This is a genomic window from Salsipaludibacter albus (assembly GCF_019798055.1).
Classification (GTDB): Bacteria; Actinomycetota; Nitriliruptoria; order Nitriliruptorales; family Nitriliruptoraceae; genus Salsipaludibacter; species Salsipaludibacter albus.
Map to the genome: position 1 here is coordinate 1 of NZ_JAHOPH010000033.1, position 41,758 is coordinate 41,758.

Genomic DNA, 41,758 nt, shown 5'->3' on the forward strand with positions numbered 1-41,758 from the left:
GCCCAGCCCGACCCCGTCGCCCACGCCGACGGCCGCCGGCACCACCGGCACCACCGAGCCCGCCAGGACCGGCTGACTCAGCGGTCCCGCAGGTCGACGGCCTCGCCCGACCTCGCCGGCCCGTCGAGCAGGCCCCACAGCTGCGCCGCGACGTCGTCGGGATCACGCAGGTCGCCGGCCTCGTGGAGGTCGCGGAACTTGTCGACCCGGGGGAAGTCGCGGGCGTCGGTGGCGCGGATCACCTCCTGCATCGACGTGGCCACGACCCCCGGTGCCACCGCGAGGACCTCGAGCCCACCCCGCAGGCGCTGCTCCTCGGCCACCGTCGCCACCCAGTGCTCGACGGCTGCCTTGGCGGGCCCGTAGGCCGACCACCCGGCATAGACCGACGAGGCGGCACCGGAGGTCACCTGGACCAGTTGCCGGCGCCCGGGTCGTGACCCCAGCGCGGCGAGCGCCGCCGCCCCCACCACCACCGCGGCGCGCACGTCCAGGTCGAACGCGCGGGCATAGTCACCGGGGTCCACCTCGGCGGCGAACCCGATGGGCTCGACGGTCGCGGCAGCGTGCAGGACGACGACACGGTCGACCGGCCGGTCCGGTGGCGCGACGACGTCGAGTGCGTCGTGGACGGCGGTCCGGGCTCGGTCCACGTCGAGCAGGTCGGCCCGCACGTGGGTCGTCCCGGCCGGACCTGGCCCACGCTGCACGGTGGCGACCGGCCCACGTTCGAGCCCGGCGCGCGCCACCGCCGCACCGATGCCGCTCGAGCCGCCCGTGACGACGGTCGCGGTGGTGGGTTCGGCCATGGATCCTCCCGGTGACGAGGTGTCGGTGGCCACCATGATGCCACCCCGCCGCCCCGACCCCCGCAGTGCCCGGGGGACCTACGATGGACGACCCCGGGCTGTGAGGATCCCTTGGGAACCGTCCTGCGACTGCTGGCCGCCGCGATCGCGATCGTGGCACTGGTCGTGGGCGCCGTCGCCGTCGCGGGCTGGGGCATGCAGACGGCGGACCGTGCCCGTGCGGCAGCCACGGCACCTGCCCTCGCGGCCGGGTCGTCCAAGGTCCCCGCGGGGGATGGCTGGACCGCCTGGGGTGCCCGGTCCGACGGCTCGCCGCTGCGGTGGGACCCGTGCCGGACGATCGCCTGGGTGGTCCGTCCGGATGACCCGGACTGGCTGGTCGAGCTCGCCGATCGCGCCCTGGCACAGGTCGGGGCGGCCGCCGGCGTCGACTTCACCTACGTCGGCCGGCGCGACGTCGGCGTCGGGCCGGCCCAGCGGACCGCGGACGGCCCGGACTGGACCCCCGTCGTGGTGACCATGACCTCGCCCGACGAGGTCGACTGGCTGACCGACGACGATCGCGCGTTGGCGGTGCCGGTCGTCGTCAACGGCGTGTTCGTCACCGGGCAGATCCTGCTCGACCGCGATGCCGACCTCGCGACCGACTTCGCCACGCGGGACGGCTCGTGGGGCGCGACGCTGCTGCACGAGGCCAGCCACCTGGTCGGGCTCGACCACGTCGAGGATCCTGCCCAGCTGCTGTACCCGTATCCCCAGCCGGGGCCGGCGGCACTCGGCGACGGGGACCTGCGGGGCCTGCGGGCGCTGGCGAGCGACGGCTCGTGCCTGGATCCCGGACCGGTGGCCGACCTGGGGGTCGAGACCCCGAGCCGCCGATGACCCGCCGCCTGCCCATGTTCCCGCTCGGGCGCCCGCTCCTGCCCGGGGTGGGGCTCCCCCTGCAGGTCTTCGAACCGCGCTACCTCGCGATGATGGACGACGTGCTGGACGAGGAGTCCGACGAGTCCGGACACTTCGGGGTGGTGCTGATCACCCGGGGGCACGAGGTCGGGGGTGGGGACCTCCGGTCCGACGTGGGCACCGACGCCCGCGTGGTCAGCCACGAGGTGCGCGAGGACGGCCGCCACCTCGTGCTGGCGGTGGGGGGTGGGAGACTGCGCGTCCGGCGCTGGCTGCGTGACGACCCGTACCCCGTCGCGGAGGTGGACGCGTGGCCGGACGATCCCGATCCACCGTCCGGCACGGCCGGTGAACCGGGACCGGCGCCGGACCTGCAGTCGCGGATGGATGCCCTGGTCGCCCTGGTCGGTGAGCACGTCCCCGTCGACGAACGCGCACGGCTGGTCGACGCCGCCCGCCTGCCCGACGATCCCGACGCGGCCGCCTGGCAGGCAGCGGTCGTCGCCGACCTCGGCCCGCTGGACGCCCAACGCCTGCTGGAGGCCCCGGGCCGGATCGAGCGGCTCGCGCTGCTGGACCGGCTGCTCGACGAGCGCCTGGAGGTCCTGGCCTTCACCCTCGGACGGTCCGGGACCTGACGTCGGGACGTACCCTGCCGCCATGGGCACCACTCCCGCCACGACGACGATCCGGTCGGCCACCGCGGCCGACCACGACGCGATCGCCGACCTGCTGGCCCGTGGCTACGACGGGTTCGACCCGACCACCCCGTACTTCTCCTACGTGACCTCGCCGAGCCAGTGGGTCCCCGACGCCACCCGCGTGTTCGTGGCGGCCGACGTCGACGACGTGCCGCGTGGGGTCGTCGCCTTCGCCCTGGCGGGCACGCCGCTGCACGAGCCGCTCGTGCCACCGATGGGGGACGCGAGCTTCCGGTTCCTGGCAGTCGACCCGAACGCCCGCGGACGTGGGATCGGGCGTGACCTGGTCGGCGCCTGCCTCGAGGAGGCGCGCGCCAACGGGTGCCGTCGCGTCGGCATCTTCACCATGGAGTTCATGACGGCCGCACAGCAGCTGTACCCACGACTGGGCTTTCGTCGTCGTCCCGACCTCGACGTGCGCTTCCCGGGCGGGTACGGACGTGCCCTGGTGCGCGACCTGGCCGCCGACGCCGACGACCACTTCGCGCCGCCCGGGCCCGTGCCGGCCGAGCCCCAGTGGTACGAAGACGTGTTCGACCTCGACGCACGTCGGGACTCCCCGGCCTGAGCCGGCCCCCGACCACCGACCCCGACCCGAGGCCATGCCATGTGTGGACGCTACGTCGCCGTGTCGACGCCCGAACAGTTCGCCGAGGCCTTCGCCGTGGACGAGGTGCGCACGACCGACCAGGGCCGCCGCTACAACGTCGCCCCGACCCTGGACGTCTACGCCGTCGTGGACAAGGAGGGCGAACGCCGCCTGGGAACCATGCGCTGGCAGTTCGTGCCGCACTGGTCGAAGTCGCTGAAGGGACCGATCAACGCCCGGGTCGAGACCATCGACTCCAACGGGATGTTCGCCGCGTCGTTCCGTGTGCGGCGCTGCATCATCCCGGCGGACGGCTTCTACGAGTGGCAGGTGCGCGAGGGGTCGGACCGCAAGCAGCCGTGGTTCATCCACGACCCGGAGGATCGACCACTGGGCTTCGCCGGCATCTGGTCGGTGTGGCGTGACCGCGACGACCCGGACGCCGACTGGATCGCCAACTGCGCGATCGTGACGACGGCCGCGCGGGGACGCATGGAGGAGCTGCACGACCGGATGCCCGTGGTGCTGCCGAGCACGTTGCAGGCGGACTGGCTGTCGGCGTCGGCCGACGACGCCCCCCACCTGCTGCGTGCGGTCGAGTCGATGGACCCACCCGCCCTGCGGGCGCACACGGTCACCGACCGGGTCAACAACGTGCGCAACGACGCCCCCGACCTGGTCGACGAGGCCGCACCCCTCGACGCCGGCTGAGCGGCCCGGGGCGCAGGGATGCAGATCGCCGGCTACGTGCCGCGGACGTACACGTGGACTGGCCGCACCGGATGGGGGTCGCCATGGCGCTCGTCCAGCACCCCGGACTCGAACAGGGGCATCATGCGTTCCATCGCAGCCTGGCCACGGGCCCCCGGCGACTCCCACAGCGACACCATCGTGGCCCGACCGTCCCCGTCGTCCCATGACAGTGCGGCAAGAAGACCGTCGGGCGGATCGTCCAGCAGCCGGCTGGCGTCCATCACCTCGTCGAGCGCGTCGCGATCGGTCGTGACCTTGTCCATGAACATGGCGCCATCCCCTGTGTCGGCTCGTTCAACAATAATGATCCATCTCTGCTCGGGTGGCGGAGAACGACTCGGCCACCTGCCGCCCCGGACGAGCGCCGAACCGAGCCGACGGAGTGTCGGCTGCCAGCAGGCCGAGCGTGAGGTCTCGTCGGCGATCCAGGCTGGGCTGCTCCCCTCGACGATCGAACAGAAGACGCAGTCACGCCGCCCCACACGTTCCTCCGACGCGGTGGTGGAGATCCGGCCTGGCTGCCGTGGCCAGGGTTCGGGCATGCGCGATCGAACACGCGGGGCCCTGGGACGAACATGCTCCCCAGAAGTCCCGGCTGCCATCGAGGTCGGGGCGTAGGGTCGACGTCAGCAGACACTTGGGACCACCTGGGTGGCACGAGCCGACACGAGCCGTCTCGGCGGGTTCTCGTCGGAGCGGTCAGGTCCGCCTCGTGGCCCGTGGCGGCGCGGCCGACCACACGAACGGCAACGAGGCCGCCTCTTCACCTGGACGTTTCGCCGGCGGCCCATGGCCGGCTCACGGCGCTGACATCCCTGACAGTTCGCCGTCCGGGACGCCGCCTCGTCCGGCCCGGCCACCAAGACCAGGCGCTCGGCACGACGGAGGCGGGACATGGAATGTCGGCTGGACCTCCTCGAGTTCGACGTCGCGGGCACTGCTGGCTGGTACTCGTCGATCGTGGGAGTGCTCGCGGGGTTCGCCCTGTTGGCCATCCTCATCCCCCTGGACCACGAGGCCGCACGCGACGACGAACGCAGTGCGGACACCGTGGTCATCATGACCTGCGCCTTCTTCTCGTTGCTGCTCCTCAGCTTCAGCTACGCCATCCTCGCGGGCCGGGTCGGCGACACCGAGCGAGGCCAGGCCGTGCACGAGCAACTCCTCCTCGGGGTCGCCGTCGGGCTGTCGAGCCTGCTGCTGATGTTCGCACTGAACACCCTGCTTGCCACCTACGGCGCCAACCGACGCGCATTCCTCCCGGCACGACGCATCATCGTCGTCGCCACGTCGCTGATCGGCCCCGCGGTCGTGATTGCCGTCCAGTTCAGCAACGCCCTCGACATCGAGCGCGTCCGGATCGGCTCGGATCCAACCGTGGCCTGCGGCCTGGGAGGGCTACCCAACGGCGTCTGGATCAACCTGGCGATCACCACCGCGGGGCTGATCGCCGTGGTCGTCACGGCACTCCTGCGTCGGCGCATCCCGCGCAACTCCCGTGCGGCATCCCGGATCGCCGTGGCGGTCCTCCTCTACACCACCCTGGTCGTCGTCTGGACGTCCATCGGCGCCCCCCTGCTCCCGCCCGAGGTCTTGACCAACGCGGTCTTCGAGCACGTCGCCCTGGCCATCACCGCACTCGCGGCCGTCGGCGTCGCGATCACCTCGTGGTCCGGGCGATGACCCCCCACCTGGCCGAGCGATCGCCGGGGCGAAGGGCCCGACATCCGGGGACCAACGGACCTCGCAGCGACCTGCACCAGGGGGGACGGTGGCAGGACACACCCGGAGGCACCATCATGGCCACCCACCTCCCGAGTCCTCGTTCCGCCCCCGCGCTCCCCTCGTCCACACGCCCCACGGCTGGCTCGGTCCTGGTCGCCGCCATGCTCTTCCAGGGTGTGACCGCAACGGCAGGCGGCACGATGTTGGCCGCAGGCTCGCTGCCTGCCATCAGTGTCCCGGGGACGATCACCCCGCCCGACGCATTCCTGGACGGCCTGCCGTTCGACACCTGGCTCATCCCGGGCCTGGTCCTGGGCATCGGCCTCGGTGTCTCGGCCCTGGTGATCAGCTGGGGCCTGGTCCGTCGACCAGCCTGGCAGTGGCTGTCGCCTCTCGAGCGCCGCACCGGCCAGCATTGGTCGTGGGCCGCCTCGATCGTCCTCGGCGCCGGTCTCCTGCTGTGGATCATGGTCCAGGTCACCCTGATCCCGCTGTCCTGGCTCCAACTCGCATACGGCGGCCTTGGGGCCTCGATCCTGGTGCTCGCCACCCGCCCGAGCGTTCGCACCTGGTTGGCACCGCGCGACTGAGCAGGCCGTGGAACGGGACCGGGCGACCGGGGGTGCGACATGGGCGGACGGATCGTGGTCGGGATCGACGGGTCGGGCACCTCCGTCGACGCCCTGCGCCGGGCCCTGGACGCGGCCCGGTGCGCCGATGCGTTGCTCCAGATCGTGCATGCCTACCCCTGGCCACCAACAGGCGTCGCGTCCCTCCACGAGACGTGGCGACGGCATCGAACGCGTGAACAGGCGCACCACGAGGCACTGGACGTCATCGAGGAAGCCCTCGGCGACATGGTGGTCGACGTGGACGTCGACCGCATCGCATGCGCGGGCGACGCGGACGCGCAGCTTCTCCGCGTCGCCCGGGGAGCGGACCTGCTGGTGGTCGGCTCACATGGCCGTGGCGAGGTCGCCGGACTGCTCCTCGGGTCGACCAGTCTGCACGTGGTCAGCCATGCTCCCTGCCCGGTCCTGGTCGTCCCACCCGGATCCACCAGGGGGGCGGACCGGTCGGACACTGCGCCGTAGGACCCCGGTGGGACTGTCTCGCCAGCTCGCGCTACCCCGCGGCGACGTGCCTCGTGACATCAGCAGCGGCAGCACGGCCCGACGCCACGCACGGGCTGACCCCGATGCCGTCGTAGGCCGCTCCCGCCAGCAACAGGCCGGCCGGGAGGTTGTGGCGGACCCGGTCGATGCGGGCGAGGTGGCCGACCTCGTACTGCGGCAGGGCGTGGGGCCAACGTTGCACGACCGCGTCGGTGGCCGACGACGACAGCCCGGTCAGGTCGCGCACCTCGGCATCGACCGCGTCGGCCAACTCGTCGTCGTCGAGCTCGGCGAAGCGCTGGTCGTCGATCCGTCCGACGCTGGCCCGCAGGACCGCGCCCCGGTCGGCCAGGTGGGGCCACTTGCGGGCCAGCCACGTGGCTGCCTTGACCAGCCGACCTTCCCGGCGCGGCACGAGGATCCCGGACGCCGCCGGCAGGTCGTCGACGTCGGCGTCGCCGTAGTGCAGGGCGACCACGGCCACCGACGCATGCTCGACCAGTCCCAGCTCCGCCGCGCTGCCAGGTGCGACCCCGGCCAGCAGTCGGGCCGTGACGTGGGCGGGGGTCGCGAACACGACCGCGGCGGCCCGCAGGGACTGCTCTCCCCCGACGCCGTCGACCGCGACCTCCCAGCCGCCCGGGTCCCCGGTCACGCCGGTGACGGCACTGTGGGTGCGCACGACGTCGCCGAGCCGACCCGCCAGCGTCGACGGCAGGGACGCCATCAGTCCACGCGGCGTGGCGAACACGGGCCCGGCGTCACCCCGTCGCGACAGCGCGTGCTGCAGGGCGTGGGCCAGCGACCGGCCACGGCGGTCGGCGGCGGCGACCAGCGGCGTCGTCGCCTCGACCGACAGGCGGTCCGGACGGCCGGCGTAGATCCCACCCAGCATCGGCTCGACCAGCCGATCCACCACCTCCTGGCCGTACCGGGCCGCCACGACGTCGGCGACCGACCGGTCGTCGGGGTCGTGGGGGGCACGTGGCCAGACGGCCTCCAGGGCCGCCCGGGCGAGGCCCGCGGGCGACAGCACCCCGGCCCGCGCGAGTCCGACCAGGTCGGTCGGGACGCCGAACGGCGCGGCCGGCGGCAGGGCACGCAGGCGACCGTCGACCAGCAGCTGGACGGTGCCCGTGGTCGGGTGGACGACGTCGAGGCCGAGCCGGCGGGCGAGGTCGACCCCCGCACCGTGTCGGGCCACCAGCGAGTCCGCGCCCACGTCGAGGGGGCGACCACCCAGCTCGCGCGCGTGGACCTTCCCCCCGACGTGGTCGGCCGACTCGAGCAGGACCACGTCGACCCCGGCTCCCACCAGGTCGTGGGCCGCGGCCAGCCCGGCGATGCCTCCGCCGACGACGACCACGTCGACCGACTCGGCCCGGCGACCGGGGTCCGGACCGGCATCGGCGGGGGCGGTCATCGGCCCGTGGCGGCGTGGACGTGGTCGACGAGGTCGGCGAGGACACCGGGGTCGCTGGACGGCAGGACGCCGTGGCCGAGGTTGAACACGTGGTCGGTCCGCGTCCCGACCCGACCCAACACGTCGTCCGCGGCGGCCAGTGCCGGGCCACGCCCAGCCACGACCGCGGTCGGGTCGACGTTGCCCTGCGTCGCGACGTCGGCCGGGATGCGCTCCCGGGCGACGTCCATCGGGACCCGCCAGTCCACGCCGACCACGTCGGCACCCGCCGCGGCCATCAGGCCGAGCAGTTCGCCCGTGCCCACGCCGAAGTGGATGCGGGGGACGTCGAGGTCGGCCAGGCCGGACAGGATGCGACGGCTGTGCGGCAGGACGTGGCGCCGGTAGTCGTCCGGGGACAGGCTGCCGGCCCACGAGTCGAACAGCTGCACGGCGCGGGCACCCGCCCCGACCTGGGCCCGCAGGTGGACCAGCACGAGGTCGGCCAGCCGGGTCATCAGGCCGTCCCACAGCACGGGGTCGGTGCGCATCAGGGACTTGGCGACCGCGTGGTTGCGGGTCGGACGCCCCTCCACCAGGTACGACGCCAGCGTGAACGGCGCACCGGCGAAGCCGATCAGCGGCACGTCGTCGTCCAGCTCGTCGACCAGCATCCGGATCGCGTCGAGCACGTAGGGGACGTCCTCGTCCGGCTCGAGCGGTCGCAGGCGGGCGAGGTCGTCGGCGCTGCGGATCGGGTCGTCCAGCACCGGACCGACCCCGGGACGGATCATGATCGGCACGCCGACTGCCTGGACGGGCGTGACGATGTCGGAGAACAGGATCGCGGCGTCGACGCCGTAGCGCCGGATGGGCTGGAGCGTGACCTCGACGGTCAGCTCGGGATCGTGCACGACCTCCTCGAAGTCGTGGCGCTCCCGCAGGGCGCGGTACTCGGCCAGGGCACGTCCGGCCTGGCGCATGAACCACACGGGCATGTGCGCGGGTTCGCCACCCCGGAGGGCGTCGAGGAACACGGACACGTTCTGGCCTCCCGGACGAAACGGCGCCACGGGGCGGGCGCCGGCGAGCATTGCATCGTACGGGGTGGGCCGGTCCGTCAGGACGGCCTGGAGGGTGTCGAAGGGAGTCGGACGTACGCCGGATTCTGTTGCCCGTGTCCGTGAGGACCCGGGTGGCGACCATCTGTCTGGGACGACGGTTGCCCGTCGCCTCGTGCGGCCCACCCGCAGGACCGGCGGGCCACCGTCACCTGCTGCTTGGCCTTGCTCCGGATGGGGCATGCCCAGCCGCGACGGTCACCCGCCGCGCTGGTGGTCTCTTGCACCACCGTTTCACCCTTGCCGCGGTGGACGTGCCACCGTGGCGGTCTGCTCTCTGTTGCGCTGTTCCGCGCATCGCTGCGCCTGGGAGTTACCCAGCATCCTGCCCAGTGGAGTCCGGACGTTCCTCGACCCGGGCGAACCCGGACCGCGGCCGCCTCACCGGCTCCCTTCGACCCGTCGAGTCTACGTCACGGGTGGACGGTGCGATCGTGGCGGTGCGGCGCAGGGGCCCGCCCGGTCGATCGGTGGGACCGGGCCCCCGTCCCGATCGGTAGCGTTCATGGCACCGACCCACCCACAACGGGAGCACACATGAGCCTTGACGGACGCCCACTCGTCGTGGTCGCCAACCGCCTCCCGGTCTCGAAGTCCGGCGACGCGTGGCGGCCCTCGGCCGGCGGCCTCGTGACGGCCCTGCGTCCCGTGGTGGAGCAGGTCGACGGTCACTGGGTCGGCTGGGACGGCGGTGACCCCAACGTGCCCAAGCGCGTCGACGGGTTCGCCGCCGACCTGCACCCGGTCGCCATGACCGCCGAGGAGGTCGACGACCACTACTACGGGTTCTCGAACCGGACCCTGTGGCCGCTGTTCCACGACCTGCTGGCCGAGCCGGTGTTCGACCGCGAGTGGTGGCGGACCTACGAACGCATGAACATCCGCTTCGCCGACGCGGCGGCCGCCGTCGAGGTCGACGACCCCGTCTACTGGGTCCACGACTACCACCTGCTGCTGGCCCCGGCGCTGCTGCGCGACCGCAAGCCCGACGCCACCATCGGCTTCTTCCTCCACATCCCGTTCCCACCCCCGGAACTGATGGGCCGGCTGCCCTGGAACGACGAGCTGCTGGACGGGCTGCTGGGTGCGGACGCGATCGGGTTCCACACCGAGTGGTACCGCGAGAACTTCGTCCGCTCGGTGCGGCGCAGTCGTCGCGACGTCACGGTCTCCGGCGACATGGTCCACCTGCCCGACGGACGCTCCGTGCGCACGGCCGCCCACCCGATCTCGATCGACGTCGACGAGTTCTCGGCGCTGGCCGTCGCCGACGAGACCGAGCAGGAACTGGCCGAGCTGCGTGAACAGTTCGCCAACCGCAAGGTGATGCTGGGCGTGGACCGGCTGGACTACACCAAGGGCATCCGCCACCGCCTGCAGGCCATCGAGCGCCTGTTGACCGACCGGCCGGAGCTGCGCACCAGCTTCGCGTTCATCCAGATCGCCGTGCCGTCCCGCGACGACGTCGAGGAGTACCGCGACCTGCGCGAGCAGGTCGAGTACATGGTCGGACACATCCACGGCCGCTTCACCGAGCCGGGCCACGACGTCCCGGTCCACTACCTGTACCGCAGCGTGCCCAAGACCCGGCTGGCCGCGTACTACCGGCTGGCCGACGTCATGGCGATCACCCCGCTCAAGGACGGGATGAACCTGGTCGCCAAGGAGTTCGTGACGGTGCAGGACGCCGCCCGGGACCGGCCCGACCAGGACGCCGGTGTGCTGCTGCTCAGCGAGTTCACCGGGGCCGCGCTGGAGTTCGTGGACGACGCCGTGATGTGCAACCCCTTCGACGTCCAGTCGCTGGCCGCCCGGATGGCCCAGAGCCTGACCTTCGACGCCGACGACCGCCGCTCGCGCATCGCCCGCATGGCCGCATCGGTCCGCGAGGGCGACGTCTTCGCCTGGGTCAACGAGGAGCTGGAGTCGGTCACGATGGCCGAGCGTGCCCGGGCCGAGGTGGGCCCGTGACCGAACACGACGACGTCGCACCGGCGGTCGCGCCCGAGGAGGTGGCAGCGGGGCTGCCGGCCGTGGAGGACGCCGCGGTCCTGCTGGACTTCGACGGGACCCTGTCGCACCTGGTCGACGACCCGGCATCGGCCGGTCCGGCGGACGGCGCGGCCGACGTCGTCGGGCGGCTGGCCGAGCGCACGCGGGTGGTCGTCGTGTCGGGTCGCCCGGTCGACGTGTTGCGTGGATTCCTGCCCGCCGACCTGCCCGTGACCTGGGCGGGCGGCCACGGGGCCGAGGTCGCCGAGGCGGACGGACCGATCGAGCCGGCGGCCGACCTCCAGGTGGTCCACGCCCGGCGCGACGCGGCGCAGGAGGCGCTGGAGGCCCTGCTGGCGGACGCCCCCGCGGGCTGGCACGTCGAGCTGAAGCCGACCGGGCTGGCGGTGCACAGCCGGCTGGTCGAGGATCCCTCGGCCCACGCCGACCGGGTCCGGGCGCTGCTGGACCACCACGCCGGCGACGACATGGAGGTGTCGACCGGCCACGACGTCGTCGAGCTGCGCCCGGCCGGGGTCGACAAGGGGGTCGCGGTGTCGCGACTGCTGGCCGACGACCACCGCGTCCCGGTCGCGATCGGCGACGACGTCACCGACGAGGACACCTTCGCCGTCGCGGTGGCCGGTGGCGGGACGGCGATCCTGGTCGCCACCACGCCACGTCGGTCCCACGCCACGATGCGGGTGGCCGATCCCGACGAGGTGGTCGCCCTGCTCGCGGCCTGGCTCGACCGGGACTGAGGCTGTCGCGCGGCTGCTCAGGCGTCGGCAGCCTCCGGGACGCGGCCACCGAGCTCGGCGGCCAGCGGCATCAGGATCACCGCCATCAGCACCGCGCCGACCATGACCAGGATCAGCACCTCGGGCTGGTCGGCGAAGCTGGTCGTCGCGATCAGCAGGGCGGCCGACACGTTGCGCTGGGCCGTGCCGAAGCCGGTCACCAGTCGCTGGCCCCGGGTCGACCCGCCCAGCAGGTACCCGGCGCCCAGGCACACCGCGATGAACAGCAGCACGGCCACGAAGGAGCCCGTGCCGAAGGCGTCGATCAACTGGGGCAGTCCGATGACCAGGCCCAGGACCAGCGCCAGGGCCACGGTCACCGTGGAGACCTGGTTGAGGTGGGGGGCGAGTTTCTTCGCATCGTCGTAGCGGGCTCGCACGACCAGGGCGATCGCCAGCGGCAGCAGCATCCCCAGGATCAGTGGCCGGGCGATGTCCCAGGCCGACACCTCCACGCCCTCGACGAGCGGGACCAGCACCAGTGGGACGTAGGCGACCGTGACCACCATCAGGAGCACCATCAGGCCGACCGAGTAGGGGACGTCGGCCTTGGCGAACTGGGCCAGCTTGGGCAGGAACGGCGCGCCGGCAGCACACCCCAGCAGGAGCAGGCCCAGCTTGAGCGGATCGTCCAGTCCCAGCAGCTCGGCGATCCCCCACGCGGCCAGCGGGGCGACCACGAAGTTGGCGACCAGCGCGAGCCCCACCAGGCGCAGGTCGGTGAGTGGCTGGACGACCTGCTGGACCGTCAGCGAGAGCCCCAGCGCCAGCATCGACGACAGCACGAACGTCAGCAGGGCGACGTTCGCGATCTCGGTCAGGACCTCGGACATGTGGCGCCCTGTCGCTCGATGGGTCGACGGCCGGGACGCTAGCACCCGCTCGCCACGTGACGGACCGGGTGCGCGAGGTGGCGCGTGACTAGCGTCACGTGACATGTCCTGGTCTTCCGGCCAACCCGTCCCCGAACCCCAAGGACCAGTGTTGAGCGTGGACACCCACCACGAAGCGCGGGGACTGGCGCGGGTCGTCCCGATGGTGGGATGGCTTCGGACCTACGACCGTTCGTGGCTGACCGGCGACCTGGTGGCCGGGCTGACCGTCTGGGCCCTCGTCGTCCCCGAGTCCATGGCCTACGCCGGCGTGGCCGGGGTCCCGGTCCAGTATGGGCTCTACGCCGTGATCCTGGCCGTGGTCGGCTACGCCGTCTTCGGGTCGTCCCCGCGGCTGTTCGTGGGTCCGTCGTCGACGGTCGCCGCGCTCTCGGCCGTGGTCGTCGGCTCGGTGGTCAGCGGGGGTGGGGACGACTTCGTCGCCCTGAGTGCGGCACTGGCCGTCCTGGTCGGGGTCCTGTACGTCCTGGCCGGGCTGCTGCGCCTCGGCTTCGTGGCCAACTTCTTCGCCAAGCCCGTGCTCGACGGGTTCATCGCGGGACTGGGCCTGTACATCGCCGTCGGACAGTTGCCCAAGCTGGTGGGCATCGAGTCACCGGACGGCAACACGGTGCTGAAGGCGGTCCGGACAGTCGCGGAGATCGGGGACTGGTCGGTCCTGGCCGCGGTCGTCGGGGTGGCCGCGCTCGTGCTGTTGTTCGGCCTGGAGCGGTTCGCGCCGCGGCTTCCGGGGGCGCTGCTGGTCGCCGCGGCCGGGATCGCCGTCACCGCCGTGTTCGGGCTGGCCGACGTGGATGGTGGTGGGGGCCTGGCCATCGTGGGCGAGGTCCCGACGGGCTTCTCACCGGTGTCGTGGGACGGCGTCACCCTGGACGCGGTGGTCGCGATGGTGCCCGGGGCCCTGGGCATCCTGGTCGTCGGCTTCGCGCAGTCGGTGGCGATCGCCAAGGCGTATGCCACCAAGTACCACGACCCGACCGACCCGAGCCAGGAGATGATTGGCTACGGCGCGGCCAACGTCGGCGCGGGCCTCCTCGGGGGGTTCACGGTCACCGGCAGCCTCTCCAAGAGCGCGGCCGCGGAGTCGGCGGGGGGGCGGACGCCGGTCGTGTCGTTGACCGTGGGCATCGCCACCCTGGCGACGGTGCTGTTCCTGGCCGGGGTGTTCGAACAGCTGCCCGAGCCGGTGCTGGCCGCGATCGTCATCGTGGCGGTGTGGGGGATGATCGACTTCGCGCCGGTGGTGCGGCTGAGACGAGCCGGGACGGTGGACTTCTGGCTGGCGCTCGCGGCCTTCGCCGGCGTGGTGCTGGTCGGGATCCTGCCCGGCATCGTGGTCGGCGTCGTGCTGTCGCTGATGCTGTTCCAGCACCGGGTCGATCGTCCCCACGCGGCGGTCCTGGGACGGCGTCCCGACGGGCAGACCTGGGGTGACCTCGCCGAGCACGACGACTACCGACCCGAGGCGGGCGTGTTCGTCTACCGGTGGGACGCCCCGCTGATCTTCGCCAACGCCGACCACTTCGGCCACGACCTCGCGATGCGCCTGCACGACCGGGACGAGTCGACCCGCGCGGTCGTCGTCGACTGCGAGACCTGCTTCGACATCGACACCACGGGATCGGCCACCCTGGAGGAACTGCAGGCGACCCTGGCCGACGACGGCATCGCCCTCCACCTCGCACACCTGCACGGGGAGGTCCGGGACGCCCTGGTCCGCGACGGCACGCTGGCGATGATCGGTCCCGACCACGTCCACGACACGGTCCGTGGCGCGGTCGACGCTGCGCTGGCCGGCCAGGCCACGGACCGACACGGCGACCAACGATCCACCACGGGAGATCCGGAGTGAAGCGCCTGTCCCGACCACCCCGCCCCACCGGGCTGGCCCGCCACCTCCCGGCCATCGACGCCACGCGCACCTACCGCCGCGCGTTCCTGCGGCCCGACGTCCTGGCCGGGCTGACGGCATGGGCCATGGTCGTGCCGGAGGGGATCGGCTACGCGTCGATCGCCGGGATGCCGGCCGAGGCCGCGCTGTACGCGGCCGTGCTGGGCACCGCGGCCTACTTCCTGTTCGGCACGTCGCACGAGGTGACGGTGGGGCCCAGCTCAGCCCTGGCGATCATGTCGGCCGCCACGGTCGGCAGCCTCGGGCTGGGCGCGAACTCGGCGGACTGGATCGCTGCCACGAGCGCCCTGGCGATCATCGTCGGGATCATGGCCCTCGTGGCGGGCGTGCTCAAGCTCGGCACGATCAACAACTTCATCTCCAAGCCGGTCCTGGACGGCTTCGTCGCCGGACTGGCCCTCAACATCATCATCGGCCAGGTACCGAAGTTCCTCGGCTTCGGCATCGACGGCGACCTCAACTTCTTCCAGTCCGTGGCCGAGGTCGTCGCCAACATCGACCAGACCAGCATGATCACGTTCGCGATGGGCGCCGGTTCGTACCTGCTGCTGATGGTCCTGCACCGGATCTCCAAGAGGATCCCCGCCGCGCTGATCGCCGTGGCAGCCAGCGTGGTCGCGGTCGTGGTGTTCAACCTCGACGACCGTGGCATCGCGGTGATCGGCGAGATCCCGTCCGGGTTCCCCACCATCGACATCCCCAGCGTCGACCTGGGCATGGTCGGCCAACTGCTGCCGGGCGCGTTGGGGATGATGGTGGTGGCCTACGCCGAGACGCTGTCGGGCGGACGGACGTTCGCCGCTCGGCGCCAGTACCGCATCGACCCCGACCAGGAATTCATCGCGCTGGGCTGGTCCAACATCGCGGCGGGACTGTTCCAGGGATTCGCGGTCAACGGCAGCCTGTCACGCACCAAGCTCAAGTACGACGTCGGGGTGAAGACCCAGTACTCGACGCTGTTCACCGGCGTCGCCGTCGCGATCACCCTGGTCGCGCTCACCTGGTTCTTCGAACGCCTCGCCGAGGCGACCATCGCCGCGATCGTCATCCACGCCGTGTTCCCACTCGTCCGGCCCCGGCTGTGGCCGCAGCTGTGGCGCACCGCCCGGTTCGAGTTCTGGGCCGCCCTGTCGGCGGCGCTGGTGACGATGGTCCTGGGCGAGGTGCAGGGGCTGTTCTTCGGGGTGGTCGTCGCCGTGTTCATGGTCACGGCCCGCGCCGCCCAGGCACCCGTCGCCGAGCTGGGGCACTCGGCCGCCAGCGACGCCTGGGTCGAGCTCGGCACGGTCGACGACGCCGAACGGGTGCCCGGCGTGCTCATCCTCGACGCGGGAGCACCACCGTCGTTCGCCAACGCGGCGGGCTTCCACGACGCGATCGTCGAGGCCGTGTACGACGCCGACCCGTCACCCGACGTCGTGGTCCTGGACTTCGACGTCGTCACCTCGATCGACGTGACGACGGCCGCCAGCCTGGGACAGCTCATGGACGAGCTGTCAGCCCTCGACGTCGAACTGCACCTGGCCCGCGTCCGGCCCGAGGTGCTCGCAGAGCTGCGCGAACAGGAGCTCGCGACGGCGACCAGGGCCGGTCGCGTGCACGCGACCGTGCGTGACGCCGTCGACACCGCACGTGCACCGGCGGTGGGCGAGTAGGGTGCAGGATCGCCGACACCACATGACGCGTACCGCCCCTCCCCCGCCTCCTTCACTGTTCCCCGGGCGGACCGTCCCCATGACGACAGGATCCGTCGATGACGACGCCCAAGGACGCCACCCCCACCATCCGTGACCAGAACTCGGCCCTGCTCGAGCGCTGGCCGTTCGACGACCGCGACGACTTCGCCGCTGCCGACCGGGGATTCCTGGGCGCCCGGGAACCCGGCGTGGTCCACGACGCCGACGGCAACGTGGTGTGGGACAACGACACCTACGACTTCCTGGCCGACGACGACGCACCCGACACGGTCAACCCCAGCCTGTGGCGCCAGTCGGCGCTGGTCGCACGCCAGGGTCTCTACGAGGTGACCGAGGGCATCTACCAGGTCCGCGGCATGGACCTGTCCAACATCAGCTTCGTCGAGGGCGACACCGGCGTGATCGTCATCGACCCGCTGATCTCCAAGGAGACCGCCGCGGCCGCCCTGGAGCTGTACCGGGAGCACCGTGGGGACCGACCGGTGACCGGGGTCATCTACACGCACAGCCACATCGACCACTTCGGCGGGGTCCGCGGGGTCGTCGACCAGGCCGACGTGGACGCCGGCAGGGTCGCGATCCTGGCGCCGGAGGGGTTCGTCGAGGAGGCCGTCGCCGAGAACGTCTACGCCGGCACCGCCATGGCACGCCGGGCGGGCTACATGTACGGCGCAGTGCTGGACCGCGGCCCGGACGGCCAGGTCGGGGCCGGGCTGGGCCAGACCACCTCGCAGGGAGAGCCGACGCTGATCCCGCCGACCCTGGACATCACCCACACGGGCCAGGTCGAGACGGTCGACGGCGTCACGATGGAGTTCCAGATGGCCCCCGGCACCGAGGCGCCGGCGGAGATGCACTTCCTGTTCCCCGACCGCAACGCGTTGTGCATGGCCGAGAACGCCACGCACAACCTCCACAACCTGCTCACACTCCGGGGCGCCCTGGTGCGCGACCCGCACGTGTGGTCGATCTACCTGACCGAGGCGATCGACCTCTTCGCCGACCGGGCCGACGTGGTGTTCGCGTCGCACCACTGGCCGACCTGGGGTCGCGAGGAGCTGCGCGAGTTCCTGTCGATCCAGCGTGACCTGTACGCGTACCTCCACGACCAGACCCTGCGGATGCTCAACCGGGGGATGACCGGCTCCGAGATCGCGGAGGCCATCCAGCTGCCCCCGGCACTGGAGGCAGCCTGGAGCACGCACGGCTACTACGGGTCGGTCAGCCACAACGTCAAGGCCATCTACCAGCGCTACATGGGCTGGTACGACGGCAACCCGGCCAACCTGTGGTCCCACACACCCGCCGAGGCCGGCCGTCGCTACCTCGACTTCATGGGCGGCGCCGATGCCGTCGTGGACAAGGCCCGTGCGTCGTTCGACGAGGGCGACTTCCGCTGGGTGGCCGAGGTGGTCAACCACGTGATCCAGGTCGACCCCGACCACGCCGATGCCAGGGAGCTGCTCGCCGACACCTACGAACAGCTGGGCTACGGGTCCGAGAACGGCACGTGGCGAAGCGTGTACCTGTCCGCCGTGCACGAGCTCCGCCGGGGCAACTTCGGGACACCGACCACCACCGCCGCCCCCGACCTGTACGCGCAACTGAGCCCCACGCAACTGTTCGACGCCCTGGCGATCCAGGTCGACGCGCCGGCGTGCTGGGACGACCACCTCACCCTGGACGTCGAGCTGACCGATGGGGACACCTACCGCCTGACGCTGCGCAACGGCGTGCTGTCGTACTCGTCGGCGGCCCAGTCCGGCGATGCCGACATGAGGCTGACCCTGTCGCGCGCGGCCCTGCTGGGCGTGGCCACCGGGCAGGTCGGCCCGGACGGCTTCGCCGAGGCCGGTGTCGAGGTGGCTGGTGACGAGGCGGTGCTGGCGCGACTGCTGGCCGTGCTCCAGCCCGGTGACCCCGACTTCCCCGTCCTGACCCCCGCCGACGCCGGCTGAGCGGACCGATGACTCGCTCCGCTCCCGCGTCGTGACGGACGCCGCCGAGCCGGTCGCCGACAGCGGCCTGCGTGCCTGGTGGGGGCGCGTGAAGCCGCCACCGGGGGCGATGGGCCCGGCGGCCGGGGCCGGACTGCCCGGCGCCATCGGCGGCGTGCCCGACGGCATGGCCGCCGCGACGCTGGCCGGGGTGAACCCCATCCACGGGCTCTATGCCACCGCGGTCGGGCGGATCGCGGGTGGGCTGACCGCGAGCTCGCAGTTGATGGTGGTCACGACCACCAGTGCGGCGGCGCTGGCGGCCGGGTCGGCGCTGGCACCCGTGGCGTCCGAGGACCGCCTCGCGGCGCTGTTCCTGCTGACGATGCTCGCCGGTGCGGCGATGGTCGTCGCCGGCCTGGTCGGACTCGGGCGGTTCACCGGGTTCGTGTCACACTCGGTGATGATCGGCTTCCTGACCGGGGTCGCCGCCAACATCGTGCTCGGCCAGGTCCAGGTGGTCGCCGGCGTGGCCGACCCCGACGGCGGCTCGTCCCTGACACGGGCCTGGGACGTGGTGACCCATCCGGGCACCTGGGACCTGCCCACCATGCTGGTCGCCGGGCTGGCCTTCGCCCTGCTGCTGGGGCTTGCCCGGACCCGACTCGCACCGGCCGGCTCGGTCGTGGCACTCGTGGCCACCGCGGTGGCCGTGTGGCTGCTGGACGCCGGCGGCGTGGCCCTGGTTCGCGACGCGGGCGACATCCCGCAGGGCCTGCCACTGCCCGCCCTGCCGCAGTTGCGGCTGGTGTCGCTGGACCTGTTGGCCGGCGCGGCCGCCGTGGCCGTGATCGTGCTGGTCCAGAGCGCCGGCGTGGCCGAGTCGGCCCCGAACCCGGACGGGCGCCGGGCCGACGCCGACCGGGACTTCGCCGCCCAGGGAATCGCCAACCTCGTGGCCGGACTGTTCCGCGGGATGCCGGTCGGGGGCTCGGTTGGCCAGACCGCCATCAACGTGGCGTCGGGGGCCAGCAACCGATGGGCGGCGATCCTGTCCGGGGCATGGGTCCTGGTCGTGCTCGTGCTGCTGTCGGGCGTCGTCGGGGCGGTCCCGTCCGCGACCCTGGCGGCGGTACTGGTGGTGGCCTCCCTCGGTGGCATTCGGCCGACGACGATCGCCTCGGTGTGGCGGGCCGGGCCACAGTCACAGGTCGCGATGGTGACCACGTTCGTCGCCACCCTGTTCCTGCCGGTCGCCGCGGCGGTCGGGATCGGCGTGGCGCTGTCCCTGATCCTGCAGGTCAATCGCGAGTCGATGGACCTCCGGGTCGTCGAGCTGGTGGAGCTGGGCGACGGCCGCATCCGCGAGCAGGAACCGCCCGCGGTGCTTCCCGACGGATCGGTCACGACCCTGGACGTGCATGGCAGCCTGTTCTACGCCGGCGCCCGATCGCTGGAGTCGGTCCTGCCGGACCCGACCGGGGTGCACGAACCGGTCGTGGTGCTGCGCCTGCGTGGCCGCGCCTCGCTGGGGGCCACGGCCTTCACGGTGCTGTCGCACTACGCCGAGCGGCTGGCCGAGGCGGGCGGCAAGCTCTACGTCAGCGGCCTCGACCCCGACCTGGCGGCAGCGTTCCACCACGTCGTCGACCTCGACCTGGCCCAGCACATCGAGGTGTTCCCGGCCCGTCCCGTCCTGGGCGAGTCGACCCGGGCTGCGAAGGGCCATGCCCGGGCATGGCTGCTCGAACGCAGCCCCGAGCTGGACGTCGACGAGCCGAGGAGCCGACCCAGCCCGCTCGTGCGCGGCTGGAACTGGCTGCGTGACCGGGTACGGCCTCCCTCGCCCTGATCAGGCGGGCGTGCTCACTCGGCGAAGGCCTCGCGGAGGGCCTCTTCGTCCTCGACACTGAGGTTGGTGCGGATCAGTTCGGCGTGCGACAGGTCGACCTGCTCGTGGATGCGGTCCACGACCGCGTCCGACGACATCAGGAACAGGGCCGACGTGCCCTCGGTGACCGAGTCACGCACGCTGTCGATGAAGTCGTCATCGATCCCGAAGTCGGTGAGCGAGCCACTGAGCGCGCCCATCGCAGCCCCGAAGGCCATGCCGAACAGCGGGACGAAGAAGATCAGCCCGAACAGCATTCCCCAGAACGCTCCGCTGGCCGCACCGGCGCCGGCGGTCGAGAACGCCTGCTTGGTCTTGGGCTTCTTGGCGCCGTCGGGCCAGGTCACCACGGCGGCGTCGTGGACGGTGATCAGCTCCTGCTTCTGCAGCGAGCCGAGCTGTTCACGGACCTGCTCGGCCGCGCCGGCGTCGTCGAACTTCCAGACGGTGAGGGTTGCCATGGGTGATGTCCTCGTCGACTCGGGAACGGCGCCCGGGGATGGACGCGACCGTCGACGCTAGCGGGCCGGCGACATGCCCCTCAACCGTCCACTGGACGTCGACTCGGCCCTCCGGAGGACCATGGCCCCCTAGGGTGGGCGACATGGCCTCCTACGTCCTGTCCCTGATCGGCACCGACCGCACCGGCCTGGTCGCGGCGGTGGCCGACGTGGTGACGGACCACGGTGGGAACTGGGAACAGAGCCACCTGGGCGAGCTGGCCGGCGTGTTCGCCGGCGTCGTGCTGGTGACCGTCCCGGACGGCAACGCCGCCGCGTTCCGCACGGCCCTGGGCCCGTTGCGGGAGCTCGGCCTGCTGGACACCAGCCTGCACGAGGGTGAGGAGTCCGTCACCACGACCGGCCCGGAACTGGCCTTCGAACTGGTGGGCAACGACCGGCCCGGGATCGTGCACGACGTGTCGCGGCTGCTGAGCTCGCTGGACGTCAGCATCGCGGAGCTGCGGACCGAGACGTCGTCGGCCCCGATGGCCGGTGGGAACCTGTTCCACGCGGCCGCGGTCGTGCGCCTGCCCGACGGCCTGGAGGTCGACACGCTCGTCGAGCGGCTCGAGGGACTCGCCGACGAGATCATGGTCGACCTGACCCCGGCCGCGACCTGAGCGACGACCTGGCGACAACGGCCGTGGTGACCACGGGTTGCAGGACAGCCACGGCCACCAGGGCCCACCCCGAGCGCGCCAGGACCGCCCCGACGGGCCCTGCTGCGGTCCCAGCCAGGGCCATGGCGACCACGATGCCCGCACCGACGTTGAACACCACCGTCCGGACGCGTGACCAACGACCGAGTGCCGCGCGGACCGCCTCCCGGGCCGCGTCGCGACCCGCGACGAGCATCGGTGCCAAGTACACCAGTGTGGTGACGATCGCCTGGGCCAGCACCCCGACCAGCAGCCCGAGTCCGAGGGCTGGGAGGTTCGCCCAGGCCCCGACCAACACCACGACGGCGTCGGCCCAGGCCAGCAGCGGCAGCCACCGGCACACCGCCGCGACGCCACCCCGGGCCGAGGACATCGGCGCGGTCGATGCCGGGGCGGCTGCGACTGCTCGCACCACGCCACGACACGTCGCGGTCGCGACCCACGCGAACACGCCCAGGGCGACGCCGGCGAGCATGCGCAGGACATCCCCCGCCGACCCGACAGCACCGCTGCCGAGCAGGGCCAGCGCCGCGACCGTCACGGCGTGGCCAGCCACCGGAACCTGTCGGGCGGCCCGGGCGTCGGCGCCCGACTCGATGCGGGTCCGGGCCATGGTCGGCCCGAAGAACACGATCGTCGCGAGCAGGGTCAGGCCGGCCCAGCCCAGCAGGTTGACGTGGAGGTGGGCGATCCGGGCGGCGCCGTACCACCGACCGGCCAGCACCCCCGTGCCCATCAGCGCGCCCAGGATCGCGCCGTGCACGAACGCGCCGTGTGCACGCTCGTAGCAGCGCACGATCCACGCGAATCGCGCCCCCAGGGCCTGCTGGCGGCTCCGTCGGATCCGCCGATGGCCCACCAGCACCGCCGACGTGGCGACCGTTGCGCCGATGCCGACCACGACGGGCCGGGCGGCGACCATGCCGACCATGACGGTCGCCACACCGCTGTTGAACCCGACCAGCTGCGAGTACGGGGCCGCCCCGGCAGGCACGCGGGTCAGCGTCTCGGCGAAGTGCCGGCTGAAGCCCAGGACCAGGTTGCTGACCACCCCGAGCGTGAGCAGGTGCACGGCCAGCCAGCGCCCCCCGGGGAGTCGATCGCCACCGACGAGCCACACCAGCGCCAGGGCCGCAAAGACGAGCGCGGCCACCACCCACGGGACGACGTCGGCGAACGGCGACCGACGCGTTGGCAGGTGCGTGTCGTTGCCCGACCTCCGGGTCGAGCCCGCGACATCCCGATGGCCCGGAGCCGTCACGACGGCCCGGCTCCCGGCACCCTGTGGGGGTACCCGCAGTGGGACCGGAGGACGCCACGATGGACATCGGCCTCGGACGACGCGCCGACTACAGCCTGCGCGGCGTCTTCCACCTCGCACGCCACGACGACGGGGCGTTCCGATCGGCACGCGCCATCGCCGAGGCCACGGCCGTTCCCGCGACCTGGCTGCCGCAACTCCTGACGACCCTGGCCGCCGCCGGCGTGGTCGAGTCCGCGACCGGACGTCGTGGTGGATACCGGCTGGCTCGACCGCCCGCACGGGTGACGGTCCTGGAGGTGGTCCAGGCGGTCGAGCCCGATCCGGACCCGGTGTGCGTGCTGCGGGGCGGCCCCTGCAACTGGGACGGGCGCTGCGCCTTCCACGAGCCGTGGGTCGCGGCCAAGCAGGCCTTCACCGCCCGGCTCGCCGACACGACCTTCGCCGACGTCGTCGCACTCGACGACCTGCTGGCCGACGCCGCGGGCGGGCGCGAGGTCAGTTGACGTCGACACGGCCACGCATCCACGGGTGGGGGGTGCACAGGTACGGGAACTCGCCGGCCTCGGTGAAGGTGTGCGACCACGACTCGCCCGGCTGGACCATCCCGGAGTCGAACGCCCCGTCCGGCGACGTCACGGTGTGGGCCATGGTGTCGTCGTTGGTCCAGGTCACGGTGTCGCCGACGGCCACCTCCAGGACCGACGGCCCGTAGCCGGCCAGCGCCGCGTCCGACCAGTCGTCCTGGTCGAACTCCCGGAACACCCCGGCGCCGGGTTCGATCGTGACCGCCGTGGTGGCAGTTGCCTCGGCCTCACCGGACGCGCCCGCGGTCGCATCGGTGGTGGGCGTCGGGCCGGAGGTCGCCGTGCCGGTGTCCGCGGTGGCGCCCGACGCGTCGTCGGTGACGTCCGGCGCGTCGCCGGGAACCGCATCGAAGATCTCCGGGTCCGTCTCGCCCTCGACCACGACCTGGCCGATCGCCCCCTTGTCGAAGGCCCGGGCAAGGGCGTGGTCGACCAGCACGATCGTCTGGGGCACCTGGCCGACCAGCTCGACCACGGTCCCGCCACCTGCCGGCACCAGGGTCGTCTGCGAGCCCCGCAGGGGAACGTTCAGCAGTGCGGCCTCCTGGTAGACGACGTCCCAGTGCGACCCGATCGGGTGGAAGTTGCTGTCGAGGTTGAGCCCGGCGTTGACGAAGTGGATCCGGGCCCGTTCCCCGACGCCCATTCGCAGCGCCCCGTCGTCGACCAGCGAGCCGACCGCGCCGTTGAACACGACGTGGCTGGGCTCTTCCGCCGACAGGGCGGCACGGTCCTCGGCCAGCGTCGCGCCGTCAGCCACGGTCGTGTAGTACTCGGACTGGACCAGGTACCACTCGTGGTCGACCGTCGGCAGCGGGACGGCGGGCTCGACGAGGATCCCCCCGAACATCCCGTGGGAGATGTGAGACGGCACGTCGCCATAGGCGCAGTGGTACATGAAGAAGCCGGGGTAGAGCATCCGCGCCTCGATCGTGGCGGTTTCGCCCGGCGCGACCGTCGTGTCGGCCGCACCGCCCCCCTGTCCGGTCACGGCGTGGAGGTCGACGTTGTGCGGATGGGTGTTGCCGGCCGGGTTGGTGAGGGCGAAGCGGAGCACGTCTCCCACCCGCGCCCGGATCACCGGTCCCGGCGTGCCGACCACGACGCCATCGGCACCGTCGGTGACCCGGTAGCCCCAGGTCTCGTACTGGGCCCCGGTCGCCGGGTCGATCGTCGACACCTGCTCGACGATCTCGAAGGCGACGTCGACCACCGCCGGCACGGTCCGGGTGATCGGCGGCGGCATCTCGGGCGCCGTCGCGACGTTGACCTCGTCGGCGGGGGCCGCGGCCAACTCGGACCGCGGCACGAACGACCCGACCACGTCGGTGCCGGCGTCGGCAGGGGTGGCCGCGCCGGCCGTCGCCGAGTCCTCCGCCGCCGACGCCGGGCTCGCGTCCTCGACCGGCTCCGCGGCGGGGTCGGGGCGGCCGACGACCAGGGAGGTGAGCACGGACAGCCCCACGACCGCGACCAGCAGGGCCAGCAACCGGCCACCGCTGACGGACTCGACCACCGGCGTCGGCGGGGGCGTGCGGTCCGGGGGCGCCACGGTGTCATGGGAGCGGGGACGTTGCAGATCCTGGAGCGGCATCGGGATCACCTCCAAGGTCACGCGTTCTTCAACACCAAGTTTCTTGCTTGGTGTTTCGGATGGTGTCACGGAAGGGTGGTGTCGGCATCCGCCGAAGGGCCCGGAACCGTCGGGACCATCGGGCGAACCCCGGACGGGCCACGAGGAACCGGGGTCGGACGCGCAGGCCCGGTCAGCCGGTGCCGCGCCGTGTCACAGGACGACGAGGAGTCGGCCGCAGTTCGGGCAGGTGGTCAGCGGCGGACCGTCAACCAGCGTGTTGACGTCGGCGTAGGACAGCCGGATGCCACACGCCGTGCAGTCCTCGCCGTCCAGGCGGCCGACCGCGTCCCCGACCGATCGCTGCGCCGAGCGGTCGTAGCGGGCCACGAGCTCGTCGTCGAGGTCGTCCCGCTGGCGCTCGCGGACCACCTCGTGCTCGGCGATCTCTGCGAGCAGGCCGGACGCGGCCACGTCCCGACGTTCCTCGGTCTCGCGGATGGTCTCCGACAGGGTCGCCAGCTCCTGTTCGAGGGCGTCGAGCGCCTCCTCGTGCTCCTCCAGCGTCTCCAGCGCCTCCAGCTCGGCCAGCTCGTGCTCGTCGATGCGCGACTGGACGGCCGAGATCTCGGCCTCCATCTTGCCCAGCTCCTTGGCGTTGGTGATGTCGCCGCCGTACATGCGCTGCTGCTCGTGCGCCAGCCGTTCCCGGAGCTGGCCGACGTCGCGGTCGTGCTTGCGCGCGACCTGGGTGACCTGGTCGCGCTCGAGCCGGATGTCGGCGTGCTGGTCTTCCAGCGCCCGTCGGCGCTCCCCCAGGTCGGCCAGCTGCTGCTGCTCGGGGAGGTTGTCCATCGTGTTCTGGAGACGACGGATCGCGGCGTCGGTGCCGGCGAGGTCGAGCAGGGCCTGGAGCTGCTCGGCGGAGGGGTCGGGCATCGCGGAGGGACTCCCGGTCGTGGCGATCACCCGTTCGCGGATCCCGCCGGTGGCAGGTCCGACCACGGGCGCGTGGACACGTTCGACGCTACCACCGGTGCCGACAGCCCCTCCCCCGTGGCGTCGGCACGCAACAGCTCGATCCACGGCACCATGGCGGCCACCTCGACGGCGTGGTGGCCGGCGTCCACCAGCGCCAGTCCCTGCTCCAGGGCATCCAGCACCACGTGGTGACGCAGGTCGCCGGTGACGTAGACGTCGACCCCTGCCGCAAGCGCCACGTCCACCATCGAGTCCCCGGCCCCGCCGACGACGGCGACCGTCTCGACCACCCGGTCCGGATCACCGGCGACCCGCAGGTCGGGGGCCGGAAGGCGATCCCGCAGTCGTTCGGCCACGGCCCCCAGGGTCGTCGGCTCGGGCAGGCGGCCGCGTCGACCCAGGCCCGCGCGGGACGTGTCGGCCAGCGGGTACACGTCGACGGCCACCTCCTCGTAGGGGTGTGCAACGCGCAGCGCGTCCACGACCTCCTCGACCGCGTCGCGTGCCACGACCACCTCGACCCGGGCCTCGTCGACCACCGTGCGGCCGGACGGGCCCGCCGGGTCGGCCACGAACGGATCGGCGCCCTCGTCGGGACGGAACCGACCCTGTCCCGGCGTGCTGAACGAGCAGTGCGTGTAGTCCCCGATCACCCCGGCACCGGCGGCGGCCAGGGCGTCGAGCACGTCCTCGAGGTGGTCGGTCGGCACGAACGTCACCAGCTTGCGCTCCCGCGCGGTCTCGGTGTCGGTCTGCAGCGGGGCCACGTCGACCAGCTCGAGTGCGGTGACCACCGGGTCGCTGGTCCCGGCACCATCGGTCGCCACGTCGAGGTTGGTGTGCGCCGCCGCGACCGCCACCCCGGCCCGTGCCGCAGCCAGGACGACCCGGCCCGTGGCCGTGTCGGGGGTCAGCGCCGGCAACGGGCGGAACAGCAGCGGGTGGTGGGCCAGCACGAGCGTCCCGGGCTGGGCGGCAGCCTCCTCGACGACCGCCGAGGTGACGTCCAGGGACACCAGCACCCGGGTGACCGGGTCGTCCGGCGCGCCGACCTGGAGGCCGACGTGGTCCCACGACTGTGCGTGGGCGAAGGGGTGGCGGGCGTCGACCAGTGCGAGCCAGTCCGCGACGGTGTCGGTCATGGCACCTCCGGAGCATCGGGATTCGGGTGCGCGGTGCAGGGCTCGAACCTGCGACCCCCGCCGTGTAAAGGCGGTGCTCTCCCAGCTGAGCTAACCGCGCTCGGGCGCCGACGATAGCCGCCGACCCGGCCACCCCCACCAGGCCGTGGGAATGTTCCCCCCGTGCGGCACGGTTGACCTCGATGGCACCCCACGTGTCCGTGGACGTGCCCGGACCCGCACCCCCGACCTGATCGAGGCCCCCATGTCCCGCACCGTCGACGTCGTCGCGATCGGCGCCGGAGCGGTCGGCGAGAACGTCGCCGACTATGCCCGCCAGCACGGGCTCGACGTCGTGATCGTCGAGGCCGACCTGGTGGGTGGCGAGTGCTCCTACTGGGCCTGCATGCCGTCCAAGGCCCTGCTCCGCCCGACCGAGGTCCTCGCCGCCGCACGCCGGGTTCCGGGAGCCGCGCCGGCGGTGACGGGCGAGGTGGACGTCGCCGCGACCCTGTCGTCGCGCACGGCGTTCACGTCGAACTGGGACGACTCCTCGCAGGTCGAATGGCTCGAGTCGGCGGGGGTCGAACTGCTGCGGGGCCACGGACGCCTGACCGGCGAGCGCGAGGTCACCGTCACCCACGACGACGACACCACGACCGTCCTGGAGGCCACCGCGGGCGTGGTGCTGGCGACCGGCTCGGCACCCGTCGAGCCGCCGATCGACGGGCTGGCCGAGACCCGGACGTGGGACAACCGCGACGTCACGTCGGTGTCGGCGATCCCCGACCGCCTGGTCGTGCTGGGCGGTGGCGTGGTCGGCGTCGAGATGGGACAGGCGATGGCCCGGCTGGGCAGCGAGGTCACGATCGTGGAGGCACTCGACCGGCTGGTCGCCACCGAGGAGCCGGACGCGTCCGAGGCGGTCCGGGAGAGCCTCGAGGCCGACGGGATCACCGTGCGGCTGGGTGCGAAGGCCACCGCGGTCACCCGGGCGGACGACGACGCCGGCGAGGTGGTCGTGACCCTGGACGACGACACCGAGGTCCGGGGCGACGAACTGCTGGTCGCGGTGGGCCGACGAGGCCGCAGCGACGACGTCGGCCTCGACACCGTCGGGGTCGAGCCCGGCGACAGCGGGTTCGTCGAGGTCGACGGGCACCTGCGGGTCCCCGGACACGACTGGCTGTCGGCCGTCGGCGACGTGAACGGCCGGGTCCTGCTGACCCACCAGGGCAAGTACCAAGCACGGCTGGTCGGTGACCGGCTGGGCGGGGTCGACGTCGACGAGGCCTGGGCGGACGACCGGGCCGTCCCGCGCGTGGTGTTCACCGACCCCCAGATCGCCGCGGTCGGGCTGACCGAGCAGGGTGCTCGCGACGCCGGACTGTCGATCCGGGTCGTGGAGCACGACACCGGTGGCGTGGCCGGTGGTTCCCTGCTCGGCCGTGACGCGGGAGGACCTGCCCGACTGGTGGTCGACACCGACCGTGACGTCGTCGTTGGCGCGACCTTCGTCGGCCCGCAGGTGGCCGAGCTGCTGCACAGCGCGACCATCGCGATCGCCGGCGAGGTCCCCGTGTCGACCCTGTGGCACGCCGTACCGGCCTTCCCGACGGTCTCCGAGGTGTGGCTGCGCCTCCTCGAGGCCCTGCGCGACTGACGGAAACGCTCGCACCGCACGCGCGATCCTCATGCCGCCGCCCTGATCGGGTGGTTGGCACGGAGTCGCTCCGACGGATCCACGGCCGCCTTGACCGACCGGAGCCGGGCCAGCGCCCCCTCGTCGTGGAACGTCGACGCGTGGGCGGGTTCCTCGACGAAGTTGAGGTACTGGGTCTCGGTCCCCCACGGGGCCAGCGCTGCCTGCATCGCGGCCAGGGAGGCCTCGATCGGCGCCACGAGCTCCGGGACGACCGGCACCCCGACGCCGAAGGCCAGGTAGTCGCCGGCCAGTCGCTCCAGGGCGCCGTGCCGTGGCGCAGAGCGACCCAACGCTCCGCCCAGGTGACGGATCTCGACGCTGAGCAGCGGCGAGCCCGAGCCAGGCCCGACGGCGTCCACGAGGGCATCGACCGCCGCCCCCGGCAGGGCACGCAGCATCCGTGTGCCCCCGATGCCGGGAGTCGGACCCTCAGGGTCCATGTGCAGTCTCGCCAGGCCGTCCGGCGGGACCATGGCGATGGTGTCGATGGTCGGCCCCAGTGCCCGCAGGGGCGCGACGAGCTCGTCGCCGGAGCGCGCGTCACCGAGCCACGCCACCTCCACGACCGCGAACCGCCCACCGCGCAAGGGCTCCGGGACGTCCGGGATCGGCGGGAACTGCAGCATCCGACCGATCGAGGTCAGGGCATCGGGGACGTCGTGGGTCCAGGTGGCCCACGCCTGCAGGACCTCCCGGGCCCGCTCCCACGGGAAGAACAGGGCGCCGGCGAGGACCTCGGGCAGCGGGTACAGCGCCATCTCGATGGCGGTGACGACGCCGAAGCTGCCGCCACCCCCGCGCAGCGCCCAGAACAGGCCCGGTTCCGTGCTGTGGTCACAGCGCACGAGTGCCCCGTCGGCGGTCACGACCTCGATGGCGAGCACGGAGTTGGCGGCGAGGCCGTGCCGACGCCCCAGCCAGCTGATACCACCGCCCAGGGTGTAGCCCACGACGCCGACGTCCGGCGACGACCCTGCCAGGGCGGCGAGTCCCAGCGGCGCGACCACCGCGGTGACGTCGCCCCACCACGCCCCGCCCTGGGCACGGAACCGGCGACCGACCGGATCCACCGTCACGCCACGCATGCGGTCCATCCGCACCAGCAGGGTGTCGGCCAGGTCGTCGCCCAGTGCCATGGCGTTGTGTCCGGTGGACTGGGGCGCGACCCGCAGCTCGTGGGTGGCGGCGAAGGCCATCACCTGCTGGACGTCGCCCACGGTCTCGGGCTGCACCACCAGGGCAGGCCGCTGGTCGAACGCGACGTTCCACGCCTGGCGCACGTCGTCCCAGTCGTCGTCCCACGGCGCCACGACCGCGCCCAGCACGCGCTGGCGCAGCTGGTCGAGGTCCAGCGGGGTCGGAGTGCGGGTGGTCTGCAGGGTGCTCATGACGGTTCCTCGTGCGGGTCTGGCTCGCACCGCCCCTCCGGCGGCCGAGGTGCGAGCCGTGCTCGCGACACCGGTCACGATCCCCCAGCGCCCTTGCCGGACCCTTGGCGTCGACTTGCCACCCCGTGCCTGTAGGGTGCGCAGATCCGCGGTGTTCAACCGTGGCGCTTCCCGGGGGAGGTGGCCATGGACGTCCGGATCCTCGGGCCCCTGGAGGTCGTGCGCGACGGTGTCGCACTCGACCTCGGACGCAGGCAGCAACGCATCCTGTTGGCGCGACTCGTGGTGGCCGACGGACACGCGGTCTCGACGGATCGGCTGGCCGACGACTTGTGGGGCGACGATCCCCCGGGTCGGCCCGACGTCTCGCTGCAGGCCCTGGTGTCACGACTGCGCCGGGTGCTGGAGACCGACCGCGCGCCCCGTGACCCCGCCCGGCTGCTGGTCACCCGCGCCCCTGGCTACGCACTGTTGCTGCCCGAGGAGTCGCTCGACGCACGGCGATTCGCCACTCTGGCCGCGGAGGGCGTGCACGCCCTGGCGGCCGGTGACGCCCCGTCGGCGTTGCGATCGTTGGAGGCAGCGCTGGCGTCGTGGCGTGGCGAGGTGCTGGCCGACCTGGCCGACCTGGCGTTCGTGCAGGACGTCGCCGCCGCCCACGGCGAGTTGCGCGACGCCGTCCGCGAGGACCATGCCGCGGCACTCCTGGCCACGGGCGCCACCGCCCACGCCCTGTTCGAACTCGAGTCGCTGACGCGCGATCGGCCCCTGCGCGAACGACCGTGGGAGCTGCTGTTGACGGCGCTGCACCGCGCCGGCCGGACTGCCGAGGCCCTGGACCGCTACCGCGACGTCCGGGCGCGGTACGCCGACGAGTTGGGACTCGACCCCGGGCCAGCGCTCCAGGCCATCGAGGTGGGACTGCTGCGCGGCGAGTTGCCGACCGGGCCAGTGCTGGCAGGTCCGGCGGCGGACACCGCCGTGGTCGTCGCGGCCCTGGACACCCCGGGCAGCGCGACGTCCGTCGACCGGGACTCCGAGGGCGTGGTGGGGCGCGCCCGCGAACTGGACGTGTTGGAGGCCGCCGTCACGCAGGCGGTGGGCGGTGCGACGCGTTGGGTGGTGCTGGTGGGGGAACCCGGCATCGGCAAGACCCGGCTGGCCGAGCAGGCGGCCGCGACCGCCGCCGGCGTCGGCGCACGTGTCGCCTGGGCCCGGACGCACGAGGACGGCGCGGCTCCCGCGCTGTGGCCATGGGTCCAGGTGCTGCGCGGCCTGGGGGCCGAGGACCCGCGGGACGTCCTCCAGGTCGCCACGGACGCGCTCGGCGACATCGCTGCCGGACGGTTCGAACGCGCCGACCGGGTCGCCGGAGCGCTGGCCACGGCCGCCGTCGAGCAGCCGCTCGTGGTCCTGCTGGACGACCTCCAATGGTTCGACCCGGAATCGCTGCGATTGGTGGCCCACGTCGGCCTGCAGGTGCGGGACGTCCCGCTGCTGGTCGTGGTGACCGTGCGAGCCGGCGTCACCACGCCGGGGATCGACCGGGTCCTGGCCGACATCACCCGCCGCCCCGGCGCGGTGCGCATGGACCTGCAGGGACTGGACCTGGCGGCCACCGCCGCACTCGCCGGCGCCGTCTGCGACCAGCCACTGGCACCCCACGAGGTCGCCGAGCTCCATGCCCGCACCACCGGCAACCCGTACTTCGTCACCGAGTTCGCCCGACTGGGACGTTCCGCCATCGTCACGGAGGTCGTGCCCGACGGTGTGCGCGACGTGCTCCGCCGTCGCCTCGCGCCGCTGTCGGAGTCGGCCCGCTCCCTGCTCTCGTTGGCCGCACTCGCCGGCGGCGAGGTCGCGCTGGACCAACTCACGGCCGCCGGCGACCTCGACCGCGTCGAGGTCGTGGAGGGGCTGAGCGCAGCGGTGGACGCACACGTCCTGCGTCCTCTCGAGGTCCCCGGTCACTACCAGTTCGCCCACGCCCTGCTCCGGTCCACCCTGCGCGAGGACCTGCCGGACCTGCAACGTCGACGCCTGCACCTCCGGCTGGCCGAGGCCCTGGCGGGCCCCGCGGCGACCGACCCGGAACGCTGGCTGGCCGAGCGAGCCGGGCACCTGGTCGCCGCAGCCCCACTGGCCGATCCCACCGCGACCGTCACGGCCTGCCTGGCAGCGGCCGACCTCGCCACGCACCGGCTGGCCCACGACGACGTGGTCCGGTGGCGGATGCAGGCGCTGCGGGTCGTCGACGGCGACCACGGGCTTGCCAGCGACCGGGCGGCCCGGCTGGCCGTCCTCACGGCCCTGGGCCACGCCCGCGGGATCGCTGGCGACCACGTCGGGGCACTGGCCACCCTCGCCGAGGCCATCGACGTCGCCGAGGAACTCGGTGACGCGCCCGCGATGGCCCGCGCCGTGCAGGGCTTCGACCTCTCCGGTGGCGTGTGGTTCTGGGTTCCCCAGGGGACCCGCCCCCGGGCCCAGATCGACCGGATCGATCGGACCCTGGCGGCGCTCGGCCGCGCCGACACCGCCGAGCGCGTCCGGGTCCTGGTGGTCCGTGCCGCCGGCGAGTACTACGGCGACCAGGACCGGGGGATCGCGTTCGCGACCGAGGCGGTCGAGATGGCCGAGCGCATCGGGGACCCGCTGCTGGTGGTCGAGGCCAGGGCCGGTGCGCTGCAGGTCGCCTGGCGACCGCAGGGGATGACGGACCAGCAGGACCAGGCCACGCGGCTCCTCGCGTTGGCTGGCCACGTCGGGTCGGGCCACCACGAACTGCTGGCCCGGACGCGACTGTTCACCATCGCGCTCGACCTCGGTGACGTCCGCACAGCAGAACAGCACCACGCCGATGCCATCGCGCTCGCCCGAGAGCTGCGCGCCACCCTGGTCGAGGCACAGCTGGCCTGGAGCCGGTCGATGTTCGCCGGCATCCGTGGGGACCTCGCCGGTGCGCGTCGCCTGGCCGACACGGCCGAGGACCTGCACCGCCGGACCGGGCTGTACGCACTGGAGCGTGCCGTCGGGCAGATCGTCGGACTGCTCTGCTGGGACCTGGGGACCCTCCACGACCTGGACGGCGATCGCCGTGCGATGGTCTTCGCCGGCTTCCCCGAGGCCGCCGTGGCCGACCACCACCGTGCCGGCCGCACCGGGGATGCGCGCGACCTGCTGGCCGAGCTGACGGCCGTCCCGCTCCTGCCCTCGTACGAGTGGCTCGGGCTCACCGTGGTGCACGCCCGGTTGGCAGCGGACCTCGGCGAGGTCTTGCTGTCCGAGCGCCTGCGCGAGGCGCTGCTCCCCCACCGCGGCCACGTCGGACACTTCGGCACCGTCGCCTGTGCAGGGCCCGTGGACCTGCAGCTGGGGCGACTGGCGTCGCTGCTGGGCCACCACGACGAGGCGATCGCCGGACTCCGGGCCGGCATCGACCACGCCGAGCGCGAGCGGCTTCCCGTCTGGGGCGTGCGCTCCCGCGAGGCCCTGGCCGTGGCCCTGCGGCGACGCGACCATCCCGGTGATCGCGAACGAGCAGACGTGTCGGTCCGGGAAGCGGCCGACGGGGCCACCGCACTCGGGATCGCCCTCGAACCGCACGTGGCCAGCCGGGACGTGCCGATGTCGCCCGCCCCTCGTCCTCGCTGATCCAGACTTGCCGAGGCCGTCGCGCGCTCCCGACCCGGCTGCGCGGAGCGTGGGTCGCCTCCCGGCCGCCTACGGTGGCCGACGACCATGACCATGACGACATGCCCGGGGCGGGCGGAGGGAGATCTGTCGTGGCGGCATGCTGTGGACCGACTCGACCCGGTGGGTCCGACGTGCGGGCGACCTCGCTCGACCCCGCCGACGGGGACGCCCCGGCGACGAGATCCACCGGGGACGGCCGCCCCGGACTGGACGTCGTCGCGGTGCCGGGAGGGGTGTTCCGCATGGGCACCGACGACCCGCGGGGCTATCCGGACGACGGCGAGGGCCCGGTCCACGAGGTCGAGCTGTCCGCCTTCTCGATCGGTGCCCACACCGTGACCAACGACCAGTTCGCGTCGTTCGTCGACGCGACCGGCCACGTCACGACGGCCGAGGAGTTCGGCAACTCGTTCGTGTTCGCCGGCCTGCTGCCCGACGACTTTCCGCCGACCCGCGCGGTGGCGGCGGCGCCGTGGTGGCGCGAGGTGCTGGGCGCGGACTGGCGCCACCCCGAGGGCCCGCACAGCGACCAGGCCGACCGGGGCGACCACCCGGTCGTGCACGTCAGCTGGCTGGACGCCGTCGCGTTCACCGCCTGGAGCGGCACGCGGCTGCCGACCGAGGCCGAGTGGGAGCACGCCGCCCGGGGTGGGCTCGACGGGCACCACTTCCCGTGGGGGGACGAGCGCGAGCCCGACGGCGAGCACCGCATGAACGTCTTCCAGGGCAGCTTCCCCGGCGACGACACCGGCGACGACGGGTGGGTCGGCACCTGCCCCGTCGGGACGTTCCGGCCCAACGGCTACGGGCTGCACGAGGTGACCGGCAACGTGTGGGAGTGGTGTGCGGACTGGTTCTCGCCCGACGCCTACCGGCACGCGCGACGCCGGTCGCCGACCGGACCGTCGAGCGGGCAGGCGCGGGTGATGCGCGGTGGCTCCTACCTGTGCCACGACAGCTACTGCTGGCGCTACCGGGTGGACTCCCGCAGCGCGAACACGCCCGACAGCACCGCAGGCAACATCGGCTTCCGCGTGGTTGCCGCGGACTGAACGACGACGCGGGCCGAAGGACGGGGCGGTCGGGGCTCAGGGGGCCCCGTCCAGGTCCTCCACCTTCTCCTGCAGCTCGTCGGCCAGGGCACGCATGCCGGCGGGATCGCCGCTGGTGGGCCGTGGCGTGCGCTCCGCGACGTCGGCCTGCTGGCGCAGTTGGCGGATCGCCCGCTCGAGGTGGACCTGTGCCTGGTCGGCCGTCGTGGTCGACGCCTCGGCCAGGTCCAGGGCTCGGCGGACCTGGCTCGCGAAGGGATTCGCGAGCCCGCCGGCGTCCACGAGGTCGTCGACCGAGTCGTCCAGCATGGCGAAGGTGGGCAGGCGCGGGTCGACCAGGAACAGCCCCTGGTACCCGTGGACCGCCATCACGCCACTGTCGAAGGCGGTGTAGTTGCTCCAGCTGCCGATGCCGAAGCCCGGGTCGTCGTGCGGCGGGTACACGTCGAGGTAGGCGACCTCCTCGAGCGTCCCGTCACCGACCTCGGCAGGGTCGTACACGCGCAGGCCCGAGCTGTAGTTGCTCTGGTAGACGAACCGGTCACGTTGGTACATGTTGTGCTGGGTCGACTGGGCCGGGTTCTCGAAGAAGCCGATGTGGACCGGGTTCTCCAGGTCGGCGACGTCGAAGATGTCCACGCCCTGCGGGACCCGGTTGGTCGTCTCACTGTTGTGGAGGTAGTAGCGGTGCCCGTCGAGCAGGTAGCCCTGGTGGCTGTAGGCCGGGTTGGGGTAGCCGGTCCGGGACAACGTCTCGAGGTTCGACTTGTCGGTCATGTCCGAGATCACCAGGGCGCGCCCGATCCCCGGCGTGGACGGGTTGGAGTTGAAGCAGATCTCCTGGCCGGTGTAGCGCCCGTCGGGACCCTCGTAGATGACGCACTGGGTGTCGTGCACGTACCCGTTCTCGTCGTAGCAGCCCGCGAAGGTCGGGTTCAGCGGATCGCGGATGTCGATGAGGTGGGACGTGGACGCGCAGCCGTGGGCGTCGTTGCGCTGGCCGACCGCGTAGGCGAACCCGGTGTCGGTGTCGATCGCGATGTTGTGCGCCCGCTGGAACCCGGTGTAAAGGGCGTCCTCGGTGACGGTGTGGGGGGCGGCCGACGGGTCGAGGTCACGCAGCTTCGTGAGGTCGAACACCTGCATGCCGTGGTTGCTGGACTCGGCGACGATGAAGGCGTGGTCCTGGTAGGTCTTGATGTCGCGCCAGATCAGGTCGTTGGTGGCCGAGGTCGGCAGGAACGCCAGGTAGACCGGATCGCGCGGTTCGGAGATGTCGACGAACGCCGTCCCCACCTCGAGGCCGGCCAGGACGTACTCGCGCCCGGTCTCGGGGTCGGTCCAGCCCCACACGTCGCTGCCGCGTCCGTCGCCGACCGCCAGGCCGCCGCCGATCTCGTCGTTGGTCAGCACCGACACCAGGTCGGCCGCCTCGCACGGGAAGGCGCCGCTGCCGAGGTACGGATGGCCGTCGAACTCGGGCACGTAGGCCACCCCGTCGACGCACGGCGCGGCGCGGTCGTCACCGGTGTTGACCGCGGCGTAGGCCGCCATGTCCGGCGCCTGGAAGTCCGCCGGGAGGGTCCCCTCGGTCGCGTGCTTGACGTTGTCCGCGTCGTCACCGCAGTCGACCTCGGTCGACAGCACCGCGGAGAAGACGTTCACGAACGTCAGGAGGGTTCCCAGGAGGCCCGTGGCCGCCGGTTGGGCCGCACACTCCTCGTGTGCCGAGGCGGCCGGTGGGTTCGACGCCACCAGTGCGGTGGCGAGCACCACGACCATGAGCAGCTTGGGCAGGGTCTTGTCGGCGATGACGGCCACGACGCGCCTCCTGGGGGGCAGGGAGATGCCTGGTCCCCGACCCGCATGGGTCACGTCGTTGCAGCAGCCGGGGGGATTGGTCCGAATGACCCTAGTGAGGGGCCTCGTCCGTGGCAACAGGTCGTGTCCGATCCGTCGTCACATGCCGGCGGCTGGGCCGGGATCCCGGCGGTCAGGCGGCGAGGAGGTCGTCGAGGTCGACGACCGCGACCGGGCGACCGAAGTCGCGCAGGTCGGCGGCCTCGGCAGCGACCTGGGCCGACAGGAGGCGACCGAAGTCGTGGTCGGTGCCCGGGACCTCGACGATCGTCGCGCTGGGCTCGACCACGAAGGCGTGCACGCCACCGGGTGGCCCGTCCTTGTGGTGCTGGCCGGTCAGGTGCAACGACCGCGGGCAGGGCTCGACGGTGACCGGGATGCCGAAGCGACGGCGCAGGGTCGCGGCGGCCGCGTCCAGCCTGGCCGGCATCGGACCGCCCGGGTCCACCCACGCCCACAGCGACAGCCGCCGGCCGGTCTCCAGTGCGTCGACCAGCTGCTGGGCTGGGACCGTGGCGACGGCCACGTCACCGGTGGCGAGGATCCGTCGCGCACGGTCCTCCCCCGCCGCCGCGGCCGGTGCGTGGAACGGGTCCACACCCAGCAGGCCCGCGGCCACGGCGGCGGCGAACTGCCAGTCGAACACCGCGGCGGCCAGGTCGTCCAACCGCACCGGGTCGAGCACGACCGTGGGGATGCCGGCGTCGGCGACGGCGTGCAGTCCGGGGCGGTCGCCCAGGGACACCACCACCACGTCGGGGCCGTAGGCGGCAGGCTCCTCGACGTGGTGGTCGACCTGGGGCACCACGCCGTTGCCACCCTTGCCGAGCGACTCCCCCACCACGTGGGCGATCCACTGGCCCAGGTCGACGTGGTCCTCGTCGACCACCAGGACCAGCTGGTGGCGGCCACGTCGCGAGGCGGCGGCCAGCACGGCCCCCAGGCGGGCAGCGGTGTTGTCGGCCAGGTCGACCTGCTGGCTGCGGGCGATCGCCGGATCGGCAGCGGCGAGGTGGGCCCGGACGTCCAGCCCGAGCAGTGCCGCGGGCAGCATCGCGAACACGCCCAGCGCCGCATGGCTGCCGACCGCGTCGGGATCGCCCAGCACGACGGCGCGTGCACCGGCGTCGCGGCCCACCCGTGCCAACGGCGAGTCCGGGTCGGTCAGCACGACCAGGTGGCGGCCGGCCTCGTCGTGGCCCAGGGCATCGACGAGGTCGGCGTGGAACCGGGCCAGCAGGGACCGGGTCTCCAGGGTCGTTCCCGACTTCGACGCCGCGACGACCAGCCACGTCCGGGGGTCGAAGGCCGCCCGCAGGCGTGCCACGGCGTCGGGATGGGTGCTGTCGAGGAGGTGGAGGTGCGGGACGGTCGTGTCGAGCAGTGACGCGAGCGTGCGGGCGTGCAGGGACGCGGCACCCATCCCGAGCAGGAGCACGTCCGTGATGCCCTCGACGCGGACCTCGTCGGCGAGCCGACGCAACGACGGCGCCCGGGCCGCGGTGGTGGTGGGCAGGTCGAGCCACCCGAACAGCTCGGAGGTCTCGCCCGCCGGCGCCAGCACGGTCGGGTCCCGGTCCCACATCCGCCCCACGAGTCCCGCAGCGGCGAGCACCTGGTCACGGGCCTCGTCGTGGAGCGATCCGAGCTGCTGGCGCAACGGGAACTCCTGGGCGACCGGAGGCGATCGGCGGCGACGGCACGTGGTCCGCCGACTGTACGGTCTTCCCACCGATCCATCCGCCCGCAACACGCCATCCGACGCCGCCGACGAGGACGAATCCCCATGGCCGACCAGCCCGACCAGCCCGAGCAGCCCGACGAACCCGAGCAGCCGCGCGGGGCACCAGCGGGCGGTGCCAAGATCCGTGTCGTCGTCGACGACGACCTCAAGCACGGCAAGTACGCGAACTTCTCCGTCATCCAGCACACGGCCCACGAGTTCACCCTGGACTTCTGCCAGATGATGCCCAGTGGCGAGCCCGGGCAGGTCAACGCCGAGGTGGTCGCACGGATCAAGCTCGCGCCCACGATGGTGGCACAGGTGATGCGTTCGCTGGCCAACGCGCAGTCGAAGTACGAGGACAAGTTCGGCTCGATCCGGGCGGTCGGCTGACCGTGGCCGACGCGACCCCCACCCTGCCAGCCGGCCTCCAGCCCGGTGGCCGGTTCGACCAGTGGCGTGCCCCGTCGGTGTCGTGGCTGGCCAGTGACGCCGACGGCACCCTGCTGGGCACCGACGACCAGGTGACCGACGCGGTCGCCGAGGCCATGGTGGCGGTGGCCGACCGCGGCGTGGCGGTGGGCATCGTCACCGGTCGGATGCGCCAGGGCGCCGAGCGGATCCACGCCCGGCTGCCGGTGCCCGGCCCGCACGTGCTCCACAACGGCGCGGAGGTCCGCCTGGACGGCACCACACTGGTGAGCTGGCCGCTGGAGACCCAGGCCGTCCACACGCTGCTCGAGATCGCCCGGGAGCACCGTGCCTACGGCGAGATGTACACCTCCTCCGGCTTCACGATCACCCGCCAGGACGAGCGCGCCCGCGACCACTGGGTCAGCCTCGAGCAGTACCCCACGGGGATCTCCACGGTCGACGACCCGCCCCGTGAGCCGATCCTCAAGGCCACCTTCATCGGCTTCGGACCCGAGGAGTCCGACCGGCTCGAGGCCGCGTTCGACGCGGCCGGGCTGACCGTCGGATCGGCGAACTCCCTGGCCCAGCCCGACCGCACCTACATCAACGTCACCTCGCCGGGGGTCACCAAGGCCCGCGCGATCACGGCCGCGGCCGACGCCATCGGCATCAGCCCCGAGGCGGTCGCGATGATCGGGGACGGTCGCAACGACCTGCCCGCCTTCGCGCTGGTCGGCACGGCCATCGCGATGGGCCAGGCCGCCGACGAGATCAAGGACGCGGCCCACCTGGTGACCGAGTCGGTCACCGCCGACGGCGTGCTGGTGGCGCTGCACGCGCTGGGCCTGCTGGGAGGCTGAGCCCACCGGGAATCACGGGTCCCGGGCCACGACGGGCGGGACGGTCGGACTACAGTCGTGGGTCCCAGCGTGACGTCCCGCGGCATGCCCGTGCCCGTCACGTGATCCGACGTCGTTCGAGGTGGTCCGATGGACACGTTCCTGACCGTCGTGGGCTGGCTGGTGCTGATCCCGGTCATCCTGCTGGTGCTGTGGTTGATCTACCGTCGCCGGTACCGGCGCATCGGCCCCGACGAGGCCCTGGTCGTCTACGGACGTCGCCAGCGCAAGGGCCGTGACGGCTTCCGGATCATCGTCGGTGGCGGAACCTTCGTGACGCCGTTCATCGAGGAGGCCGAGAAGTTCCCGCTGCACGCCATGCAGCTGGACGTCAAGCTCCGCGGGGTCCTGGCCGGTGGCCAGCGCACGCCGATCAACGTGGACGGCACGGCGACGGTGAAGGTGCCGGTCGACCCGACCGAGCGGACCGAGGGCTTCCCCACCGTCGGCCTGGCGGTCGGCAACTTCCTGGGCATGGGCGTGGAGGACATCCGCAACGCGCTCACCAAGGTCGTGGCCGGTCACCTCCGCACGATCGTCGCGGGGTTGAGCGTCGCCGAGCTCTACGGCGACCAGGCGAAGTTCACCGAGGACCTCAAGGCCAAGGCCGCCGACGAGCTGGCCTCCCTGGGCTACGCCTTCCTGTCGTTCGTGTTCGAATCCATCACCGACGACAACGGCTACCTCGACGCGCTGGGCGTGCCCGAGATCGAGCGCGCCAGGCGGGACGCCCGCATCGCCCAGGCCGAGTCCGACAAGGACGCCTCGCTGCGCGAGGAGTCGGCCCGCCTGACCAAGGAGCAGCGTCGCATCCAGGTCGAGCAGGACATCGCCGAGTCCCAGAAGGACCTGGACCTCAAGAAGGCCGGCATCCGCGCCGAGGTGGAGGTCGAGCAGACCCGCGCCACCAAGGCGGGCGAGATGGAGACCAAGGAACAGGACATCCGGATCGCCGAGAAGGAGGCCGAACGCCAGAAGCGCGAGCTGGACGCCACGATCCGTGAGAAGGCCGAGGCCGAGAAGTTCGCCGCACAGCGTCGCGCCGAGGCCGAGCGCTTCACCCGCGAGCAGGAGGCAGAGGCCCGCAAGTTCGCCGAGGAGATGGACGCCGAGGCGGACCGAATCCGCCGCGAGAAGGCCGCCCAGGCCCTGCGCTCCGAGGCCGAGGCCGAGGCGATCCGGGCACGCGACGTCGGCCTGGCCGAGGCCGATGCCATCCGGGCACGGGGCGAGGCCGAGGCCGACTCCCGACGCCAGCTCGCCGAGGCCCTGCGCGAGTACACCGAGGCCGGCATCTCGCTCGAGGCGTTGAAGGTCCTGCCCGACGTCGTCGCGGCGGCGTCCGAGCCGTTGTCGCGCGCCGGGTCCACGACGATCATCTCCAACGGCAGTGACGGTGGGACCGGCGTGTCCAAGCTGACCGCGGACGTCACCGAGGTGCTCAGCTCCACGCTGCCGATGGTCAAGGGCCTGTCGGGCATCGACCTGCTCAGCGTCCTGCGCAACGCCCTCGGGGACCGCGCGATCCACGACATCGAGGTCGAGGAGGGGCCGGCTGGCACCGAGCGGCCCACCGAGCCGGACGCTGACCCGGGCACTGGCCCGGACGCTGACCCGGACGCTGGCGTGGGGTCGACCGGACCGTCGACCGCGTGACGCCCGGAGTCGACCCGGTGGCCCGGAGGCGCCCATGACCACGCCCGCCGACGTCGTCGACGCCGCCATCCCCATGGCGTCGGGCAGCCGGATGGAGCGGGCCCGTGCGGGGTTGCGTGCCCTGGGCCTGTTCGGGCAGCTGTCGGCCGGGGACAAGCGGGACCTCGCCGTGCTCGTCGCCCAGCGGGTGGCGCCGGAGCTGGTCCCGAGGATCCGCTCCGAGGGCGGCGTCGACCTGACCGACGAGCAGTCCCGGGCCGTGCTCGACATGGTGCGGCGACTCGACGGCGACGACCTCCGCGAACTGTCCGAGGCCGTGGCCACGCCCGAGTCACGTCGGCGGGCGCTGGCAGCGGTCGGTGGCGCCGCGGCCGGGGCGACCGGCCTGGACGACGTCGTCGCCGAACCCCGCCCCGAGCCCACGAGACTCGACGTCAGCT

The 41,758-nt window shown here is 72.7% G+C and carries 35 protein-coding genes, 1 tRNA gene and 1 other RNA gene; 22 read left to right on the forward strand and 15 right to left on the reverse strand.

Annotated features, from left to right (window positions below; all coding sequences use genetic code 11):
• Nucleotides 1-77: 77 nt before the first annotated feature.
• Nucleotides 78-809 (reverse strand): SDR family NAD(P)-dependent oxidoreductase, encoded by a 732-nt coding sequence (locus KR546_RS15700; protein WP_238445668.1) that lies wholly within the window; start codon nt 807-809, stop codon nt 78-80.
• 111 nt (nt 810-920) lie between these two features.
• On the opposite strand from KR546_RS15700, the gene KR546_RS15705 reads away from it, so the two are divergent.
• From KR546_RS15705 to KR546_RS15720, 4 genes are read left to right on the forward strand one after another with little or no spacing between them, the layout of a single operon-like run.
• Nucleotides 921-1,691, forward strand: a complete 771-nt coding sequence (locus tag KR546_RS15705; protein ID WP_238445669.1) for a zinc metalloprotease — start codon at nt 921-923, stop codon at nt 1,689-1,691.
• On the forward strand, nt 1,688-2,350 hold the full coding sequence (locus KR546_RS15710) for an LON peptidase substrate-binding domain-containing protein (protein WP_238445670.1): 663 nt from the start codon (nt 1,688-1,690) through the stop codon (nt 2,348-2,350). Before KR546_RS15705 ends, KR546_RS15710 begins: the two co-directional genes overlap by 4 nt.
• Before the next feature lie 22 nt (nt 2,351-2,372).
• Nucleotides 2,373-2,981 (forward strand): GNAT family N-acetyltransferase, encoded by a 609-nt coding sequence (locus tag KR546_RS15715; protein ID WP_238445671.1) that lies wholly within the window; start codon nt 2,373-2,375, stop codon nt 2,979-2,981.
• A 39-nt stretch (nt 2,982-3,020) separates the two neighbouring features.
• Nucleotides 3,021-3,713: an SOS response-associated peptidase gene (locus tag KR546_RS15720; protein WP_238445672.1), complete on the forward strand. Its 693-nt coding sequence runs from the start codon at nt 3,021-3,023 to the stop codon at nt 3,711-3,713.
• Between the two features lie 32 nt (nt 3,714-3,745).
• Here the strand turns inward: KR546_RS15720 and KR546_RS15725 are convergent, their stop codons facing one another.
• Nucleotides 3,746-4,024, reverse strand: coding sequence for a hypothetical protein (locus KR546_RS15725; RefSeq protein ID WP_238445673.1), 279 nt, complete (start codon nt 4,022-4,024; stop codon nt 3,746-3,748).
• Nucleotides 4,025-4,649: 625 nt separating this feature from the next.
• Between KR546_RS15725 and KR546_RS15730 the strand changes: the two genes are divergently transcribed.
• The 3 genes from KR546_RS15730 (at nt 4,650) to KR546_RS15740 (ending at nt 6,574) form a co-directional block, all read left to right on the forward strand.
• Entirely contained in the window at nt 4,650-5,438 is a 789-nt protein-coding gene (locus tag KR546_RS15730) for a hypothetical protein (RefSeq protein WP_238445674.1), read from the forward strand.
• Between the two features lie 203 nt (nt 5,439-5,641).
• Complete coding sequence (locus KR546_RS15735) at nt 5,642-6,070, forward strand: hypothetical protein (RefSeq protein ID WP_238445675.1); 429 nt, start codon at nt 5,642-5,644, stop codon at nt 6,068-6,070.
• Between the two features lie 39 nt (nt 6,071-6,109).
• Nucleotides 6,110-6,574 carry a universal stress protein gene (locus tag KR546_RS15740; RefSeq protein WP_238445676.1) on the forward strand — a complete coding sequence of 155 codons (465 nt, stop codon included), beginning with the start codon at nt 6,110-6,112 and terminating at the stop codon, nt 6,572-6,574.
• A gap of 31 nt (nt 6,575-6,605) precedes the next feature.
• Here KR546_RS15740 and hemG read toward each other — a convergent pair whose 3' ends face one another.
• The 3 genes from hemG to rnpB form a co-directional block, all read right to left on the reverse strand.
• The gene (gene hemG, locus KR546_RS15745) at nt 6,606-8,018 is read right to left on the reverse strand and encodes a protoporphyrinogen oxidase (protein ID WP_238445677.1); all 1,413 of its coding nucleotides are present in this window, start codon (nt 8,016-8,018) and stop codon (nt 6,606-6,608) included.
• Nucleotides 8,015-9,091, reverse strand: coding sequence for a uroporphyrinogen decarboxylase (hemE, locus tag KR546_RS15750; protein ID WP_274388200.1), 1,077 nt, complete (start codon nt 9,089-9,091; stop codon nt 8,015-8,017). Before hemE ends, hemG begins: the two co-directional genes overlap by 4 nt.
• 48 nt (nt 9,092-9,139) lie before the next feature.
• An RNA gene (gene rnpB, locus KR546_RS15755) (RNase P RNA component class A) lies at nt 9,140-9,510 on the reverse strand.
• Between the two features lie 145 nt (nt 9,511-9,655).
• On the opposite strand from rnpB, the gene KR546_RS15760 reads away from it, so the two are divergent.
• Nucleotides 9,656-11,089, forward strand: a complete 1,434-nt coding sequence (locus KR546_RS15760; RefSeq protein ID WP_238445679.1) for an alpha,alpha-trehalose-phosphate synthase (UDP-forming) — start codon at nt 9,656-9,658, stop codon at nt 11,087-11,089.
• On the forward strand, nt 11,086-11,871 hold the full coding sequence (gene otsB, locus KR546_RS15765; RefSeq protein WP_238445680.1) for a trehalose-phosphatase: 786 nt from the start codon (nt 11,086-11,088) through the stop codon (nt 11,869-11,871). The genes KR546_RS15760 and otsB overlap by 4 nt, the downstream gene beginning before the upstream one ends.
• Nucleotides 11,872-11,888: 17 nt before the next feature.
• Here otsB and KR546_RS15770 read toward each other — a convergent pair whose 3' ends face one another.
• Complete coding sequence (locus KR546_RS15770; protein WP_238445681.1) at nt 11,889-12,743, reverse strand: bile acid:sodium symporter family protein; 855 nt, start codon at nt 12,741-12,743, stop codon at nt 11,889-11,891.
• Nucleotides 12,744-12,900: 157 nt separating this feature from the next.
• Between KR546_RS15770 and KR546_RS15775 the strand changes: the two genes are divergently transcribed.
• From KR546_RS15775 to KR546_RS15790, 4 genes are all read left to right on the forward strand, one after another.
• Complete coding sequence (locus KR546_RS15775) at nt 12,901-14,655, forward strand: SulP family inorganic anion transporter (protein ID WP_238445702.1); 1,755 nt, start codon at nt 12,901-12,903, stop codon at nt 14,653-14,655.
• Nucleotides 14,652-16,370 carry a SulP family inorganic anion transporter gene (locus tag KR546_RS15780; protein WP_238445682.1) on the forward strand — a complete coding sequence of 573 codons (1,719 nt, stop codon included), beginning with the start codon at nt 14,652-14,654 and terminating at the stop codon, nt 16,368-16,370. The genes KR546_RS15775 and KR546_RS15780 overlap by 4 nt, the downstream gene beginning before the upstream one ends.
• Nucleotides 16,371-16,468: 98 nt before the next feature.
• On the forward strand, nt 16,469-18,370 hold the full coding sequence (locus KR546_RS15785) for an alkyl/aryl-sulfatase (protein ID WP_238445683.1): 1,902 nt from the start codon (nt 16,469-16,471) through the stop codon (nt 18,368-18,370).
• Nucleotides 18,371-18,458: 88 nt separating this feature from the next.
• Nucleotides 18,459-20,201, forward strand: a complete 1,743-nt coding sequence (locus tag KR546_RS15790; RefSeq protein WP_238445684.1) for a SulP family inorganic anion transporter — start codon at nt 18,459-18,461, stop codon at nt 20,199-20,201.
• Nucleotides 20,202-20,215: 14 nt separating this feature from the next.
• Here the strand turns inward: KR546_RS15790 and KR546_RS15795 are convergent, their stop codons facing one another.
• The gene (locus KR546_RS15795) at nt 20,216-20,701 is read right to left on the reverse strand and encodes a DUF1269 domain-containing protein (protein ID WP_238445685.1); all 486 of its coding nucleotides are present in this window, start codon (nt 20,699-20,701) and stop codon (nt 20,216-20,218) included.
• A 143-nt stretch (nt 20,702-20,844) separates the two neighbouring features.
• Here KR546_RS15795 and KR546_RS15800 point away from each other — a divergent pair, with 143 nt between their 5' ends.
• Entirely contained in the window at nt 20,845-21,363 is a 519-nt protein-coding gene (locus KR546_RS15800; RefSeq protein WP_238445686.1) for a glycine cleavage system transcriptional repressor, read from the forward strand.
• On the opposite strand, the gene KR546_RS15805 is transcribed toward KR546_RS15800, so the two are convergent.
• Nucleotides 21,332-22,555: a hypothetical protein gene (locus KR546_RS15805; protein ID WP_238445687.1), complete on the reverse strand. Its 1,224-nt coding sequence runs from the start codon at nt 22,553-22,555 to the stop codon at nt 21,332-21,334. The genes KR546_RS15800 and KR546_RS15805 overlap by 32 nt on opposite strands.
• 167 nt (nt 22,556-22,722) lie before the next feature.
• Between KR546_RS15805 and KR546_RS15810 the strand changes: the two genes are divergently transcribed.
• Nucleotides 22,723-23,169, forward strand: coding sequence for an RrF2 family transcriptional regulator (locus KR546_RS15810; protein WP_238445688.1), 447 nt, complete (start codon nt 22,723-22,725; stop codon nt 23,167-23,169).
• Here KR546_RS15810 and KR546_RS15815 read toward each other — a convergent pair.
• The 4 genes from KR546_RS15815 to KR546_RS15830 all read right to left on the reverse strand — a co-directional run bounded on the left by KR546_RS15815 (nt 23,162) and on the right by KR546_RS15830 (nt 27,046).
• Nucleotides 23,162-24,844, reverse strand: a complete 1,683-nt coding sequence (locus KR546_RS15815) for a plastocyanin/azurin family copper-binding protein (RefSeq protein ID WP_238445689.1) — start codon at nt 24,842-24,844, stop codon at nt 23,162-23,164. The genes KR546_RS15810 and KR546_RS15815 overlap by 8 nt on opposite strands.
• 192 nt (nt 24,845-25,036) lie before the next feature.
• Entirely contained in the window at nt 25,037-25,762 is a 726-nt protein-coding gene (locus tag KR546_RS15820; protein WP_238445690.1) for a zinc ribbon domain-containing protein, read from the reverse strand.
• Between the two features lie 26 nt (nt 25,763-25,788).
• Nucleotides 25,789-26,946, reverse strand: a complete 1,158-nt coding sequence (locus tag KR546_RS15825; RefSeq protein WP_238445691.1) for a Nif3-like dinuclear metal center hexameric protein — start codon at nt 26,944-26,946, stop codon at nt 25,789-25,791.
• A gap of 27 nt (nt 26,947-26,973) precedes the next feature.
• Nucleotides 26,974-27,046, reverse strand: a tRNA-Val gene (locus tag KR546_RS15830).
• Between the two features lie 144 nt (nt 27,047-27,190).
• On the opposite strand from KR546_RS15830, the gene KR546_RS15835 reads away from it, so the two are divergent.
• Nucleotides 27,191-28,588 carry a dihydrolipoyl dehydrogenase family protein gene (locus tag KR546_RS15835; RefSeq protein WP_238445692.1) on the forward strand — a complete coding sequence of 466 codons (1,398 nt, stop codon included), beginning with the start codon at nt 27,191-27,193 and terminating at the stop codon, nt 28,586-28,588.
• A 29-nt stretch (nt 28,589-28,617) separates the two neighbouring features.
• On the opposite strand, the gene KR546_RS15840 is transcribed toward KR546_RS15835, so the two are convergent.
• A complete protein-coding gene (locus tag KR546_RS15840) occupies nt 28,618-30,018 on the reverse strand; it encodes an FAD-binding oxidoreductase (protein ID WP_238445693.1) in 1,401 nt (466 codons plus the stop codon).
• A 186-nt stretch (nt 30,019-30,204) separates the two neighbouring features.
• On the opposite strand from KR546_RS15840, the gene KR546_RS15845 reads away from it, so the two are divergent.
• Both KR546_RS15845 and KR546_RS15850 read left to right on the forward strand, forming a co-directional pair.
• Nucleotides 30,205-33,672, forward strand: a complete 3,468-nt coding sequence (locus KR546_RS15845) for an ATP-binding protein (protein WP_238445694.1) — start codon at nt 30,205-30,207, stop codon at nt 33,670-33,672.
• A gap of 101 nt (nt 33,673-33,773) precedes the next feature.
• Nucleotides 33,774-34,766: a formylglycine-generating enzyme family protein gene (locus KR546_RS15850; protein ID WP_274388205.1), complete on the forward strand. Its 993-nt coding sequence runs from the start codon at nt 33,774-33,776 to the stop codon at nt 34,764-34,766.
• A 36-nt stretch (nt 34,767-34,802) separates the two neighbouring features.
• Here the strand turns inward: KR546_RS15850 and KR546_RS15855 are convergent, their stop codons facing one another.
• Both KR546_RS15855 and KR546_RS15860 read right to left on the reverse strand, forming a co-directional pair.
• The gene (locus KR546_RS15855) at nt 34,803-36,587 is read right to left on the reverse strand and encodes a choice-of-anchor B family protein (protein WP_238445696.1); all 1,785 of its coding nucleotides are present in this window, start codon (nt 36,585-36,587) and stop codon (nt 34,803-34,805) included.
• Between the two features lie 172 nt (nt 36,588-36,759).
• Nucleotides 36,760-38,286, reverse strand: coding sequence for a hypothetical protein (locus KR546_RS15860; RefSeq protein WP_238445697.1), 1,527 nt, complete (start codon nt 38,284-38,286; stop codon nt 36,760-36,762).
• A 126-nt stretch (nt 38,287-38,412) separates the two neighbouring features.
• On the opposite strand from KR546_RS15860, the gene KR546_RS15865 reads away from it, so the two are divergent.
• The 4 genes from KR546_RS15865 to KR546_RS15880 form a co-directional block, all read left to right on the forward strand.
• A complete protein-coding gene (locus KR546_RS15865) occupies nt 38,413-38,742 on the forward strand; it encodes a DUF3467 domain-containing protein (RefSeq protein WP_238445698.1) in 330 nt (109 codons plus the stop codon).
• A gap of 2 nt (nt 38,743-38,744) precedes the next feature.
• Entirely contained in the window at nt 38,745-39,623 is an 879-nt protein-coding gene (locus KR546_RS15870; RefSeq protein WP_238445699.1) for a Cof-type HAD-IIB family hydrolase, read from the forward strand.
• Between the two features lie 129 nt (nt 39,624-39,752).
• Complete coding sequence (locus KR546_RS15875) at nt 39,753-41,318, forward strand: SPFH domain-containing protein (protein ID WP_238445700.1); 1,566 nt, start codon at nt 39,753-39,755, stop codon at nt 41,316-41,318.
• Between the two features lie 34 nt (nt 41,319-41,352).
• Nucleotides 41,353-41,758, forward strand: a 406-nt coding sequence (locus tag KR546_RS15880; RefSeq protein WP_238445701.1) for a hypothetical protein, incomplete at its 3' end; no start/stop codon positions are given.

Coding starts and splice junctions, on each gene's coding strand:
- KR546_RS15700 (WP_238445668.1), bottom strand. CDS start 809: ATGGCCGAACCCACCACCGCGACCGTCGTCACGGGCGGCTCGAGCGGC.
- KR546_RS15710 (WP_238445670.1), top strand. CDS start 1,688: ATGACCCGCCGCCTGCCCATGTTCCCGCTCGGGCGCCCGCTCCTGCCC.
- KR546_RS15715 (WP_238445671.1), top strand. CDS start 2,373: ATGGGCACCACTCCCGCCACGACGACGATCCGGTCGGCCACCGCGGCC.
- KR546_RS15720 (WP_238445672.1), top strand. CDS start 3,021: ATGTGTGGACGCTACGTCGCCGTGTCGACGCCCGAACAGTTCGCCGAG.
- KR546_RS15725 (WP_238445673.1), bottom strand. CDS start 4,024: ATGTTCATGGACAAGGTCACGACCGATCGCGACGCGCTCGACGAGGTG.
- KR546_RS15730 (WP_238445674.1), top strand. CDS start 4,650: ATGGAATGTCGGCTGGACCTCCTCGAGTTCGACGTCGCGGGCACTGCT.
- KR546_RS15735 (WP_238445675.1), top strand. CDS start 5,642: ATGCTCTTCCAGGGTGTGACCGCAACGGCAGGCGGCACGATGTTGGCC.
- KR546_RS15740 (WP_238445676.1), top strand. CDS start 6,110: ATGGGCGGACGGATCGTGGTCGGGATCGACGGGTCGGGCACCTCCGTC.
- hemG (WP_238445677.1), bottom strand. CDS start 8,018: ATGACCGCCCCCGCCGATGCCGGTCCGGACCCCGGTCGCCGGGCCGAG.
- hemE (WP_274388200.1), bottom strand. CDS start 9,091: ATGCTCGCCGGCGCCCGCCCCGTGGCGCCGTTTCGTCCGGGAGGCCAG.
- KR546_RS15760 (WP_238445679.1), top strand. CDS start 9,656: ATGAGCCTTGACGGACGCCCACTCGTCGTGGTCGCCAACCGCCTCCCG.
- KR546_RS15770 (WP_238445681.1), bottom strand. CDS start 12,743: ATGTCCGAGGTCCTGACCGAGATCGCGAACGTCGCCCTGCTGACGTTC.
- KR546_RS15785 (WP_238445683.1), top strand. CDS start 16,469: ATGACGACGCCCAAGGACGCCACCCCCACCATCCGTGACCAGAACTCG.
- KR546_RS15795 (WP_238445685.1), bottom strand. CDS start 20,701: ATGGCAACCCTCACCGTCTGGAAGTTCGACGACGCCGGCGCGGCCGAG.
- KR546_RS15800 (WP_238445686.1), top strand. CDS start 20,845: ATGGCCTCCTACGTCCTGTCCCTGATCGGCACCGACCGCACCGGCCTG.
- KR546_RS15810 (WP_238445688.1), top strand. CDS start 22,723: ATGGACATCGGCCTCGGACGACGCGCCGACTACAGCCTGCGCGGCGTC.
- KR546_RS15815 (WP_238445689.1), bottom strand. CDS start 24,844: ATGCCGCTCCAGGATCTGCAACGTCCCCGCTCCCATGACACCGTGGCG.
- KR546_RS15820 (WP_238445690.1), bottom strand. CDS start 25,762: ATGCCCGACCCCTCCGCCGAGCAGCTCCAGGCCCTGCTCGACCTCGCC.
- KR546_RS15825 (WP_238445691.1), bottom strand. CDS start 26,946: ATGACCGACACCGTCGCGGACTGGCTCGCACTGGTCGACGCCCGCCAC.
- KR546_RS15835 (WP_238445692.1), top strand. CDS start 27,191: ATGTCCCGCACCGTCGACGTCGTCGCGATCGGCGCCGGAGCGGTCGGC.
- KR546_RS15840 (WP_238445693.1), bottom strand. CDS start 30,018: ATGAGCACCCTGCAGACCACCCGCACTCCGACCCCGCTGGACCTCGAC.
- KR546_RS15845 (WP_238445694.1), top strand. CDS start 30,205: ATGGACGTCCGGATCCTCGGGCCCCTGGAGGTCGTGCGCGACGGTGTC.
- KR546_RS15850 (WP_274388205.1), top strand. CDS start 33,774: ATGCCCGGGGCGGGCGGAGGGAGATCTGTCGTGGCGGCATGCTGTGGA.
- KR546_RS15865 (WP_238445698.1), top strand. CDS start 38,413: ATGGCCGACCAGCCCGACCAGCCCGAGCAGCCCGACGAACCCGAGCAG.
- KR546_RS15875 (WP_238445700.1), top strand. CDS start 39,753: ATGGACACGTTCCTGACCGTCGTGGGCTGGCTGGTGCTGATCCCGGTC.